The 54,979-nt window shown below is 68.9% G+C and carries 48 protein-coding genes, 2 pseudogenes, 1 riboswitch and 1 other annotated feature; of the genes and pseudogenes, 20 read left to right on the top strand and 30 right to left on the bottom strand.

Annotated features, from left to right (window positions below):
• From ACK4SE_RS12810 to rpsL, 4 genes are all read right to left on the bottom strand, one after another.
• The coding region (locus tag ACK4SE_RS12810) for a GTP-binding protein (protein ID WP_409693345.1) at positions 1–236 on the bottom strand (236 nt) is incomplete at its 3' end.
• Positions 237–288: 52 nt separating this feature from the next.
• Positions 289–2,367, bottom strand: a complete 2,079-nt coding sequence (fusA, locus tag ACK4SE_RS12805) for an elongation factor G (protein ID WP_409693342.1) — start codon at positions 2,365–2,367, stop codon at positions 289–291.
• Positions 2,368–2,488: 121 nt separating this feature from the next.
• The gene (gene rpsG, locus ACK4SE_RS12800) at positions 2,489–2,962 is read right to left on the bottom strand and encodes a 30S ribosomal protein S7 (RefSeq protein WP_021697984.1); all 474 of its coding nucleotides are present in this window, start codon (positions 2,960–2,962) and stop codon (positions 2,489–2,491) included.
• 39 nt (positions 2,963–3,001) lie between these two features.
• Positions 3,002–3,376, bottom strand: coding sequence for a 30S ribosomal protein S12 (gene rpsL, locus ACK4SE_RS12795; RefSeq protein WP_021697983.1), 375 nt, complete (start codon positions 3,374–3,376; stop codon positions 3,002–3,004).
• 706 nt (positions 3,377–4,082) lie between these two features.
• On the opposite strand from rpsL, the gene ACK4SE_RS12790 reads away from it, so the two are divergent.
• The gene (locus ACK4SE_RS12790) at positions 4,083–4,865 is read left to right on the top strand and encodes a hypothetical protein (RefSeq protein ID WP_409693339.1); all 783 of its coding nucleotides are present in this window, start codon (positions 4,083–4,085) and stop codon (positions 4,863–4,865) included.
• Between the two features lie 8 nt (positions 4,866–4,873).
• Here ACK4SE_RS12790 and ACK4SE_RS12785 read toward each other — a convergent pair whose 3' ends face one another.
• On the bottom strand, positions 4,874–6,028 hold the full coding sequence (locus tag ACK4SE_RS12785) for an MFS transporter (RefSeq protein ID WP_409693337.1): 1,155 nt from the start codon (positions 6,026–6,028) through the stop codon (positions 4,874–4,876).
• 45 nt (positions 6,029–6,073) lie between these two features.
• The gene (locus ACK4SE_RS12780) at positions 6,074–7,315 is read right to left on the bottom strand and encodes a multidrug effflux MFS transporter (RefSeq protein ID WP_409693334.1); all 1,242 of its coding nucleotides are present in this window, start codon (positions 7,313–7,315) and stop codon (positions 6,074–6,076) included.
• Between the two features lie 160 nt (positions 7,316–7,475).
• On the opposite strand from ACK4SE_RS12780, the gene ACK4SE_RS12775 reads away from it, so the two are divergent.
• Positions 7,476–7,832, top strand: a complete 357-nt coding sequence (locus ACK4SE_RS12775; RefSeq protein WP_409693332.1) for an endonuclease domain-containing protein — start codon at positions 7,476–7,478, stop codon at positions 7,830–7,832.
• Positions 7,833–7,946: 114 nt separating this feature from the next.
• Here ACK4SE_RS12775 and gcvPB read toward each other — a convergent pair whose 3' ends face one another.
• From gcvPB to ACK4SE_RS12745, 6 genes are all read right to left on the bottom strand, one after another.
• Positions 7,947–9,527, bottom strand: coding sequence for an aminomethyl-transferring glycine dehydrogenase subunit GcvPB (gcvPB, locus tag ACK4SE_RS12770; RefSeq protein ID WP_409693329.1), 1,581 nt, complete (start codon positions 9,525–9,527; stop codon positions 7,947–7,949).
• Positions 9,527–10,867 (bottom strand): aminomethyl-transferring glycine dehydrogenase subunit GcvPA, encoded by a 1,341-nt coding sequence (gene gcvPA / locus ACK4SE_RS12765; protein ID WP_409693326.1) that lies wholly within the window; start codon positions 10,865–10,867, stop codon positions 9,527–9,529. The genes gcvPB and gcvPA overlap by 1 nt, the downstream gene beginning before the upstream one ends.
• A 1-nt stretch (position 10,868) precedes the next feature.
• The gene (locus tag ACK4SE_RS12760; RefSeq protein WP_409693323.1) at positions 10,869–11,513 is read right to left on the bottom strand and encodes an FMN-binding negative transcriptional regulator; all 645 of its coding nucleotides are present in this window, start codon (positions 11,511–11,513) and stop codon (positions 10,869–10,871) included.
• On the bottom strand, positions 11,513–11,878 hold the full coding sequence (gcvH, locus tag ACK4SE_RS12755) for a glycine cleavage system protein GcvH (protein ID WP_021697338.1): 366 nt from the start codon (positions 11,876–11,878) through the stop codon (positions 11,513–11,515). The genes ACK4SE_RS12760 and gcvH overlap by 1 nt, the downstream gene beginning before the upstream one ends.
• Positions 11,879–12,018: 140 nt before the next feature.
• A complete protein-coding gene (gcvT, locus tag ACK4SE_RS12750; RefSeq protein WP_409693320.1) occupies positions 12,019–13,128 on the bottom strand; it encodes a glycine cleavage system aminomethyltransferase GcvT in 1,110 nt (369 codons plus the stop codon).
• A 176-nt stretch (positions 13,129–13,304) separates the two neighbouring features.
• Positions 13,305–13,403, bottom strand: a riboswitch (glycine riboswitch).
• Positions 13,404–13,431: 28 nt separating this feature from the next.
• On the bottom strand, positions 13,432–13,899 hold the full coding sequence (locus tag ACK4SE_RS12745) for a low molecular weight protein-tyrosine-phosphatase (protein WP_409693317.1): 468 nt from the start codon (positions 13,897–13,899) through the stop codon (positions 13,432–13,434).
• Between the two features lie 161 nt (positions 13,900–14,060).
• Between ACK4SE_RS12745 and ACK4SE_RS12740 the strand changes: the two genes are divergently transcribed.
• The 7 genes and pseudogenes from ACK4SE_RS12740 (at position 14,061) to ACK4SE_RS12710 (ending at position 21,774) form a co-directional block, all read left to right on the top strand.
• A complete protein-coding gene (locus tag ACK4SE_RS12740; protein WP_409693315.1) occupies positions 14,061–16,919 on the top strand; it encodes a monovalent cation/H+ antiporter subunit A in 2,859 nt (952 codons plus the stop codon).
• Positions 16,916–17,236 (top strand): annotated as a pseudogene (locus ACK4SE_RS12735) (Na+/H+ antiporter subunit C); the annotation flags it as partial. The gene ACK4SE_RS12740 and the pseudogene ACK4SE_RS12735, both read left to right, overlap by 4 nt.
• 119 nt (positions 17,237–17,355) lie before the next feature.
• Positions 17,356–18,888, top strand: a complete 1,533-nt coding sequence (locus ACK4SE_RS12730; RefSeq protein ID WP_409693312.1) for a monovalent cation/H+ antiporter subunit D — start codon at positions 17,356–17,358, stop codon at positions 18,886–18,888.
• Positions 18,885–19,406 carry a Na+/H+ antiporter subunit E gene (locus tag ACK4SE_RS12725; protein ID WP_409693310.1) on the top strand — a complete coding sequence of 174 codons (522 nt, stop codon included), beginning with the start codon at positions 18,885–18,887 and terminating at the stop codon, positions 19,404–19,406. The genes ACK4SE_RS12730 and ACK4SE_RS12725 overlap by 4 nt, the downstream gene beginning before the upstream one ends.
• Positions 19,403–19,678, top strand: coding sequence for a K+/H+ antiporter subunit F (locus ACK4SE_RS12720; protein WP_292107586.1), 276 nt, complete (start codon positions 19,403–19,405; stop codon positions 19,676–19,678). Before ACK4SE_RS12725 ends, ACK4SE_RS12720 begins: the two co-directional genes overlap by 4 nt.
• Positions 19,675–20,103, top strand: coding sequence for a Na+/H+ antiporter subunit G (locus ACK4SE_RS12715; RefSeq protein ID WP_409693307.1), 429 nt, complete (start codon positions 19,675–19,677; stop codon positions 20,101–20,103). Before ACK4SE_RS12720 ends, ACK4SE_RS12715 begins: the two co-directional genes overlap by 4 nt.
• 55 nt (positions 20,104–20,158) lie before the next feature.
• Positions 20,159–20,214, top strand: a sequence feature (sul1 is cis-regulatory element that is thought to sense ions involved in sulfur or methionine metabolism; They are found in Alphaproteobacteria).
• Positions 20,215–20,298: 84 nt separating this feature from the next.
• Positions 20,299–21,774 carry a SulP family inorganic anion transporter gene (locus tag ACK4SE_RS12710; RefSeq protein WP_409693351.1) on the top strand — a complete coding sequence of 492 codons (1,476 nt, stop codon included), beginning with the start codon at positions 20,299–20,301 and terminating at the stop codon, positions 21,772–21,774.
• Positions 21,775–21,843: 69 nt separating this feature from the next.
• On the opposite strand, the gene ACK4SE_RS12705 is transcribed toward ACK4SE_RS12710, so the two are convergent.
• Together ACK4SE_RS12705 and ACK4SE_RS12700 are read right to left on the bottom strand one after the other, a co-directional pair.
• Positions 21,844–22,146 (bottom strand): hypothetical protein, encoded by a 303-nt coding sequence (locus ACK4SE_RS12705; RefSeq protein ID WP_409693304.1) that lies wholly within the window; start codon positions 22,144–22,146, stop codon positions 21,844–21,846.
• 15 nt (positions 22,147–22,161) lie between these two features.
• Positions 22,162–23,145, bottom strand: coding sequence for a class 1 fructose-bisphosphatase (locus ACK4SE_RS12700; protein WP_409693301.1), 984 nt, complete (start codon positions 23,143–23,145; stop codon positions 22,162–22,164).
• 91 nt (positions 23,146–23,236) lie between these two features.
• Between ACK4SE_RS12700 and ACK4SE_RS12695 the strand changes: the two genes are divergently transcribed.
• The 6 genes from ACK4SE_RS12695 to ACK4SE_RS12670 all read left to right on the top strand — a co-directional run bounded on the left by ACK4SE_RS12695 (position 23,237) and on the right by ACK4SE_RS12670 (position 30,629).
• Positions 23,237–24,316 (top strand): CaiB/BaiF CoA transferase family protein, encoded by a 1,080-nt coding sequence (locus ACK4SE_RS12695; RefSeq protein WP_409693298.1) that lies wholly within the window; start codon positions 23,237–23,239, stop codon positions 24,314–24,316.
• 247 nt (positions 24,317–24,563) lie between these two features.
• On the top strand, positions 24,564–25,241 hold the full coding sequence (locus ACK4SE_RS12690; RefSeq protein ID WP_409693295.1) for an SDR family NAD(P)-dependent oxidoreductase: 678 nt from the start codon (positions 24,564–24,566) through the stop codon (positions 25,239–25,241).
• Positions 25,242–25,244: 3 nt separating this feature from the next.
• Entirely contained in the window at positions 25,245–26,084 is an 840-nt protein-coding gene (locus ACK4SE_RS12685; RefSeq protein WP_409693292.1) for an HpcH/HpaI aldolase/citrate lyase family protein, read from the top strand.
• Between the two features lie 38 nt (positions 26,085–26,122).
• Positions 26,123–27,403 (top strand): capsular biosynthesis protein, encoded by a 1,281-nt coding sequence (locus tag ACK4SE_RS12680; protein ID WP_409693289.1) that lies wholly within the window; start codon positions 26,123–26,125, stop codon positions 27,401–27,403.
• Positions 27,400–29,445: a capsular polysaccharide biosynthesis protein gene (locus ACK4SE_RS12675; RefSeq protein ID WP_409693287.1), complete on the top strand. Its 2,046-nt coding sequence runs from the start codon at positions 27,400–27,402 to the stop codon at positions 29,443–29,445. The genes ACK4SE_RS12680 and ACK4SE_RS12675 overlap by 4 nt, the downstream gene beginning before the upstream one ends.
• A 26-nt stretch (positions 29,446–29,471) precedes the next feature.
• Complete coding sequence (locus tag ACK4SE_RS12670) at positions 29,472–30,629, top strand: beta-ketoacyl-ACP synthase III (RefSeq protein ID WP_409693285.1); 1,158 nt, start codon at positions 29,472–29,474, stop codon at positions 30,627–30,629.
• 229 nt (positions 30,630–30,858) lie between these two features.
• Here ACK4SE_RS12670 and ACK4SE_RS12665 read toward each other — a convergent pair whose 3' ends face one another.
• Complete coding sequence (locus tag ACK4SE_RS12665) at positions 30,859–31,395, bottom strand: porin family protein (protein WP_409693282.1); 537 nt, start codon at positions 31,393–31,395, stop codon at positions 30,859–30,861.
• Between the two features lie 234 nt (positions 31,396–31,629).
• Between ACK4SE_RS12665 and ACK4SE_RS12660 the strand changes: the two genes are divergently transcribed.
• Together ACK4SE_RS12660 and ACK4SE_RS12655 are read left to right on the top strand one after the other, a co-directional pair.
• Complete coding sequence (locus ACK4SE_RS12660) at positions 31,630–32,877, top strand: SGNH/GDSL hydrolase family protein (protein WP_409693279.1); 1,248 nt, start codon at positions 31,630–31,632, stop codon at positions 32,875–32,877.
• Positions 32,877–33,791 (top strand): polysaccharide deacetylase family protein, encoded by a 915-nt coding sequence (locus ACK4SE_RS12655; RefSeq protein WP_409693276.1) that lies wholly within the window; start codon positions 32,877–32,879, stop codon positions 33,789–33,791. Before ACK4SE_RS12660 ends, ACK4SE_RS12655 begins: the two co-directional genes overlap by 1 nt.
• A 36-nt stretch (positions 33,792–33,827) precedes the next feature.
• Here ACK4SE_RS12655 and ppdK read toward each other — a convergent pair whose 3' ends face one another.
• From ppdK to ACK4SE_RS12590, 13 genes are all read right to left on the bottom strand, one after another.
• Positions 33,828–36,518 carry a pyruvate, phosphate dikinase gene (gene ppdK / locus ACK4SE_RS12650; protein ID WP_409693273.1) on the bottom strand — a complete coding sequence of 897 codons (2,691 nt, stop codon included), beginning with the start codon at positions 36,516–36,518 and terminating at the stop codon, positions 33,828–33,830.
• A gap of 167 nt (positions 36,519–36,685) precedes the next feature.
• Positions 36,686–37,993, bottom strand: coding sequence for a GTPase HflX (gene hflX, locus ACK4SE_RS12645; RefSeq protein WP_409693270.1), 1,308 nt, complete (start codon positions 37,991–37,993; stop codon positions 36,686–36,688).
• Positions 37,994–38,239, bottom strand: coding sequence for an RNA chaperone Hfq (gene hfq / locus ACK4SE_RS12640; RefSeq protein ID WP_409693268.1), 246 nt, complete (start codon positions 38,237–38,239; stop codon positions 37,994–37,996). It lies immediately after the preceding gene.
• A gap of 114 nt (positions 38,240–38,353) precedes the next feature.
• The gene (locus ACK4SE_RS12635) at positions 38,354–39,217 is read right to left on the bottom strand and encodes a D-amino-acid transaminase (RefSeq protein ID WP_409693265.1); all 864 of its coding nucleotides are present in this window, start codon (positions 39,215–39,217) and stop codon (positions 38,354–38,356) included.
• Entirely contained in the window at positions 39,217–40,635 is a 1,419-nt protein-coding gene (locus tag ACK4SE_RS12630) for a sigma-54-dependent transcriptional regulator (RefSeq protein WP_409693261.1), read from the bottom strand. The genes ACK4SE_RS12635 and ACK4SE_RS12630 overlap by 1 nt, the downstream gene beginning before the upstream one ends.
• 9 nt (positions 40,636–40,644) lie before the next feature.
• Positions 40,645–42,909: an ATP-binding protein gene (locus ACK4SE_RS12625; RefSeq protein ID WP_409693257.1), complete on the bottom strand. Its 2,265-nt coding sequence runs from the start codon at positions 42,907–42,909 to the stop codon at positions 40,645–40,647.
• A gap of 52 nt (positions 42,910–42,961) precedes the next feature.
• Positions 42,962–43,972 (bottom strand): tRNA dihydrouridine synthase DusB, encoded by a 1,011-nt coding sequence (dusB, locus tag ACK4SE_RS12620; RefSeq protein WP_409693348.1) that lies wholly within the window; start codon positions 43,970–43,972, stop codon positions 42,962–42,964.
• A 9-nt stretch (positions 43,973–43,981) separates the two neighbouring features.
• Positions 43,982–44,713 carry an RluA family pseudouridine synthase gene (locus ACK4SE_RS12615; RefSeq protein WP_409693254.1) on the bottom strand — a complete coding sequence of 244 codons (732 nt, stop codon included), beginning with the start codon at positions 44,711–44,713 and terminating at the stop codon, positions 43,982–43,984.
• Positions 44,714–44,923: 210 nt separating this feature from the next.
• Positions 44,924–45,382 carry a hypothetical protein gene (locus tag ACK4SE_RS12610; RefSeq protein ID WP_409693252.1) on the bottom strand — a complete coding sequence of 153 codons (459 nt, stop codon included), beginning with the start codon at positions 45,380–45,382 and terminating at the stop codon, positions 44,924–44,926.
• Positions 45,383–45,457: 75 nt separating this feature from the next.
• A complete protein-coding gene (locus ACK4SE_RS12605; protein ID WP_409693249.1) occupies positions 45,458–45,778 on the bottom strand; it encodes a hypothetical protein in 321 nt (106 codons plus the stop codon).
• Positions 45,779–45,839: 61 nt separating this feature from the next.
• Positions 45,840–47,153, bottom strand: coding sequence for a replication-associated recombination protein A (locus ACK4SE_RS12600; RefSeq protein WP_409693246.1), 1,314 nt, complete (start codon positions 47,151–47,153; stop codon positions 45,840–45,842).
• Positions 47,154–47,196: 43 nt separating this feature from the next.
• The gene (locus ACK4SE_RS12595; RefSeq protein ID WP_409693242.1) at positions 47,197–48,633 is read right to left on the bottom strand and encodes a Do family serine endopeptidase; all 1,437 of its coding nucleotides are present in this window, start codon (positions 48,631–48,633) and stop codon (positions 47,197–47,199) included.
• Between the two features lie 117 nt (positions 48,634–48,750).
• Entirely contained in the window at positions 48,751–49,971 is a 1,221-nt protein-coding gene (locus ACK4SE_RS12590) for an ectonucleotide pyrophosphatase/phosphodiesterase (protein ID WP_409693240.1), read from the bottom strand.
• A 101-nt stretch (positions 49,972–50,072) separates the two neighbouring features.
• Between ACK4SE_RS12590 and ACK4SE_RS12585 the strand changes: the two genes are divergently transcribed.
• The 3 genes from ACK4SE_RS12585 (at position 50,073) to ACK4SE_RS12575 (ending at position 53,949) form a co-directional block, all read left to right on the top strand.
• Positions 50,073–50,978: an ABC transporter ATP-binding protein gene (locus ACK4SE_RS12585; RefSeq protein ID WP_409693237.1), complete on the top strand. Its 906-nt coding sequence runs from the start codon at positions 50,073–50,075 to the stop codon at positions 50,976–50,978.
• Positions 50,968–51,825: an ABC transporter permease subunit gene (locus tag ACK4SE_RS12580; protein WP_409693235.1), complete on the top strand. Its 858-nt coding sequence runs from the start codon at positions 50,968–50,970 to the stop codon at positions 51,823–51,825. Before ACK4SE_RS12585 ends, ACK4SE_RS12580 begins: the two co-directional genes overlap by 11 nt.
• 186 nt (positions 51,826–52,011) lie before the next feature.
• Positions 52,012–53,949, top strand: a complete 1,938-nt coding sequence (locus ACK4SE_RS12575) for a M61 family metallopeptidase (RefSeq protein WP_409693232.1) — start codon at positions 52,012–52,014, stop codon at positions 53,947–53,949.
• Between the two features lie 143 nt (positions 53,950–54,092).
• Here the strand turns inward: ACK4SE_RS12575 and ACK4SE_RS12570 are convergent, their stop codons facing one another.
• Positions 54,093–54,434, bottom strand: coding sequence for a hypothetical protein (locus ACK4SE_RS12570; RefSeq protein ID WP_409693229.1), 342 nt, complete (start codon positions 54,432–54,434; stop codon positions 54,093–54,095).
• Between the two features lie 107 nt (positions 54,435–54,541).
• A pseudogene (locus ACK4SE_RS12565) lies at positions 54,542–54,979 on the bottom strand (DNA-directed RNA polymerase subunit beta'); the annotation flags it as partial.

Here is a 54,979-nt window from a genome sequence, read left to right as displayed (position 1 = left end):
GCAGAAACGGCGGGCGCAGGGGCTGGCGCAGCGACCGGGGCCGCCACCACGGGTGCGGGTTCAGGCTCGAAGGCCGCGAACGGGATCGGCTCGGACGACGTCTCCACCACCGCGCCGCCGGCCTTGGCCAGCGTCATCGTGATCGCCGCCGTCAGCGTCGTCTTGCCGTGGTCAACGTGGCCGATCGTGCCGATGTTGCAGTGCGGCTTGTTACGTTCGAACTTTTCCTTGGCCATATCTCTTAGCTCCTGTCCCCCAAACGGGGTCCTATAAGGTTGGGGGGTGTGGTTAGGCGTACTTCTTGATCACTTCGTCGGCGACGTGTTGCGGCACCGGGTCGTAGTGGTCGTACTGCATGGTGAACTGCGCGCGGCCTTGCGACATGCCGCGCAGGTTGTTGACGTAGCCGAACATGTTGGCCAGCGGCACGAAGGCGTTCACGACGGTGGCGTTGCCGCGCACGTCCTGGCCCTGGATCATGCCGCGACGACCGTTCAGGTCGCCGATGACCGAACCCAGATACTCTTCCGGGGTCACAACCTCGACGGCCATGATCGGTTCCAGCAGCTTGGGCGCGCCCTGGGTCCGCAGTTCCTTGAAGGCGGCGCGCGAAGCGATTTCGAACGCCAGCACCGAGGAGTCCACGTCGTGGTAGGCGCCGTCGATCAGGGTGGCCTTGAAGTCGATCAGCGGGAAGCCGGCCAGCAGGCCGTTGTCCTTGGCGGACTCGATGCCCTTCTGGACGCCCGGGATGTATTCCTTGGGCACGTTGCCGCCGACGATCTTGGACTCGAACACGAAGCCCGAGCCCGGCTCGCCGGGTTCGAAGATCATCTTGATGCGGGCGAACTGGCCCGTACCGCCGGTCTGCTTCTTGTGCGTGTAGTCGATCTCGGCCTTCTTGCCGAGGGACTCACGGTAGGCCACCTGCGGCGCGCCGATGGTCGCCTCAACCTTGTAGGTGCGCTTCAGGATGTCGATCTTGATGTCCAGGTGAAGCTCGCCCATGCCCTTCAGGATCGTCTGGCCCGACTCGTGGTCGGTGGAGACGGTGAAGGACGGATCCTCGGACGCCAGCTTGGCCAGGGCGACGCCCAGCTTCTCCTGGTCGGCCTTGGTCTTGGGCTCCACGGCGATCTCGATGACCGGCGCGGGGAACTCCATCTTCTCAAGGATGACGGGCGACTTGGTCGGGTCGCACAGGGTGTCCCCGGTGCGGGTGTCCTTCAGGCCGGCCAGGGCGACGATGTCGCCGGCGTAGGCTTCCTTGATGTCCTCGCGGTTGTTGGAGTGCATCAGCAGCATGCGGCCGACGCGCTCTTTCTTGTCGCGGGTCGAGTTCAGCAGGCCCATGCCGGTTTCCATCTTGCCGGAGTAGATGCGGCAGAAGGTCAGCGAGCCGACGAAGGGGTCGTCCATGATCTTGAACGCCAGAACCGACAGGGGCTCGTCGTCCGAGGCGCGGCGAACCACCGGCTCTTCGGTCTTGTAGTCCAGGCCCGGGGTCGGCGGGATGTCCAGCGGCGACGGCAGATAGTCGACCACCGCGTCCAGCAGGGGCTGCACGCCCTTGTTCTTGAACGCCGAGCCGCACAGGATCGGATAGAAGGCCGCGTTCAGAACCGCCTTGCGCAGGCACTTCTTGATCACTTCCTCGGAGGGCTCATTGCCTTCCAGGTAGGCTTCCATCGCCTCGTCGTCGAGCTCGACGGCGTTCTCGATCAGATAGCTGCGGGCGGCCGTGGCCTTCTCGAGCAGATCAGCGGGGATCTCTTCTTCGGAGAACTCGGCGCCGAGGCCGTCGTTTTCCCAGATGATCGCCTTCATGCGGACCAGGTCGACGATGCCGCGCAGGTCGGATTCCTGACCGACCGGCAGCTGGATCGGAACGGCCTTCACGCCCAGACGATCGCGGATCGACTGAACCGAGGTTTCGAAGTCGGCGCCCAGCTTGTCCATCTTGTTGACGAAGATGATGCGCGGCACGCGGTACTTGTCGGCCTGACGCCAGACGGTCTCGGTCTGGGGCTCCACGCCGGCGTTGCCGTCCAGCACGGTCACCGCGCCGTCGAGCACGCGCAGCGAACGCTCGACTTCAATGGTGAAGTCCACGTGGCCCGGGGTGTCGATGATGTTGAGGCGCTTCTCTTTCCAGAAAGCGGTCGTCGCGGCGGACGTGATGGTGATGCCGCGTTCCTGCTCCTGATCCATCCAGTCCATGGTGGCGGCGCCGTCGTGCACTTCGCCGATCTTGTGGGACTTGCCGGTGTAATAGAGAATCCGCTCGGTCGTCGTCGTCTTGCCCGCGTCGATGTGGGCCATGATGCCGAAGTTGCGGTAATCCTCGATCTTGTTGATGCGGGCCATATTCGAAAACTCGGGTGTTCGGCGCCGATCCGGCGCCTGGGTCAGGGAGGGGTCTTCAGGAGCGCGGGCGGTCTAACGCAAACCGCCCGCTTCTTGAAGGGCCGTCAGCCGGAAATCCGGCTTACCAGCGGTAGTGAGAGAAGGCGCGGTTGGCTTCGGCCATCTTGTGGGTGTCTTCGCGCTTCTTGACCGCGGTGCCGCGGTTGTTGGCGGCGTCCAGCAGCTCGGCGGCCAGCTTTTCCGTCATGGTGTTCTCACCGCGGTTGCGCGCGGCGTTGACCAGCCAGCGGATGGCCAGGGCGCGGCGGCGATCGGGGCGAACCTCGACCGGCACCTGATAGGTGGCGCCGCCGACGCGACGCGACCGGACCTCGACCGCCGGAGCGACGTTTTCCAGCGCCGAGTGGAAGGTCGCGACCGGCTCCTGGTCCTTCTTCTTCTCGGCCAGGATTTCGAAGGCGCCGTAGACGATGTTTTCGGCGACGGCCTTCTTGCCCTCGTACATGACGTAATTCATGAACTTGGTGACGATCAGATCGCCATACTTGGGATCCGGCAGAACTTCACGCTTCTGTGCGCGGTGACGACGGGACATGGGGTTATCCTCTTAAATAATATTCTGGACGCGCAGGGCTTACTTCGGACGCTTGGCGCCGTAGTGCGAACGGCGCTGCTTGCGGTCCTTCACGCCTTGCGTGTCCAGCACGCCGCGCAGGATGTGGTAGCGGACGCCGGGAAGGTCCTTCACGCGGCCGCCGCGGATCAGGACCACCGAGTGCTCCTGAAGATTGTGACCCTCGCCGGGGATGTAGCACACGGCTTCGTAGCCGTTCTTGGCCAAGCGGACCTTGGCCACCTTACGAAGCGCCGAGTTGGGCTTCTTGGGGGTCGTCGTATAGACGCGGGTGCAGACGCCGCGGCGCTGGGGCGAACCCTCCAGGGCCGGCACCTTGTTGCGCACGGGCTTGGGCTTGCGAGGCTTGCGGATCAGCTGGTTGATCGTAGGCATTCGTGTCTGGTCTCTTCTGCGATGGAGGCGTGTGCCTGTTGGCCGGGGCGCCTCGAGTTCCTTCTTTTGGACGTGGCCGAAACCGCGCCCGGGCTGTTATCGAGACCGACCGTGCGCTCAAACAGAAAAGCCGGAACGCGCGCTTTGGGCGTTCCGGCGGGCTCAGCCCGTCCGTTCGATTGTCACGAGATCAGCAGACGGCGGACCGCCCATGCCTCGAAGTGAGCGCCGTTTACGCTTCGGGGGGCGTCGGGTCAAGGTCTTCAGCGGCGACGGACGCGCCGTCATCGGCCAGACGCCAGGTCATCGGGATTCTGACCCGGGAGCCGACCCGTGACCTCCCATCGGGTCCTGTCGTCGGCGCGCGGACGCGACCCGCCAGCTCAAGCGCGCTTTCTCCGAAACCGGACCCCGCCGGCCTTTCGCTGACGATCTCACACTGCTCGAGGCGGCCACCCTCCGTCACCCTGCATTCGATCGTGGTCCAGCCTGTTATGGGTGCGGTCGCCGCGCAGGCGCCCATCGACATCAGAGCCGCGCCAAGACCGAGCCGGCTTGCGCCGCCATCCGTGTTGTCCGGACCATGAGTCTCCCCGCCCCTCAGCTTCGCCTTAAACCGGACGCATAGCCCCGAATAATGACAGGGCGAACCGCTCGTCGCAGACTCAGGCCGTCGGCCGGGCGGGCGAGCGCGACAAGGGGCGTCATGTCGACAGTATTGCGTCTGCGCGAAGGCCTCGCCCGAAACCGGCCACTGTCCGCTGTGGTGGCCGGCTCCCTGATCGTGCATGTGGCGGTCCTGCTGATGATCGGCCTGCGAACCGGCCCGGACATGTCCGGCTACAGCGCGCCGCCCGCCCCCCTCTACATTCAGATCGAGCCCCGCCCGCTGATGGCCGGCGAGACCGTGCGCGAACCGCCCGTCACCGTGATCGCCGACCCCAGCGACGCCCCGGCCCTCACCCGCGAGATTCGCGCCCGCGCCCTGCGGAATGAGATCCCCGACGAAGACGAGGAGCGCCGTCGCCTGGAGGCCCTGCGCCTGCCGTTACGGCCCGCGCCGTCGGATCAGGACGTGGCGCCGCAATGGCGGGTGAACCCGGACGGCGCGAGCGATCAGGTGGCCCGCGCCCTTCGCTCCTCCGGCGTGGCCTGCAACAGGCCGCGCAACCAGATGACCGCCGCCGAGCGCACCGCCTGCGATGAACGCTTCGCCGGACCCTCCGACGCGCCTGCCATTCGGGGCACCGGTGATCGCGAGCGCGACGAAGCCTTCGCGCGTCAGGGCCGGGCCAACATCGCCCGCTACGACGCCCAGCGCGCGCCGCTGGCGGGCGGTGCGGGGGTCGTGGGGCCGGGCGACTGCCCCGGATCCAATCTGGGCATGGGCTGCGCCGGCGCGCATCTGCCTGACGTGCCCGGCGTCGATATGCGGCAAGGCGCGGAGACCCCCCTCCGCCAGCGCAGCAACCGGGTGGACGAGGACTAGACCAGGCTCTAGGCCAACGCCCGGCGCACCCGCCAGCCGGCCAGCAGGCCCAGCCCCGCCAGCACCGCCATGGCCAGGTAGCCCAGCGCGCCATAGGCGTCGTACAGCGGGCCGGCCATCAGGGTCGCCAACCCGATCAGGACGCCGGAGGACAGGGCCGACAGCAGGGTCTGGGCGGCGGTCTGGTTGGCGGGCGGCGCCAGGCGCTCGACGATCTGCAGGCCGGCGAGGAAGGTGGCCGCGAAGCTCAGCGCATGCAGGGCCTGCAGCGGCCACAGCAGCCACAGGGGCGGCATGAAGGCCAGGGCGATCCAACGGACGACCGCCGCGCCGCCGCCGATCATCAGCAGCAGCCACGGCCCGATCCCCCGGCGACGCCGCCATGGCTCCACGATCCACATGAACAGCACCTCAGCGATCACGCTAAAGCCCCACAGCATGCCGGTTATGGACTCCGGGATGCCCCGGGCCTTCCACTCGATGGCCGAGAATCCGTACAGAAAGGCGTGGGTGGCCTGGATGGCGCCGACGGCCAGGATGGCGGTCATGAACACCGGGTCGGCGACGAGGGCGCCGAGCCCCTTGAAGCGCTCGCGCTTCGGCGGGGCGACGCCCTCCCGGACCCGCTCGGCGGGCAGCACGGTCAGGGCGGCCACCGCGCCGATCAGGCAGGCGGCGGCGATCCAGACGATGATCACGTCGGGTGAGGCGCGCAGCAGCAGCGCCCCCATGCCCACATTGGCGACCACAAAGGCCAGCGACCCGGCGCTGCGCGGGGCGGCGAAGGTGAAGCCCTCGCGCGCGGCGCCCCTCAGGGTCAGCACATCGGCCAGGGGAATGACCGCCGCCGCCGCCGTGGCGCCGATGAACCACAGGGGCAGCCACAGGGCGTAACCCTCCACCAGCCCCGCCGCCCCATACCCGACGGCGGCGATGACGCTCAGAATGGCGATGGCGGTGCGGCGCAGGGCGAAGCCGTCGGCCCAGACCGCCAGCATCGGTCCGGTCACCAGCCGCGCCAGCATGGGCGCGGCCAGCAGAGTCCCGATCTCGGCCCCGCTCAGACCCTGGGACTGGAACCACAGACCGGCGAACGGCAGGCTGACGCCCGTGGCGCCGAACAGCAGAATGTAGTGAAGCGCATTGCGCCAGGCGGTGGTCATGGCCGCGCCTTTAGCAGGCGGGCGCCGCCCCGTCAGGCGGCTTGATCAGACCGCGTCCTGCCGACGAAACAGCCGGCCCTTCTCGGCCCACAGCACGAACACCAGCGCCCCCAGACCGCAGAGCACAAAGCCCAGCGACATGGGCAGGGTTGACCCGTCGTACTGCTGGCCGATGAAGAAGCCGATCAGGGCTCCACCCACTGTGGTGATCAGCCCCTGCACCGACGACGCCGTGCCTGCGATATGGCCCAGCGGCTGCATGGCCATGGCGCCGAAATTGCCCGGGACCAGACCGAAGAAGAACATGGTCGCGGCCTGCAGGGCGATGAAGCTCCACAGCGTTTCATACCCCAGCACGGCCACCAGCACATGCACGGCCGCCATACCGGTGAAGCCGAGCAAGGCAAGATGCGACAGGAATCGCATGCCCAGCCGCTCCACCAGCCGCGCATTAAGGATCGAGGCCACGGCGATGGCCCCCGCAATGCCCGCGAAGGCGATGGGGAAGACATTGGGCCGCCCGAAGGTGTCGGCGAAGATCTGCTGGGCCGAGTTGATGAAGCCAAACAGGGCGCCGGTAATCATCATCATGCCCAGCATGTAGCCCACCGCCTGGCGATGGGTCAGGCTCTCTCGGAAGCCCGCCGCGATGCGGCTGATCCTGATGGGCAGGCGATACTCGGGGTGCAGGGTCTCGGGCAACTTGAGAAAGCACCACACCAGCCCCGCCGCGCCGGCCGCGCCCAGCACCAGGAAGATGGCCCGCCACTCGGCGAAGAAGAGGACCAGCTGGCCCAGGCTCGGGGCGATGATCGGCACGCCGAGGAAGACGATAAAGGCCAGCGACATGACCCGGGCCATGGTCCGGCCGGAGTAGCAGTCGCGCACGATGGACACCGCCAGCACCCGCAGCGCCGCCGCCCCCACGCCCTGCAGGGCCCGCGCGATCAGCAGGGTGTCGAAGGTCGGCGCCAGCGCCGCGATCAGGCCGAACAGGGTGTAGACGCCCAGCCCGATCAGCAGCAGCGGCTTGCGCCCGAAGCGGTCCGCCAGCGGCCCATAGACGATCTGCGCCCCGCCGAAGCCCAGCAGATAGGCGGTCACCACCCACTGGCGGTCATTGTCGGCCAGCACGCCCAGATCCGACCCGATCTGCGGCAGGGCCGGCAACATGGCGTCGATGGCCAGGGCGTTCAGAGCCATCAGCGTCGCGATGGTGACGACGAAGGCCCTGAACCCCAGACCGGGATGCGGCGGGGCGGCGGAAACGGAGGCTGGAGCGGACATCGGCTCCATATCGCCGCACGATGTGACGGAAGCTAGGGCGCGAACAAAAAATCCTCCCCCCTTGGGGGAGGGGGACCATGCGAAGCATGGTGGAGGGGGTCCATCCGCAGCACGGTCAAAGACCTGTCCCCCGCACAACCTTGGCCATATCATCCACTGCATGGACGCTCCCAAGGAAACCGTCACCCGGGCCCGCCAGCTTCGCCGCAAACTGACCTTGCCCGAGGTGATCCTTTGGAACGCCCTGCGCGGTCGCCGCATGGACGGCCGACGGTTCCGCCGCCAGCACCCGCTGGGGCCCTACATCCTCGACTTCTACTGCGCGGAGGCGCGGCTGGCGGTGGAGGTCGACGGCGCGGCGCACGATCACCCGGACAAGATCAAGCACGATCAGCGCCGCAATCGTTGGCTCGAAAGCTGCGGCGTCAGGGTGCTGCGCATTCCAGCGCGCGAGGTGCTCGGAAACCTGGAGGGGGTGCTGACCGGGCTGCGCGATGCGCTGGGGGCGAGCCGATGACAGCGGTGAGGAGGAAACACCCCTCCCCCGCTTCGCCGGCCTGACCGACAAGAGCAGTGAAGCGGAAACACCCCCTCCACCGCTTCGCGGTCCCCCTCCCCCAGAGGGGGAGGATTACGCCGCCCGGTTCGAGCCCTCCGGCGCGGTCCAGCGCAGCACCGGCTGGCGGGCCGCGCGGGTCTCGTCCAGACGCCGCATGGGGGCGTGGAACGGGGCGCCCTTGAAGCGGTCCACGTCGCCGGCCTTCGCCGCCGTGGCCAGCGCGCGCATGGCCTCGATGAAGCGGTCCAGCTCGGCCTTCGATTCCGTCTCCGTCGGCTCGATCAGCATCGCCCCGTGCACCACCAGCGGGAAGTACATGGTCATGGGGTGGAAGCCCTCGTCGATCATCGCCTTGGCGAAGTCGAGGGTGGTGATGTCGGTGCCCTTCAGCCATTCGTCGTCGAACAGCGCCTCGTGCATGCACGGCCCCTCGGGGAAGGCGGGGCTCATCAGGTCCTCCAGCCGGGCCTTGATGTAATTGGCGTTCAGCACCGCATCCTCGGCCACCTGCCGCAGGCCGTCCGAGCCGTGGCTCATCATGTAGCTGAGCGCGCGCACATACATGCCCATCTGGCCCTGGAAGGCGCACAGGCGGCCGAACGCCTGTTCGGCCTCGTCCTCGGCGAACTCCACCAGCCTGAAGCCGTCCTTGCCGCCGACCACCCAGGGGGCCGGGGCGAACGGGGCCAGCGCCTCGGACAGCACCACCGGGCCCGCGCCCGGTCCGCCGCCGCCGTGGGGCGTGGAGAAGGTCTTGTGCAGGTTGATGTGCATGGCGTCGACGCCCAGATCGCCCGGGCGCACCCGCCCGACGATGGCGTTGAAATTGGCGCCGTCGCAGTAGAAATACGCGCCCGCCTCGTGGGTCAGGCGGCTGATCTCGAGAATGTCCCGCTCGAACAGGCCGCAGGTGTTGGGGTTGGTGACCATGATGGCGGCCACGTCGTCGCCCAGCTTGGCCGCGAGATCAGCCAGATCCACACGCCCGTCGTCGGTCTGGGCGATCTCCACCACCTGATAGCCCACGAAGGCCGCGGTGGCCGGATTGGTGCCGTGGGCGCTGGTGGGCACCAGCACCTTGTTGCGGGGCTTGTCCGAGCGCAGGCCGTGACCCGCCGCCCGGTGCGCCGCGCGAATGGCCATCAGCCCGCACAGCTCGCCGTGGGCGCCGGCCTTGGGCGACAGGGCCACCGCCGGCATGCCGGTCAGGGTGGTCAGCCAGTGCGACAGGGAGTCCATCAGCTCCAGCGCGCCCTGCACCGTCGACTGCGGCTGCAGCGGGTGAATGTCCGAGAAGCCCGGCAGGCGCGCCATCTTCTCGTTCAGGCGCGGGTTGTGCTTCATGGTGCACGAGCCCAGCGGATAGATGGCCAGGTCGATGGCGTGGTTCTTCTGGCTCAGCCGCACATAGTGGCGCATGGCCTCAGGCTCGCTCAGGCCCGGCAGGCCGATGGGATCGGCCCGCACCAGACCGCCCAGATCGCCGCCGTCGGTCTTCGGCTCCGGCAGGTCGACGCCGGTCTTGCCCCAGCCCTCGCCCTCGAAGATCAGCGCCTCGTCCTGCAGCAGCCCGCGTCCGCCCGTCAGGGTGTCCGGCTTGGTCGAGACTTCGTTCGGCGTCGTGGGGCGTCCCACCGTGTTCATGGTGCTCATTACAGAACCTCCGCCAGGGCGGTCTTCAGGGATTGGATGTCGTCATCCGTGGTGGTCTCGGTGGCCGCGATCAGCAGCACGTCGTCGAACCCGGCGCCGGGGTTCAGGCGGCCATAGGGCACGCCCGCCAGCACGCCGCGCTCAGCCAGCAGATCCACCACCTCGGCGGCGTTCCTCGGCAGCTTCACCGCGAACTCGTTGAAGAAGCGCGGGGTCAGCACCTCCACGCCCGGCACGGACGCCACCGCATCGCGGGTGGCCAGCGCCTTCTCGTGGTTCAGCAGCGCCATGCGGCGCAGGCCCGTCTCGCCCAGCAGGCTCATGTGGATGGTGAACGCCAGCGAGCAGAGGCCGGAGTTGGTGCAGATGTTCGACGTCGCCTTGTCGCGCCGGATGTGCTGCTCGCGGGTGGACAGGGTCAGGACGAAACCGCGCCGACCCTCCGCGTCCGCCGTCTCGCCGCACAGGCGGCCGGGCATCTGGCGCACCAGTTTGTCGCGGGTGGCGAACAGCCCGATGTAGGGCCCGCCGAAGTTCAGCGCATTGCCGATGGACTGGCCCTCGGCCGCCACGATGTCCGCGCCCATCTCGCCGGGCGATTTCAGCAGGCCCAGCGAGACCACCTCGGTCACCACCACGATCAGCAGGGCGCCCGCGGCCTGGGCCGCTTCGGCGATCTTCGTCACGTCGGTGGCCGTGCCGAACACGTTGGGCGTCTGCACCACCACGCAGGCGGTGTCGGCGTCGATGGCCGCGATCACCGCGTCCTCGGCGTCGATGGCCGGGTCCAGCGCCTGGGTCTCGACGCCCACCGCGTGGACCACCGTCTCGGTGGCCGACACATAGTGGGGATGCACCCCGCCGGAGATCACCGCCTTGTTTCGGCGCGTCACCCGGGTGGCCATCAGCACGCCCTCGGCCATGGCGGTCGAGCCGTCATAGAGCGAGGCGTTCGCCACCGCCATGCCGGTCAGGTTCGCCACCTGGGTCTGGAATTCGTACAGGTACTGCAGCGTGCCCTGGGCGATTTCCGGCTGGTAGGGCGTGTAGCTGGTCAGGAACTCCGACCGCTGGATGATGTGGTCCACCGTCGCCGGCACATGGTGGCGATAGGCCCCTGCCCCGCAGAAGAACGGCGCATCCCCCGCCACAGTGTTCTTGCCGGCCATGCGCTTGAGGCTGCGCTCGACCTCGAGCTCCCCCATCACGCGGGGCAGGTCCACAAAGCCGTCGCGCCGCGCCGCCTCGGGCACGTCCACGAACAGGTCATCCACGGATTTCGCCCCGATGGCGGCCAGCATGGCCGCGCGGTCGTCAGGCGTCAGGGGGAGGTAGCGCATCTCAGTCCAGTCTGGCTGTAAGGGCCATCAGCGCGCTGGTGGCCTGGTCGGAGAGGGAGGAGGAAGCGGCCAGCGCGTCGCGCACGCCGGCGAAGTCGGGATCGGTCTTGTTCTGGCTCAGCTTCAGCGCGCCGCGGATATCCTCGACCGCGATCCGGATGCCGACCAGGGCGTGCTGAAGTTTCTCGATGTATCGATCCGGGGCGTCGCCGACGGACCACGGCTCGGCGCGGTCCTTCTCGTGCGCCTCGGTCAGGCTTTCGAAATAGGGGCGGACCTTCGCCGGATCAGCCTCGACCGTAATCCGCCCCCGCGCCTCGATCCGGGCGTAGTTCCAGGTGGGAACGACCTCGCCGTGTTCCTGCTTGGACGGATACACCGACGGCGACACATAGGCGTCCGGCCCCGTGAAGATGGCCAGCACCTCGGCGCCGTCCTCCAGCTCGGACCAGAAGGGGTTGGCCCGGGCCAGATGACCGACCAGCGCCGTAATCGACCCGTCGGGCGCCTGTTCCGCCAGCACCGGCGCATGGGCGGCCAGGAGCCGGCCTCGCGTGTGGACGACCAGGCTGGCCAGCGGGCTCATGCGGATGAGCGCCGCCAACCGGGCCGGATCGTCCTCGACGAAGGCTCCGGGCCGATACATCAGAGCGTGGTCAGGTACTGGTCGTAGGCGGCCTGATCCATCAGGGCGTCCAGCGCCGAGGCGTCCGCCACCTTGATGCGGGCGAACCAGCCGTCGCCCTGCGGGTCGGCGTTGACCGTCTCCGGCGCCGAGGCGAGGACGGCGTTGGCCTCGACCACTTCACCAGCCACCGGCGCATAGACGTCCGAGGCCGCCTTGACGCTCTCGACCACGGCGAAGCTGTCGCCCGCCTTCACGGTCTTGCCCACTTCCGGGGTCTCGACGAACACCACGTCGCCCAGCGCATCAGCGGCGTGCTTCGAGATGCCGACGGTGGCCACGTCGCCGTCCAGACGGACCCACTCATGTTCCTTGGTGTAACGCATTGGCTTTGATCCTCAGTTGAACCCGTCACCCTCGGGCTTGTCCCGAGGGTCCATAAACTCCGTCCGCCCAGAACGACCCCTGACGTCGGCGTCTCTGGATTCCCCGGTCAAGCCGGGGAATGACGTTGAAAAAGACGCCGTCACTTCGGCTTCCTGTAGTAGCGGTTGGCGACGAACGGCGTGGCGACCACCTCGGCGGCCAGCGGCTTGCCGCGCACGACGACGGTCAGGGCGGTCCCGATCTCCGAGAACGCCGGCGGCACATAGCCCATGGCGATGTTCTTCCCCAGCGACGGCGACGGCCCGCCCGAGGTCACCGTGCCGATGACGGCGCCGTCCGCATCGGCGATCTCCGCGCCTTCACGGGCCGGGGCGCCTTCCTTGACGTGCAGGCCGACGCGGACCCGCGAGGCGCCGCCGTCCAGCTCCTTCAGGATGCGTTCGGCGCCGGGGAAGTCGGCGCGCTCCTTGCGCGACTTGGACAGGGCGAAGGTCAGGGCCGCCTCCACCGGGCTGGTGGTCTCGTCGGCGTCGTGGCCGTACAGCGGCAAACCGGCTTCAAGCCGCAGCGAGTCCCGCGCGCCCAGGCCGATGGGCTTGACCCGCGCATCCTCGAGGATGGTGTTCCAGATGCGCTCGACCTGATCCGCCGGGATAGAGATTTCGTAGCCGTCCTCGCCGGTGTAGCCCGAGCGCGAGACGAAGCAGTCCGCGCCGAACAGCATCAGCCGGGCGCAGTCCATGAAGCCGAAATCGGCCAGCACCGGCTCATGGGCCGCCATCACCTCGGCGGCCTCCGGCCCCTGGATGGCCAGCAGGGCGCGGTCCAGCCGTTTCAGCGTCGCATCGCCTTGCAGCCCCGCCTCGATGTGGGCGAAGTCGGCGTCCTTGCAGGCGGCGTTGACGACGATGAACAGGCCGTCGTGGTCGGGCTTGCCCGCCATCAGGTCGTCCATGATCCCGCCCTGATCGTTCAGCAGCAGGGAGTATTTCTGGCGCCCCGCCTTCAGGATCTCGTAGTCGCCGGGCACGAAGCGTTCGAGCTGCGCCACGGCGTCGGCGCCGGTCAGCTTGGCCTGGCCCATGTGCGACACATCGAACAGGCCGGCGTGCTCGCGGGTCCAGCGGTGCTCGGCCAGTACGCCTTCGTACTGCACCGGCATGTCATAGCCCGCGAACGGCACCATGCGCGCGCCCAGCGCCCGGTGGGCGGCGTTCAGCGGCGTGGTCTTCAGGGTCTGGTCGCTCATGGGCACGCTCCGGCTGGGGTGGGTCGGCGGCGCACCGGGCGAAGCTTCGCCCGTCACGCGCCCCCGCTGTCCTGAAGCCTGAGAGATTCCGTCCCGCCCCGGCTCGGCGCTCCGCGCCGTCCGGGATGACAAGACTTGCTCCGTCGGCGAGCCCGAAGGCTGCTTTCCAGCGTTCCTGAGCCGTCGCGGTCCTTTTGCCTGAGCGTTTCCGGGGCGGTTGCGCCTTCGGCTCCGAGGCCCGGAATCAGGGCCTCGATCTCTCCCGCGAGAGCCCGTCTTCCCTGTGCCCGGAACCCTTCGGAGTCAAGCGCCGCCGTCGCGCAACGCCTGCGCCAAACCGCGCGCCGCGGCATGGACGTCGGCCCAGGTCACGCCGAAGTCATCGCCGCCGTAATAGGGATCCTCTACCGGCGCGCCCGGCCGACCGGCGTGCGCCAGCATCAGGCTGAGCTCGGCGGGCGCCCCCGGCGGCCTCAGACGTTCCAGATTGGCCAGATTGTCCCCGTCCATGGCCACGATGTGGGTGAAGCGGACGAAGTCGTCCTCCCTCACCTGCCGCGCCCGATAGCCGCCGATGTCCACGCCGTTGCGCCGGGCGACGGCCCGGGCGCGGGGGTCTGGCGGGTCACCCTGATGCCAGCCGCCGGTGCCCGCCGAATCGACCTCGACCGCCAACCCCAGCCGCTCGGCCTCCAGGCGGAACGCGGCCTCCGCCAGCGGCGAGCGACAGATGTTGCCCAGACAGACGAACAGGACGGAGAATTTCGACATCGGGGGCACTCTTTATTGTTGCTGCGCGTGAGTCCGGCGCTGGAGAGCGGCCTGTGCGCCGAAATCGGACGCCCGGGTCTTCTAACCAGCGACATTACCCGCTAGCAAACCGCCTTCGGGAACGTTGTGATCGTTGTTCCGGCCCACACCGAGGAACCGCCTTGCTGCTTGCCTTCCTGGCCGTCCTGCCGCTGATCGGCGCCCTGGCCCCCGCCCTGGCGATCCGGGCGGGCCGCGACGCCTGCGCCCTCGCGGCCGGGCTGGTGACCCTGACCGCCATCATCATCCTGGCGACCATGGCCCCGGCGGTCATGGCGGGCGAGGTGATCCAGGCGCGCATCGACTGGATTCCGTCCCTCGGCCTCAACGCCAATTTCTTCCTCGATCCGCTGGGGCTGATGTTCGCAGGCATGATCCTGGGCATCGGCCTGCTGATCATCGTCTACGCCCGGTTCTATCTGTCCAGGGCCGACCCCATGGGGCGGTTCTTCACCTATCTGCTGCTGTTCCAGGGCGCGATGCTGGGCATCGTCCTGTCCGACAACATCCTGCTTCTGCTCATCTTCTGGGAGCTGACCAGCCTGTCGTCGTTCCTGTTGATCGGCTTCTGGCGGCACCTGCCCGAGGGGCGTCAGGGCGCGCGCATGGCCCTGGCCGTCACCGGCGCAGGCGGGCTCAGCCTGATCGCCGGCCTGATGATCCTGGGCAATATCGCCGGGTCCTACGACCTCACCGTGATCCTGCAGAACCGCGAGGCGATCCAGGCCTCGCCGCTGTACCTGCCCGCCCTGATCCTGATCCTCGGCGGCTGTTTCACCAAGTCGGCCCAGTTCCCGTTCCACTTCTGGCTGCCGCACGCCATGGCCGCGCCGACGCCGGTCAGCGCCTATCTGCACTCCGCCACCATGGTGAAGGCCGGCGTGTTCATGCTGGCGCGCCTGTGGCCGGTGCTGGCGGGCACCGACGCCTGGTTCCTGATCGTGGCCAGCACCGGCCTCGTCACCATGGTGGTCGCCGCCTGCATCGCCCTGTTCAAGGACGACCTGAAGGGCCTGCTGGCCTATTCCACGGTCAGCCATCTGGGCTTCCTGACCATGCTGTTCGGCCTCGGCACCCCTATCGCCGCAGTGGTGGGCGTCTTCCACATAATCAACCACGCCACCTTCAAGGCCGCCCTGTTCATGAACGCGGGCATCGTCGACCACGAGGCGGGCACCCGCGACCTCAAGCGTCTGGGCGGGCTGTTCAGCCTCATGCCCATCGCCGGGACCCTGGCCCTGATCGCGGGCCTGTCCATGGCCGGCATCCCGCCGCTCAACGGCTTCATCTCCAAGGAGATGATGCTGGAGGAAGCCTCCCACACCGTCTGGCTGGGCCAGCCGTGGGTGTTCCCGGTGCTCGCCACCCTCGGCGCGACCCTGTCGGTGGCCTATTCGCTGCGCTACGTCATCCACGTCTATTTCGGACCGAAGCGGGACGACTATCCGAAGAAGCCCCATGATCCGGGCATCGGCCTGTGGGGTCCGCCCGCGGTCCTGACGGCGCTGGTGGTCCTGATCGGCCTGATGCCCGCGCTGTTCGCCGGCCCCATCGTGGCGGCGACCGCCGGGGCCGTGATCGGGGCCGACCTGCCCTACTATTCGCTCAGCCTGTGGCACGGCGTGACCCCGGCCCTGTTCATGAGCATCTTCGCCGTGGCCGTGGGCGCCCTGCTGCTGTGGCGTCACCGCAATCTCGAAGCGATCTGGACCCGCATCGGCGTGCCCGAGGCCAAGGCCATGTTCGACGCCTTCGTCGAGACCCTGGCCGCCGCCTGTCGTCGCCTGACCCTGCAGGTCCACAACGGCTCGCTGCAGCGCTACCTGGCCTTCTTCGTCGGAACATCCATCGTCGTGGGGCTGGTCGCCTTCTTCAGCGCCAACCACAGCGAGGGCACGCGCGAGGTCATCGCCGCCACCCCTGTCGCCATGATCGCCTGGCTGGTGCTGATCGCCGCCACCCTCGCGGTGGTGGTCGCCCACCGGGCGCGGTTCCTGTCCCTGATCTTCATCAGCGTGGTGGGCTCCACCATCGCCCTGACCTTCGTCTATCTGTCCGCGCCCGACCTGGCCCTGACCCAGATCTCGGTCGAGGTGGTGACGATCCTGCTGCTGCTGCTGGCGCTGAACCTGATGCCCAAGACCTCGCCTGCTGAAAGCTCGGTCCCGCGCAGGCTGCGCGACGGCCTGCTGGCGGTCACCGGCGGCCTCGGCGTCGGCGCGGCGGCCTGGGCCGTGATGACCCGCGACGGCATGGAGTCCATCTCCCGCTTCCACTGGGAGAACAGCTATTCCGGCGGCGGCGGCACCAATGTGGTCAACGTCATCCTGGTGGACTTCCGGGGCTTCGACACCTTCGGCGAGATCATCGTGCTGGGCATCGCGGCGCTGGCCATCTTCGCCCTGCTGGACACCGCCGACCGGGGCGCGGCCGGACGCCGTCTGGCGGGCTGGACGCCGGACCTGATCCGCTCGCCCGAGCGCCATCCCATGATGCTGGTGGTGGCCACGCGCCTGCTGCTGCCGCTGGCCCTGATGGCGGGTCTCTACATCTTCCTGCGCGGCCACAACGAGCCCGGCGGCGGCTTCATCGCCGGACTGGTGTTCTCCATCGCCCTGCTGATGCAGTTCATGGCCTCGGGCTGGGGCTGGGCCGATGCCCGCCTGCGCGCCGACCACCATAACCTGATCGGCTGGGGCGTGCTCATCGCCGGCCTGACCGGGGTCGGCTCGATGCTGTTCGGCGCCCCGTTCCTGACCAGCGCCTTCGACTATTTCTCGCTGCCGGTGGTGGGCGAGTTCGAGCTGGCTACCGCCATGCTGTTCGACATCGGCGTGGCCCTGACGGTGGTGGGCGCGGTCATGCTGGCCCTGGCCCAGCTGTCCCGCGTGGGTCAGCGCGCCGAGAAGCTGGAGCCCACAGAAGACGCCATGGACATCAACCCCTCCCGTGAGCCCTCGTCCACGGAGGTGAAGTCATGAGCCTCGAGTTCCTCATCGCCACCGCCATCGGCGTCATGACCGCGGCGGGCATCTATCTGCTGCTGCGCCGCCGCACCTTCCCGGTGGTTCTGGGCCTGGCCTTCCTGTCCTACGCCATCAATGTGTTCCTGTTCTCCATGGGTCGCGTGGTGGTGGATCAGCCGCCCATCTATGACAGCGCCGCCACCGGCTATTCGGACCCCCTGCCCCAGGCCCTGGTGCTGACCGCCATCGTCATCGCCTTCGGCATGACCGCCTTCGTGGTGGTGCTGGCCCTGCGGACCTACCTCGAGACCGGCACCGATCAGGTGGACGGCCTGCCGGACGCCGTGCGCGCGGTGGAGGACGGTGTCGATGCCGATTCCATCATCCCCGACACCGAAGTGGAGGTGACACCCCCCTCAACCAGCCCGAAGGGCGCCAGGGGGATTCAAGAATGACCGCCTCCGCCATCACCCCCTGGATCATCGCGCCGGTCATCATTCCCGCCCTGGCGGCGGCCCTGATCCTGCTGGTCATGCGCCACCGCCTGACCCTGTCGCGGGTCACCACCCTGGCGGTCTCCGCCGCCCTGGTGGTCATCAGCGCCGTCATGGTCGCCCACGCCGCCACCGGCGAGGTGGCCGTCTACGCCATGGGCAGCTGGCCTGCGCCGTTCGGCATCGTGCTGGTGCTGGACCGCCTGTCGGCCCTGATGGTGCTGCTGACCTCGGTGGTGGCGCTGGGCGTGCTGATCTACGCCATCGCCACGGGGCTGGACCGCAAGGGCTGGCACTTCCATCCCCTGTTCCAGTTTCAGCTTCTGGGCCTGAACGGGGCCTTCCTGACCGGCGACCTGTTCAATCTGTTCGTGTTCTTCGAGGTGCTGCTGCTGGCCTCCTACGGCCTGATGCTGCACGGCCAGGGCGCCGCGCGCCTGAAGGCGGGCGTGCAATATGTCATCATCAACCTGGCCGGATCGGTGCTGTTCCTGATCGCGGTGGGCATGCTCTACGGCGTCACCGGCACCCTCAACATGGCCGACATGGCCCTGCGCGTGGCCGCGGCGCCCGAGGGCGACCAGGCCCTGATCAAGGCGGGCGGGCTGCTGCTGATCGTCCTGTTCGCGCTCAAGGCGGCGCTGGTTCCGCTGCACTTCTGGCTGCCGCGCACCTATGCCACCACCTCCGGAGCGGTGGCGGCCCTGTTCGCCATCATGACCAAGGTGGGCGCCTACTGCATCATCCGGGTCGCCACCCTGATCTTCGGCGACGACAGCCAGGCCTCCGCATGGGCGGCGGCCGACTGGATGCTGCCCGCCGCCCTCGTCACCATCGCGCTCGGCTATTTCGGCGTGCTGGCGGCGAAGGGGCTGCGCGATCTGGCGGCCTATGCCGTGATCGGCTCCATGGGCACCCTGCTGGCCGCCGTGGCGGTGTTCCAGCCGGACGCCATGTCGGCGGCGCTGTATTACACCGTCCATTCCACCTTGGCGGGCGCCGCCCTGTTCCTGATCATGGACATGATCGCCGCGCGCCGGGGCGAGTACGGCGACGCCATCAATGTCGGCCCCCGCTTCCAGGACGTGGAGAAGCTGTCGGCCCTGTTCTTCCTCGCGGCCATCGCCATGGTGGGCCTGCCGCCCCTGTCCGGCTTCATCGGCAAGCTGCTGATCCTCGACGGCGTGCGGGATGCCCCGGGCGGCTACTGGGTCTGGGCCGTCATCCTGATCACCACCGTCATCGGCATCCTCGGCTTCGCCCGCGCCGGCAGCCAGATCTTCTGGAAGAGCGCCTCGGTCGAGGGCGACTGCAAGGCCGGCCGCATCCACGGTGGCGGGGCGACCCTGCTGGTGGCGGCAGGGTTCATCCTCCTGCTGGCCGCCTCGGCCCTCTTCGCCGGGCCGCTGACCGCCTACACCGACGCCACGGCCGCCCAGCTGTTCGATCCCGACGCCTACATCAACACCGTCATGGGGGGTGCGTCGTGAGCGAGCTTCCGATCCAGCGCCCGTCCCTGATCCGGCGCCTCCTGCCTCACCCCGCCCTGTCGGTGATGCTGGTGGTGGTGTGGATGCTGCTGCTGAACAGTCTCAGCTGGGGCGGGCTGGTGCTGGCCGTCGCCTTCGCCGTCGCCATTCCGCTGCTCACCAGCCGGTTCTGGCCGGGCAATCCGCGCATGCGCTTCGGCCCGCCCCTGTGGGGCTATCTGGGCGTGGTGTTGTGGGACATCATGGTGGCCAATTTCCAGGTGGCCTGGATCATCCTGTTCCGCCGCAACCGCGATCTGCGCTCGCACTGGCTGGTCATCCCCACGGACTTGCGCTCGCCCGAGGCCATCACCGCCTTCGCGGCCACCATCAGCCTGACCCCCGGCACGGTCTCCACCGACATCTCCGCCGACGGCCGGGCCCTGCTGGTGCACATTCTGGATACGGCCGATCCCGACGCCGAGATCGCCCGCATCAAGTCCCGCTACGAGGCCCGCCTGCTGAGGATCTTCCCATGAGCCCCATCGGATACGCCCTCGGATTCGCCATCGGCTGCGTGGCGCTGGGCATGGCCCTGAACCTGTTCCGCCTGCTGCGCGGTCCCACCAGCGGCGACCGCATCCTGGCGCTGGACACCCTGACCATCAACATCATCGCCATGGTGGTGCTGTTCGGTCTGTGGGAGCGCACCGCCAACTATTTCGAGGCGGCGCTGCTGCTGGCCATGGTCGGCTTCCTGGGCACCGTGGCCTACTCCAAATTCCTCCTGCGCGGGGACATCGTGGAATGACCCCCATGCTCGAGATCATCGCCGAATATGTCATCGCCCTGCTGCTGGTCATCGGCGGCGGCTTCCTGCTGGTCGGCTCGTGGGGCCTGGCGCGGCTGCCCTCGCTGATGACGCGCCTGCACGGACCGACCAAGGCCACCACCCTTGGCGTCGGCGCCTGCCTGATCGCCTCCATGGTCTTCTTCCCGGCCATGGAGGGGACCTATTCGGCCCACGAACTGCTGATCACCCTGTTCCTGTTCCTGACCGCGCCGGTGACCGCCAACATGATCGCCAAGTCGCACCTGCACCGTCAGGGCCGCCATATCGATCCCAACCCTGCCGACGACATCCGCGAGGGCCTGCCCCAGCCGTCGGGCGGCAAGACCTGGGCCACCTTCGACGACAGCGCGACCCTGGACCGCAAGGTGGTCGACGACCTCTGATTTCCTGTCCGCGCCCGGTTGCCTTGCTGCGCCGCACAAGGCATAGGGGCGGTTCGTCGGACCCGGGCCTGATCCGGGTGGCTACGCCGGGCGCCGATCCCCCGGACACACAACAGGCTGAACCGCCGACAGCGGACAGACCCACGCCGTGACGGGGCGACGGGTCCGCTGGTCCTCCCCGGACGACCCATGAAAATCATCTCCCTCGCGCGCCAGGAATGGCTCGCCAACCCCCGCCGGGATCTGCTGGCGGGCACCGTCGTGGCCCTGGCCCTGATCCCCGAGGCCATCGCCTTCTCGATCATCGCCGGGGTCGATCCGGCGGTGGGCCTGTACGCCAGCTTCGTCATCGCCGTGACCATCTCGTTCGTCGGCGGACGCCCGGCCATGATCTCGGCCGCCACGGGCGCCATGGCCCTGCTCATGGTCACCCTCGTGCGCGACCACGGCCTGGAATATCTGTTCGCCGCCTCGATCCTGACCGGGGTGTTCCAGATCATCGTCGGGGTGCTGAAACTGGGGCGCTACATCAAGTTCGTCTCACGCTCCGTGATGACCGGCTTCGTCAACTCCCTGGCCATCCTGATCTTCCTGGCCCAGTTGCCCGAGCTGATCGGCGCCAACTGGCAGACGTACGCCATGGTCGCGGGCGGTCTGGCCATCATCTATCTGCTGCCGCGTCTGACCAAGGCCATCCCCTCGCCCCTGATCGCCATCGTGGTGCTGGCCGGTCTGGCCATGTGGCTGAACATCGACGTGCGCACCGTGGGCGACATGGGCCAGATGCCCTCCACCCTGCCGGTGTTCCACCTGCCCAACGTGCCCCTGACGTGGGAGACCCTGGCCATCATCGGCCCGGTGGCGGCCACCCTGGCCTTCGTCGGCCTGCTGGAATCGCTGCTGACCGCCAACCTGCTGGACGACATGACCGACACCCCGTCGGACAAGGACATGGAGTCGCGCGGTCAGGGCATCGCCAACATCCTGTCGCCCCTGTTCGGCGGCATGGCCGGCTGCGCCATGATCGGCCAGTCGATCATCAACGTCACCTCCGGCGCGCGCGGACGCCTGTCCACCCTGTGGGCCGGCCTGTTCCTGCTGTTCCTGATCCTGGTGCTTCAGGACTGGGTGGCGCAGATCCCCATGGCCGCCCTGGTCGCCGTGATGATCATGGTCTCCATCGGCACCTTCGACTGGGGCTCGGTGATGCGGCTGCGCGCCACGCCCATGCAGTCCTCCGTCGTCATGATCGCCACCACCGTCACCGTGGTCCTGACCCACGACCTGTCCCAGGGCGTGATGCTGGGCGTGATCCTGTCCGCCATCTTCTTCATCCGCCGCCTCGGCAAGATGATCGAGGTGGTCGAGTCCGGGGACAGCACCGACGAGGTGCGCCGCTACACCGTGCGCGGCCACGTCTTCTTCGTCTCGGCGGACCTGTTCGCGGCCGCCTTCGAGTATCACGGCCAGCCCGAGCGCGTGATCATCGACATGAGCGACGCCCACCTGTGGGACATCACCGCCGTCGCCGCCGTGGACAAGGTGGTGTTCCGCTATCGCCGCCGCGGAACCAAGGTCGAGGTCTACGGCATGAACGCCGCCGCCCAGACCCTGGTCACCCGCACCGGCCGCCACGACAAGGCCCACCTCCCGGCGGGTCTGTCGCATTAGGTTGGTCTGCCGAGCAGCAGATGCGCCGGCCGCCGAGACGGATGAGAAATAGATGCCGGTCGATCGGCCTCAGCCCATTCGGCTGGCGCTCCTTTCAACTTGAACGAAGTCCAAAATATACAGGGCGATCAATGTCAGCCCGAACAGAGCAGCCGTCCAAAAGGGTGTGGTGAAATTGCCCAACAGGAGTGTTGCCGCAGTCCCCCCTGCGGCCAGCCCAACCCGGCTTACGCTTGTGAAGCGAAACGTCCCGCGGAACTTGGCGAAAGGCGCCCCCACTCGATTTGAGGTTGCCAGCATTATTTGATGAGGCACGAGATAGAACGATCCCGCATAGGCCACCAGTATGATGACGACGAGTTGCCATTCCATTTTATGGAGCCACCTCTAACGATACGTGAGAAACGTCTCGATCTCGGCCTTCGACCCCAGCATCACCGGCACGCGCTGGTGCAGGGCCTCAGGGACCACGTCCAGCATGGGCTGCGTCCCGTCGCTGGCCGCGCCGCCGGCCTGTTCCATCACCATGGCCATGGGCGCCGCCTCGTACATCAGGCGCAGGCGCCCCGGCTTGGACGGGTCCTTGCGGTCCGCCGGGTACAGGAACACCCCGCCGCGCATCATGATGCGGTTCACGTCCGAGACCATGGACGCCACCCAGCGCATGTTGAAATCCTTGCCCCGCGGCCCCGTGGTCCCCGCCAGACAGTCGGCGATGTAGCCCTGCACCGGTTCATGCCAGTGCCGCTGGTTCGAGGTGTTGATGGCGAATTCCTTCGTCTCCGCAGGCACCGCGATGCGGTCGTGGGTCAGCACCCATTCGCCGCTGACCGGCTCCAGGGTGAAGCCGAACGCGCCGTCGCCCAGGGTGAACACCAGCAGGGTCTGGGGCCCGTAGACCACATAGCCCGCCGCGACCTGATCGCGCCCCGGCTGGAAGAAATCCTCCGCCACCGGATCGCGCGGCGTCTCCACCATGGGCGCGGGCAGCACCGAGAAGATGGTGCCGATGGACACGTTGACCTCGATGTTGCTGGACCCGTCCAGCGGATCGAACAGCACCAGCCAGCCCTCGTGCGGGCCCACCTGGGCGACCGCGACAATGTCGTCCTGCTCTTCGGAGGCCACAGCTGCGACGCCCGGCGCGGCGCGGCACACGTCCATCATGATGTCGTCGGCTGCCAGATCCAGCGTCTTCTGCACCTCGCCCTGCACATTGGTGTCGCCTGCGGTGCCCAGCATGTCCGCCGTCGCGCCCTGACGCACCGCATGGCTGATGCGCACGCACCCGTCCGCAATCCCGGCGATCAGCCCCTTCAGGCTTTCGGGGGCGGACTGGGCTTCGAGAAAGGCGGCGAGAGTCTGGGCCATGGGGGTCTCCGTATGCTGCAGGCGATCTCGCATCCCGCGACGCAGGGCGCAACCTGCGCTATCCGTAGCGAAACGAAACGGGAGGAATCGCATGGGGCAAGGCCCACTGAACGGTCTGCGCGTCGTCGAGTTCGCCGGCATCGGTCCGGCGCCCTTCTGCGCCACCCTGCTGGCGGACCTGGGCGCCGAGGTGCTGCGCATCGACCGGGCGGGCGGCGGCGCGGCGCCCCACGACGTCACCGCGCGCGGCCGGGCGGGCTCCTTGGCGCTGGATCTCAAGGCCGAGGCCGACCGCGCCACGACCCTGCAGGCCATCGCCGCCGCCGACGTGCTGATCGAGGGCTTCCGCCCCGGGGTCATGGAGCGTCTGGGCCTCGGTCCCGACGAGTGCCTGGCCGCCAATCCGCGCCTGATCTACGGCCGCATGACCGGCTGGGGCCAGACCGGGCCGCTGGCCCACGCGGCGGGCCATGACATCAACTACATCGCCATCACCGGGGCCCTGGACGCCATCGGGCCGAAGGACGGCGACCCGGTTCCGCCCCTCAATCTGGTGGGCGACTACGGCGGCGGCTCGCTCTACCTCGCCATGGGCGTCCTCGCCGCCCTGCACGAGCGCCAGACCTCCGGCAAGGGCCAGGTGATCGACGCGGCGGTGGTCGACGGGACGGCCTCCATGATGGGCCTGCTGTGCTGGCTGAACCACGACGGCCTGACCAGCATGAAGCGGGGCGAGGGCCTGCTGAACGGCGGCATGTCGTTCTATCGCACCTACCCCTGCGCCGACGGCCGGCATGTCTCGGTGGGCCCGGTGGAGCCGGCCTTCCACGCCGAGCTGCGCACCCGCCTCGGCCTGACGCCCCGGCCCGAGGGCGACATGGATCAACAGGCCGCCGAACTGGCCGCCGTGTTCATCACCCAGCCCCGCGACCACTGGACCGCCCTGCTGGAAGGCACCGACGCCTGTTTCGCCCCCGTCCTGTCGCTGGACGAGGCGCCCGCGCACCCCCATCTGGCCGCCCGCGAGAGCTTCACCGAGGCCTTCGGCGTCACCCAGCCCGCCCCGGCCCCGCGCTTCTCCCGCACCCCCGGCGCCATCCAGGGACCGCCCGCCAAGGCCGGCGAGAACGGCCAGACCGTGCTGGCGCGCTGGGTGAAGGCGACTATTTAATCCCGCTGTCTGAGAGCGGTGTATAATGGCCATGACGGCGCCACCGCTGGAGGCGAATTTCGGACAATTCGGACAATTCGGACACTGTTTTTTGACTCCGAAATCCGCCCTCCCGGACGCCGATTTCGGACAATTCGGACAATTCGGACTCTGTTTTTTCCAGCCATGGTCTGAAACCGGCAGGTCGGGCGGTGGAGCCCCCTGAGCTCAGGCCCTATGGTCCCGCCCTGTCCCGAAGGAGTCGTCCATGTCCAGGCCCGTCATCGTCATCACCGGAGGCCACGGCGCCCTCGGCTCCGCGGTCGCAAAGGCGGCGGGCGAAGCCGGCTGGACCGTGGCCATCATCGACCATGCCCGCCATGACGCCCAGGGGGCCGACATGACCCTGTCGGGCGTCGACCTCACCGAGCCGGGCCAGGCGCAACAGGCCATGCAGGCCGTCGCCGAACAGCTCGGCCGCATCGACGCCCTGCTCAACATCGCCGGCGGCTTCGTCTGGCAGACCACCGAGGACGGCGACCCCGCCGCCTGGGGCCGCATGCATGCCCTGAACCTGACCACCGCCCTGAACGCCAGCCGCGCCGCCCTGCCGTGGCTGAAACAGGCCCCCGACGGCCGCATCGTCAATGTGGGCGCGGCGGGCGCGCAGAAGGCGGCCGCCGGCATGGGCGCCTACGCCGCCTCCAAGGCGGGCGTGCACCGCCTGACCGAGGCCTTGGCCGAAGAGCTCAAGGACACGTCCGTCACCGTCAACGCCGTCCTGCCGTCCATCATCGACACCCCCGCCAACCGCGCCGACATGGGCGAGGACAACGCCCACAAATGGGTCAAGCCCGCCGATCTGGCCGCCGTCATGCTGTTCCTGGCCTCCCCCGCCGCGCGGGCCGTCACCGGCGCCCTGATCCCCGTCACCGGCCGGGTCTGAGCCATGACCCCGCGCCGCAGCGTCCTCTACCTGCCCGCCTCCAACCCCCGCGCGGTGGAGAAGGCCCGCACCCTGCCTTGCGACGTGGTGGTGCTGGATCTGGAGGACGCCGTCGGCCCGGACGACAAGGCCGCCGCCCGTGACGCCGCCGTCGCCGCCCTGCGTCAGGGCGGCTTTCAGGCCCGCGAGGTCGGGGTCCGCGTCAACGGCCTCGACACCGAGTGGGGCGATGCCGACCTGACCGCCCTGCACGCCGCCGCCCCGGCCTTCATCGTCGCGCCCAAGGTCTCCACCGCCGATCAGGCCGCCGCCTTCACCGCGCGCCTGCCGGACGGCGCCGCCCTGTGGGCCATGATCGAGACGCCCCAGGCCTTGTTCCATCTGGACGCCATCGCCGCCACCCCGGGCCTCGGCGCCCTGATGCTGGGGGTCAACGACCTTGCCGCCATGCTGCGCTGTGGGCCAGCGCCCGACCGCGAGCCGCTCAAGACCGCCATGAGCCTGACGGTCGCCGCCGCCCGCGCCCACGGCCTGTCCCCCATCGACGGCGTCTTCAACGCCCTGGACGACGACGCCGGGTTCGAGGCCGAATGCCGTCAGGGCCGCCTCTACGGCTTCGATGGCAAGAGCCTGATCCACCCGCGCCAGATCGCCCCCGCCAACGCCGCCTTCTCTCCGTCTCCCGACGACGTGGCCTGGGCCGAGGCCGTGGTCGCGGCATTTGACGACCCGACCAACGCCTCAAAGGGGGTCCTCCGTGTGGCCGGCTCCATGGTCGAACGGCTGCACCTGGCCCGCGCCCGGGACACGCTCGCCTTGCATCAACTTGCCGGAACACTCTAAGACATCACAGACTCGTTATCCTCAGGCTCCAGATCTCATTGTCAGTCGCCTCGCCATCCCCGTCCGCCGGAGCCGATCCGGACGCCAGCGACGCGCCGCCTGAAGCCATTCCTGGTCTGGCCGGACGACGGTTCCTGATCATCTCTGCGCCCTTCGGGTCCTATTCCCGCAAGCTGGCCTGCGTGCTGCGCGCCAACGGGGCGGTGGTGCGCCGCATGATGTTCAATGCGGGCGACCGGCTCGACTGGGGCGGCAAGGACGCCGTGAAGTTCCGACGCGGCGGCGACGCGTGGCCCCACGCCCTGGCCGGTCTGGCCGAGGACTACACCGACCTCGTGCTGTTCGGTGAAGCCGGGACTTACAACCAGACCGTCATCGAACAGGCCGATCGCCTGAAAGCCTCCGTCTGGGTCATCGAGAACGGCTACTTCCGCCCCCACTGGGTGACCATGGAGCGGAATGGCGTCAATGCGCACTCAACCCTGCCCCGGTCCGCTGAAGGCTATCCGCCGCCGGCGCCCCGAGAGCCGCCGTTCCAGCCCGCGGGGACGATCATGCCGCACCACGTCTGGAACCTGGCGCGCTATCACACGGTCCAGGTGGCCGGCCATCTGCTCTATCCCCGCTACGTCCGCCCCTACACCCGTCACGCCGTGGTCCAGGCGGCCGGCCATGCCTGGCGGTATCTGAAGCTGCGCTTCGCCTCGCCGCTGGCGACCGACACCCAGGTGATCGCCGGCCGCGGACCGTTCTTCATCGCCTGCCTCCAGCGCGAGGGCGACACGACCCTGCTGCGCTACTCCGACTACCCGACCAACACCGCCTTTCTGGAGCGCGTGATCGAGGACTTCGCCCACAACGCCCCCGCGGACGCGCGACTGGTCGTCAAGAACCATCCGCTGGACCCGGGGCTTGTGAACTACGGCGCGCTGGTGCGCCGCCTCGCGAGGCATCACGGGATGGAAGGCCGCGCCGACTTCATCGACGGAGGCAACCTGGCGGAACTGTGCCGCGCTTCTCGCGGGATGGTCGTCAACAACTCCACCGCCGCCCTGTCGGCCGTGGGCTTCGGCACGCCGGTCAAGGTGCTGGGCCGGGCATTCTTCGATTTTGAAGGTCTGACGGATCAGCAGCCGCTCCCGGACTTCTGGCGTTCGCCCACCCCGCCCGATCACGACCTGTATGTCCGCTTCCGCGAGCACGTGCTTCACCGCACCCAGATCAACGGCAGCTATCACAACCCCGCCATGCAGGAGGCCACGGCCCTCCGCATGGCCCTGGCCTTCGCCGGGGGCTGGGACCGGGCCCAGGTCCAGTGAGCCCGCGCACGCCCGCCTGGGTCTGCGCGCCCGGCGTCCGCCGCCTGCCCAATCTCGCCGCCTTTCTCCCCGGGTACGACCTGCGCGGCCTGCCCGGCCGCGACGTTGAGGCGGTGCTGGGCTGGGGCATGAAACCCACCGCCGCCCACGGCCGCCGCTGGGCCGAGAAACACGGCGTGCCCTATGTGGCGCTGGAAGACGGCCTGCTCCGCTCCGTGGGTCTGGGCGAGGCGGGAGCTACGTCGCTCAGCATCGTGGCCGATGATCTGGGCGTCTATTACGACGCCACCCGCCCCTCCCGGCTGGAGCAGCTGATCGCAGAGGCTCCGGGCTGGATGTCGCCCGACCTCCGGATTCGCGCCCGCGCCCTGATCGACCGGATCGTCGAGAGCGGCGTCTCCAAGACCAATATGGGGGGGCCGCTGGACGCTGGTCTGCTCGAGTCCGGCCGCCGCATCCTGATCGTGGACCAGACCCATGGCGACGCGTCGATCAGCTTCGGCCTGGCGTCGCCGCAATCCTTTATCGACATGCTGGACGCCGCCCGCCGCGACGAGCCCGGGGCGCAGCTCATCGTCAAGCGCCACCCGGCTGTGGCCGCGAGCCGCAAGCAGGGCTGCATCCCCGCCGACCGCCTCGGCGACGTCACCCTGATCGACACCGACGTCCGGCCCGCCGACCTGCTGGCTCAGGTGGACGCCGTCTATACGGTCACCAGCGGGCTGGGGTGGGAGGCGCTGCTGCGCGGCTTGCCCGTCCGCTGTTTCGGCGCGCCCTTCTATTCCGGCTGGGGCCTGACCACGGACGCCGTGGACACCGGCCGCCGGGGCCAGCTGCGCGACATCGAATCCATCGCCGCCGCCGCCCTGATCCGCTACGCCCGTTATGTGGACCCGGTCACCGGCCGCGCCTGCGAGGCGGAACAGGCGCTGGAGCGCCTCATCGCCCTGCGTGACCGCGCCGACCGGCTGTCTGGCCTGAACGCCTGCGTCGCCTTCGCCCCGGCCAAGCGCCCGCCCGTGCGCCGCCTGTTGAACGCGCCAAAGGGGCCGGTGCGCTATTTCGCGTCCGCCGCCGGCGCACGGACCGCCGCCGAGGCCGAAGATGGCCGCATCGTCTGCTGGGCCTCGCGCACCGGCCCCGACTTCGAGCAGGCGACCGAGGGCTTCACCGGTCCGGTCCTGCGCATGGAGGATGGCTTCATCCGCTCGCGCGGCCTGGGCTCGGACTTTGTCGGCGCCCTGTCCGTCACTCTCGATGATCGGGGGGTCTATTACGACGCCACCCGGCCCTCGCGGCTGGAGGTCCTGATCGAACAGGGCGGCTTTTCCCCCGCCCTGCTGGCCCGCGCCGCCCGTCTGCGGGAACGGATCGTTTCGGCGGGCCTGAGCAAATACAATCTGCCCGCCCCGTCCGGCGCCTTCGACGCCTGGCCCGGCGACCGCGAGCGAATCCTGATCGTCGGCCAGGTCGAGAACGATCAGTCGATCCTCAAGGGCTGCGCCCACATCCGCACCAATGCCGGACTGGCAGCCGCCGTGCGGGCGGACCACCCGGACGCCTTCCTGATCTACAAGAACCACCCCGACGTGCTGGCGGGCAACCGTCCCGGCATGCTGGACGGCGCGGCGCTGGACGCCGTGGACGCCTCGGCAGACGGGCTGGACATCATCCAGTGCCTGGACCACGCCGACCGTCTGGCCACCCTGACCTCCCTGTCCGGCTTCGAGGCCCTGCTGCGCGGCAAGCCGGTGACCACCTACGGCACGCCCTTCTTCGCCGGCTGGGGCCTGACCGAAGACCGCGTCCCCTGCCCGCGTCGCACGCGCCTGGCGACCCTGGACGAGCTGGTCGCCGCCGCCCTCATCCTCTACCCCGTCTATGTCGCCCCCAACGGCTGGCCCTGCGAGGCCGAGGATCTGGTAGAGGCCCTGATCGCCGCCAAGGACGCTCCCTCGCCGAAGCCGCCCGCCAACCAGATCACCCGCTGGTGGACCGGAATCCGCGCCAGTCTCGACCGGACGCCGCCGCCGTCCTATTGATGGGCCTCGTCAAGGAAACGTACCCAGTGAACGATTCTCCCAGAGCGGTCATAGCCGCCACCGGCCTGCACACCCCCGAACACGCGCTTTCGAACGCCGAACTGGTGACGGCGTACAACGCCTTCGCCGAGCGCTTCAACGCCGCCAACGCCGGAGCCATCGCCGCCGGCGAGCTGGAGGCGCTGACCCCGTCCTCGTCCGAGTTCATTGAGAAAGCCTCGGGCATCAAGTCCCGCTTCGTGGTGGAGAAGTCGGGCATCCTCGATCCGGACCGCATGGTCCCGCACATCCCCGAACGCTCCAACGACGAGCTCTCGGTGCTGGCCGAAATGGCGGTCAAGGCCGCTCATGAAGCCATCGCCCGCTGGGGCAAGCCGGTCAGCGAGATCGGCGCGGTCATCTGCGCAGCCTCCAACATGCAGCGCCCCTACCCGGCTATGGCCATCGAGGTGCAGCAGGCGCTCGGCATCGACGGCTTCGCCTTCGACATGAACGTGGCCTGCTCCTCGGCCACCTTCGGCCTCAAGACCGCCGCCGACTTCGTCGCCTCGGGCTCGGTCAAGGCGGTGCTGATGGTCAATCCGGAGATATGCTCGGCCCATCTGAACTTCCGCGACCGCGACAGCCATTTCATCTTCGGCGACGTGGCCACCGCCGTGATTGTCGAGGCGCCCGACCAGGCCGGCGGCGGCTGGGATATCCTGGGCACGCGGCTCAAGACCGTTTTCTCAAACAACATCCGCAACAATTTCGGCTTCCTGAACCGCGCCGCCCGCGAGGACGTGACCGCTGTCGCCGACGGGCCACGTCCGGACGGAATCACCGACAAGCTGTTCGTCCAGCAGGGCCGCAAGGTCTTCAAGGACGTGGTGCCCATGGTCTCGGAGATGATCGTCGACCACGCCCGCGAACTGGCCATCGACCCGACCGGCCTCAAGCGCCTGTGGCTGCACCAGGCCAACATCAACATGAACGAGATGATCGGCAAGCGCGTCTTGGGCCGCGAGCCGGCGCCGGGCGAGAACGTCATCATTCTGGATGACTACGCCAACACCTCGTCAGCCGGGTCGATCATCGCCTTCCATCTGCACAACGACGGCTTCGCGCCGGGCGACACCGGCCTGATCTGCAGCTTCGGCGCCGGCTATTCCGCCGGCTCGGTGTTCGTCCGCAAACGCGCCTGACGCGCTCAAGCAGCAAGGCCCCGCGGGTCGAGCGTCAGTGCCAAAATGCACTCAGGCAGTGAGCGACCGCGTCGCGAGCGTTAGCGCCCAAACATGCGCTCAAGCAGCGAGGCCCCGCGGGCCGAGCGTTAGCGCCCAAACAAAGAGAAAGGCGCGCTTCCTCTCCGAAGCGCGCCTTTCCTTGCTCGATAGCGGAGCTCCATCGCCGGAGCCCCGATGTCATCCGGCCTTAGAAGCGGCGGATGTAGCTCACCGAGTAGACATCGGCCTCGCCGCCGTCGTCGGTGAAGTCACGGCGGGTCCAGTCGCCGCGGACGCCGTTCTGGCCGTCGAAGAAGTAGTTGGCGCCGACGCCGTAGTTCCAGCTGTTGCCGTCGTCGGTGACGCTGACGCCGCCGGCCGAGGCCTTGACTTCGGTCGTGCCGTAACCCAGGCGGGCGAACAGCTCGAAGTTCGGGCTCACCGGCAGGAAGGCCACGCCGTAGGCGGCCAGGTCATACTTGTGCTCAACATCGACGGCGACGCCGCCGATGGTGACCTGATCGTCACGAACACCGACCGAGCCTTCACCTTCGAAACCGAAGTACGGCGTCAGCTTGGCGCCGAAACGGCCGGTGATGGCGCCGAGATCGGCGTCGGCATCATCAACTTCCATGTGCGAGTAACCCAGCGAACCGTAGTATTCCGGAGCCGGCCAGCTTTGCGCCATGGCGGGCGCGGCGGCGAACATGGCGATAGCGGCGGTAGAGAGAAGAATCGTTTTCATTTAGTAACACTCCGTGAGCAGCGACTTCTTTGGTCGCCAGCCCCAAATCCCAGCGAATGTTCAAGTAGGTACGACTTGGGGCGGTTCCAAGGCCGAACGATTACACAAGCGTAACGGTGGCATGAAAGCCACACACACTGTTCTGCCGCGCCCTTGACGGGTCTCGCGGAAAACCGGACCGTGGAGATAGCGCTACCACGACATCAAGATCGCCCGGCGCGCGGGAGGACCATCATGATCTCAAGACGCCGCCTGCTGGGCGCTTTCGCCACGCTGAGCTTCATGCTCGCGCCGATGGCGACCCTTGCCGACGAGGGGCGATGGGTCGGCGCCTGGGCGTCGTCCCAGATGGTCGCCGAGAACGAGCACGCCCTGCCCGACGGCGCCCTGGACGACGTGACGCTGCGACAGGTGGTGCGCCTGACCGCGTCTGGCGACCAGATCCGGGTGCGAGTATCGAACGCGTTTGGCGACTCGCCTCTGCATATCTCAAGCGCCGCCCTCGCCCGACCGATCACTCGCGACGGCGCGGGGGTCGACCCGGCCACGGTCACGCCCCTGACTTTTGCAGGCCGGCCTGACGTCTTGGTTCCGGCGGGGGCAGAGTTCGTTTCCGATCCGGTGGACCTCGAGGCCGAGGCCCTGACCCATCTGGCTGTCACCTTGCACGTCACGGGCGCGCCCCCGCGCCTGACCGCCCATCCCGGCGCCCGCGCCACCAGCCGCATGGCGCCCGGCGACCAGACCGGCGCCGCCGTTCTGACCGGGGAGACCACCTTCACCCGCTGGTACCTGCTCTCCGGAGTGGACGTGCTGGGTCCGCCGGACGCCGGGGCGGTCGTCGTGCTGGGCGACTCCATCACCGACGGCTACGGCGTCCAGCCCGACACCGACACCCGCTGGCCAGACTTTCTGGCCGAGCGGCTGCAGGCCGATCCCCGTACGGCGCACCTCAGCGTGCTGAACCACGGCATCGGCGGCAACCGGGTGCTGCGCGACGGCCTCGGCCCCAACGCCCTGGCGCGGTTCGAGCGGGACGTGCTGGGCCAGACGGGGGTAACCCATCTGATCATCTTTGAGGGCGTGAACGATCTCGGCGTGCTGACCCGCGACGCGCCGGCCACGCCGGAGACCCACGCTGCGCTGGTCGCCGACATGATCGCCGCCTACGCCCAGATGACCGCACGGGCGCGGGCGCGGGGCATCACCGTCATCGGCGCGACCATCACGCCCTATGGCGGATCGGACTATTACCACCCCAACGCGGCCAACGAGGCGGACCGCCAGGCGATCAACGCCTGGTTCCGGACGCCCGGAAACGTGGACGCGGTGATCGATTTCGACGCGGTCATGCGCGATCCGGATCGGCCCACGCACCTGCGGCCCGAGTACGACAGCGACGGCCTGCACCCTTCGATCGCGGGCTACCGCGCCATGGGCGAGGCGGTGGACCTGACGCTGTTCGTGGCGCACGAAGACTGATGCGCCTCACCCAGATCGCCCCGTTAATCGCTTTGGCAGCCGCCCTCTGCCTGCCCGCCGCCGTCGAAGCGCAGCAGATCGCCATCACCATCGACGACGCGCCGGTTCACGGGCCTGTGCCCGAGGGCGAGACCTATGTGGGCGTGGCGGCTCGGATGATCGCGGCGCTGAGCGAGGCGGGCGACGCCCCGGCGACCATCTTCATCAACGGCGGGTCAATCGAGCAGAACCGGGACGCCGCCGCAGCGCTGGACCTGTGGCGGGCGGCGGGACACGCGCTGGGCAACCACACCTGGACGCACGAGAACCCCAACGTCATCGGCGCCGAGGCCTATGAGGCCGGGATCCTGCACAATGAGCCCCTGCTGGCGGTGCTGATGGGCCAGCGGGACTGGCGCTGGTTCCGCTATCCGTTTCTCGCCGAGGGCGACGACCCGGCGCTGCGGGACCGCATCCGGGCCTTTCTGGATCACCGGGGCTACCGCGTGGCCTCGGTCACCATGAGCTTCGACGACTGGGCCTGGACCGAGCCCTATGTGCGCTGCCGGGCGCAGGGCGACGACGACGCCATCGCCCGGATGGAGCGGGCCTACATGGACGCCGCCGAGGCCGCGTTCGACCATTCGCGGGCCATGGCGCAGAGGCTCTACGGCGAGGACATTCCCTATGTGCTGCTGCTGCACACCGGCGCGTTCCACGCCCGCATGCTGCCGCAGGTGCTGGCGCTGTATCGTGCCAAGGGCGCAGAATTCGTCTCCCTCGAAGAGGCGCAGAGCCACCCCTTCTATGAGGCGGACATGCGGGTGACGCCGTCGGACGGACCGCTTTATCTGGAGACGGCGCTGGCTGCGCGGGGTCAGACCGCACCGCCGAAGCCCTGGGACATCGCATGGCTTGAAGAGGTCTGCCGTTGAGCATCCTCGCCGCCCTGCGGGAGAGGATCAGGGCGTCTAGCGGTCCTTTTCGCGCTCGGTCCCGGCCTGCGCATGCAACGCCGCCTGGGCCGCCGCCAGCCGCGCGATGGGCACGCGGTAGGGCGAGCAGCTGACGTAATCCAGGCCCGCATCCTCGCAGAAGGCGATGGAGGACGGGTCGCCGCCGTGCTCGCCGCAGATGCCCAGCTTCACGTCCGGACGCACGGCGCGGCCGCGCTCGGCGGCGATGCGGATCAGGTCGCCGACGCCCTCTTGGTCCAGCCGCACGAAGGGATCGGTCTCGAAGATGCCCTTGTCCATATAGGCCTGCAGGAATCGGCCGGAATCGTCGCGGCTGATGCCGAAGGTGGTCTGGGTCAGGTCATTGGTGCCGAAGCTGAAGAACTCGGCGTTCTCGGCCAGATCCCCGGCGCGCAGGGCGGCGCGGGGCAGCTCGATCATAGTGCCGACCTGATAGTCGACCCGGTCGCCCGCCGCTGCGAACACCGCCTCGGCGGTGCGGTCGGTCAGTTCGCGCAGGTATTTCATCTCCAGACCCAACGCGACCAGCGGGTGCATGATCTCCGGGGTCGGCGCGGCGCCCGAGGCGACCTTCACCGCCAGCGCGGCTTCGAGGATGGCGCGCACCTGCATCTCGTAGATCTCGGGATAGGCCACGCCCAGCCGGCAGCCGCGATGGCCCAGCATGGGGTTGGTCTCGGCCAGATCCTTCGCGCGGCGCTTCAGCTTGGCCGCGTCCAGACCCGATGACGCCGCCAGGGCGTCGATATCCTCGTCCGAATGGGGAATGAACTCATGCAGCGGCGGGTCCAGCAGCCGGATCGTCACCGGCAGGCCGGCCATGATCTGGAACAGCTCGGTGAAGTCCGCTTTCTGGAACGGCTCGATCTTGGCGAGGGCCGCGCGGCGGCCCTGTTCGTCGTCGGCCAGGATCATCTCGCGCACCGCCGCGATGCGCGTCTCGTCGAAGAACATGTGCTCGGTGCGGCACAGGCCGATGCCTTCGGCGCCGAAGCCGCGCGCGGTCCGGGCGTCCAGCGGGGTTTCCGCATTGGCCCGCACCTTCAGGCGGCGCACCTTGTCGGCCCAGGCCATCAGGGTCTGGAAGTCGCCGGTCAGCTCCGGCTCGATCATGTCGACCGCGCCCTCCAGCACCTCGCCCTTGGAGCCGTCGATGGTGACGATGTCGCCCGTGCGGAATTCGCGACCCCGGGCGCGGAACAGGCCCGCCTCCTCGTCGATGTGGATTTCCCCGGCGCCGGAGACGCAGGGCCGCCCCATGCCGCGCGCCACCACCGCCGCGTGGCTGGTCATGCCGCCGCGCGCCGTGACGATGCCGCGCGCCGCGTGCATGCCGTGGATGTCCTCGGGGGAGGTCTCCTCACGCACCAGAATGACCGCGTCGCCCAGCTGGCCCAGCCGTTCGGCCTCGTCGGAATCGAACACCACCTTGCCAGTGGCCGCGCCGGGGCTGGCGGGCAGCCCGGCGGCGATGACGTTGCGCCGGGCCTTCGGGTCGAGGGTGGGGTGAAGCAGCTGGTCCAGCGCCGAGGGATCGACCCTCTGGATGGCTTCTTCCTGGCTGATGACGCCCTCGGCGGCCAGGTCGACGGCGATCTTCAGCGCGGCCTTGCCGGTGCGCTTCCCGTTGCGGGTCTGCAGCATGTAGAGCCGACCCTGTTCGACCGTGAACTCGATGTCCTGCATGTCGCGGTAGTGGCTTTCCAGCCTGCCCACCACGTCCACGAACTGGCCGAACACCTCCGGCATGGCCTCTTCCATGGAGGGGGCGCTCTCACCCATTTCCTCGCGGCCCGCCCTGGTCAGGGACTGGGGCGTGCGGATGCCCGCCACCACGTCCTCGCCCTGGGCGTTGATCAGGAACTCGCCGTACAGCTTCGCCTCACCCGTGGACGGGTTGCGGGTGAAGGCGACGCCCGTGGCCGAGGTCTGGCCCATGTTGCCGAACACCATGGACTGGATGTTCACCGCCGTGCCCCAGCTCTCGGGGATGTCGTGCATGCGGCGATAGAATTTGGCCCGGTCGTTCATCCAGCTGTCGAACACGGCGCCCATGGCGCCCCACAGCTGGGCGCCGGGGTCCTGCGGAAAGGGCTCGCCCTGTTCGCGCTCGACCACGGCCTTGTAGTCGGCGACCACCTTGTCCCAGTCCCCGGCGGTCAGCTCGGTGTCGACCGAGACGCCGAGGCGGTCCTTGTGGTCGTCCAGAACCTCCTCGAACAGGTCATGGCCGATCCCCAGCACCACGTTGGAGTACATGGTGATGAAGCGGCGGTAGCTGTCCAGGGCGAAGCGCCGGTCGCCGGACAGGGCCGCCAGCCCCTCCACCGTCTGGTCGTTCAGACCCAGGTTCAGCACCGTATCCATCATGCCAGGCATGGAGGCGCGGGCGCCCGAGCGCACCGACACCAGCAGCGGATTGGCCGCGTCGCCGAAACGCTTGCCGGTCAGGGTCTCGACCTGCCCCAGCGCCGTCTTCACCTGGCGCTCCAGCTCGGCGGGATAGGTCTGGCTCTCGGAGAAATAGTGGACGCAGGCCTCGGTGGTGACGGTGAAGCCGGGCGGCACCGGCAGGCCAAGCGAGGACATCTCCGCCAGGTTGGCGCCCTTGCCGCCGAGGAGATTCTTCATTGAAGCGTCGCCGTCGGCGGAGCCGCCGCCGAAGCCGTACACCCACTGGGTCATGTCTGCGTCGTTCCTGAGTTCAGTCTGTGGAATGGGCGAGGTTGGTCCCCGCCTCTGAGCCGCCGGGAAGCTAGCGCGGCGATGCAGCAAAGGCCATGCTGCGCTGTAACAAATCGTGAGGCGTCGACGGAGGCCTCCGGCGCCGGCCGACATCGCCGAAAGACAGATCAGCCTAAGCCGAAGCGCTGTTCGAACCGGCCCAGCGCGGCGGCGGGCAGCTTGACCACCAGATGCACGCGGCCGTCGGCGTCGGTGTCGCGGAAGGTGACGCGGCCGTGCTCGTACAGCCAGGCCAGGGCCTCACCCTGTCCGGGGTCCAGGGTCAGGCGGGTTTCCGGCTCGTCGTCCACCAGGCCGGCGATGGCCTCGCGCAGGGTCTCGATCCCCTCCCCCGTCCAGGCGGACACGGCCACGGCCTTGCCCTCCTGAAGCTGGCGCGCGGCCTGGCCCAGCACGGCCTCGCGGTCCTCGTCGGACAGCAGGTCGATCTTGTTCCACACCTCCAGCACCCGGCGGATGCGGCCCTCGGGCACGGGGATCTGCTCCAGAACCTGCTCCACGTCGCGGCGCTGGGCCTCGGTGTCGGTGCTGGCGATGTCGCGCACGTGCAGGATCAGGTCGGCCTCGCCCACCTCCTCCAGCGTGGCGCGGAAGGCGGCCACCAGTTCGTGCGGCAGGTCCGAGATGAAGCCCACCGTGTCGGCGATGATGGCCGGGCGTCCCTGCGGCAGTCGGATGGTGCGCTGGGTGGTGTCGAGGGTGGCGAACAGCAGGTCCTTGGCCAGGACCTCCGAGCCGGTCAGCCGGTTGAACAGGGTCGACTTGCCCGCATTGGTGTAGCCCACCAGCGCCACGGACGGGAACGGCACGCGCTTTCTGGCCTTGCGGTGCAGGGCGCGGGTGCGGCGCACGTCCTCCAGCTCGGCCTTCAGCTTGTCGATGCGGTCGGCGATCATGCGCCGGTCCAGCTCGATCTGGGTTTCGCCCGGACCGCCGGTGGAGCCGGTGCCGCCGCGCTGGCGCTCCAGGTGGGTCCAGGTGCGCACCAGTCGCGAGCGCTCGTAGTCCAGTCGCGCCAGCTCCACCTGCAGCCGGCCCTCGGCGGTGCGGGCGCGGCGACCGAAAATCTCGAGGATCAGGCCGGAGCGGTCGATGACCTTGACCTCCCACGCCTTCTCCAGATTGCGCTGCTGCACCGGAGTCAGGGCGTCGTCGATGACCACCACATCGGCCTCGGCGGCGCGGATCAGGGCGGCGACCTCGTCCACCTTCCCCTTGCCGAACAGGGTGGCTGGCACGGTGCGGCGCAGGCGGGCCACCTCGGCGGCGCGCACGTCAAGGTCCAGCGCGGCGGACAGGCCGACGGCCTCTTCCAGCCGTTCCTCGGCCAGACGCGCAGACGTCCCGCGACCGTCGGGGTGAATGACGATGGCGCGCTGGACGCCGGGGGCGTGGTCAATGAATTTGGAAGTCAATCAGTCCTCGTCTGCCTCGGGCTCGTAAAGCTGCACGGGCGCCGAAGGCATGATGGTCGAGATGGCGTGCTTGTAGACCAGCTGGGACTGGCCGTCGCGACGCAGAAGCACACAGAAGTTGTCGAACCAGGTGACGATGCCCTGCAGCTTCACGCCGTTCACCAGGAAGATCGTCAGGGGGGTCTTGGTCTTGCGAACGCTGTTGAGGAAGGCGTCCTGCAGGTTTTGTCTCTTGTCTTGCGACATGGCCAGGTTTGTCCTGTTCTTCGTTGTTGATCGCCCGACGCCGGGGAGGACGCCGGACACGACGCATACGCCGCGGACTGACCCTAGCCCGCGCGCGGGCGCGACGGCAACGATCTAGATCGCCTCGTCGCGGGTCTTGTCCAGATAGAGATCGCGCAGCCGTTTCGCCAGTGGCCCGGGCTTGCCGTCGCCGATCCTGGCCCCGTCGATGCCCACCACCGGCAGGACAAAGGCCGAGGCGGACGTGACGAAGGCTTCGCGGGCCTGTTTGGCGTCCTCGACGCTGAAGGGCCGCTCGTCGATGGTCAGGCCCTCCTCCTTGACGATCTCCATCAGGGTCTGGCGGGTGATGCCGCGCAGGATGTTGGCCTGGATGTCGCGGGTCCGGAGGGCGCCGTCCTTGTCCACGATCCAGGCGTTGTTGGACGTGCCCTCGGTGACCAGACCCATCTCGTCCACCAGCCAGGCGTCGCCGGCCCCGGCGTCCAGCGCCGCCTGTTTGGCCAGCACGTTGGGCAGCAGGCCCACGGTCTTGATGTCGCAACGGCCCCAGCGGTTGTCCGGCTGGGTCAGGACGGTGATGCCCTTGGCGGCCTTGGCCTCCAGCGCGTCGAAATTCATCGACTTGGCGGTCACCACCACGCTGGGCGGGGTGCCCGGCGGGGGAAACGGGTGGTCGCGCCGCGCCGTGCCGCGGGTGACCTGCAGATAGACGATGCCGTCGCGGACCCGGTTGCGCCGCACCGTCTCGCGCAGCACCCGGGTCAGGGCCTCGCGACTCATGGGCGGGTCGATGCGCAGTTCGCCGAGGCTGCGGAACAGGCGGGTCATGTGGCCCTCGAAATCGGCCAGCCGGCCGTCGGCCACGGACCAGACCTCATAGACCCCGTCGGCGAACTGGAAGCCCCGGTCCTCCACATGGACCACAGCCTGGCTGTGCGGCTGATAGACTCCGTTGACGTAAGCGACCCTCGACATCAGTCCCCGTTTCCTTCCTCGTCCTCGAGGCCGCCGCGCGCGGGCGCGACCCCGAGGGACTTGAGCTTCCTGTGCAGCGCCGACCGCTCCATGCCGATGAAGCCGGCGGTGCGCGAGATGTTGCCGCCGAAGCGCATGATCTGGGCGGTCAGGTACTCGCGCTCGAACACCTCGCGCGCCTCGCGCAGCGGCAGGCCGATGACCCGCTCGGCGCCCAGGGAGGCCGCGGCGCCGGTGCTGGCCACTTCCTGCGGCAGCATGTCGGCGGTGATGGGCTCGGACGGGTCGCCGGTGGCCAGGATCAGCAGGCGCTCCACATTGTTGCGCAGCTGGCGGACATTGCCGGGCCAGTCGTGGACCTGCAGCACCGCCAGGGCGTCCTCGCTGAGCACGCGACGGGACAGGCCCTGGGAGTCGCACAGGGTGTCGACGAAGTAGTTGACCAGCTCGCCGATATCCTCGCGCCGCTCGGACAGGGGCGGCACGCGGATGGGCACCACGTTCAGGCGATGAAACAGGTCCTCGCGGAACCGGCCGTCGGCGATCTCGTGGCGCAGGTCGCGGGAGGTGGAGGTGATGACGCGCACGTCCACCTGGACGTCAGTGTCCCCGCCCACGCGACGGAAGCGCTGCTCGACCAGCACGCGCAGGATGCGGCTCTGGCTCTCGCGGGGCATGTCGCCCACCTCGTCCAGATACAGGGTGCCGTTGTGGGCGCGCTCGAACACGCCGATCTTGGAGGGACGGCCGCCCGCCCCTTCCTCGCCGAACAGCTCGATGTCCAACCGCTCGGGCGTCATGCCGGCGGCCGAGATGGCCACGAACTCGGACCGGGCGCGCGGGCTGCCGTCGTGAATCTGGCGGGCCACCAGTTCCTTGCCCGAACCCGGAGGACCGGCCACCAGCACGCGGCTGTTGGCGGGCGCCACCTTGGAGATGGTGGAGCGCAACTGCTGGGCCGCGTTGGAGGTGCCGATCAGGCCGGTGGGGACGAAGGCCTTGGCGCGCAGCCGGCGGTTCTCGCGCTTGAGGGTCGAGGCCTCCAGCGCCCGCTCCACCACCAGCACCAGCCGGTCGGACTTGAAGGGCTTCTCGAGGAAGTCGTAGGCGCCCCGCTTCAGCGCGCTGACGGCGGTCTCGATGTTGCCATGGCCGGAGATCATGACCACCGGCAGGTCGGCGTCCAGCTCCATGACCAGGTCGAGCAGCTCCAGCCCGTCCATGCCGCCGCCCTGCATCCAGATGTCGAGCACCAGCAGGGAAGGCTTTCTGGCCTTGATCGCCGCCAGAGCCTCCTCGGAGTTGGACGCGGTGCGCACCGCGTGACCCTCGTCCTCAAGAAGGCCGGAAACCAGATCGCGGATATCGGCCTCGTCATCGACGACCAGGACGTCGGCGCCGCCAGGTGTAACTCGCATATCGCCTCTCTACTGCTTCGGCGCTGTTTGACCAGCGCCCGCTGAATTCGAACTCTGAAGGGGAAGGACCATGCAGAACCGCGCGCCGTTCAGGCCCTGGGCGTCCGCCAGCTTGAGGTCGCCGCCGTGATCCTCACAGATGCGCTTGACGATGGCGAGACCAAGGCCAGTGCCCTTTTCCCGTGTGGTGACATAGGGCTCGGTCAGGCGGTCGCGGTCCTTTTCGGGCAGGCCGACGCCGTCGTCCTCGACGATAAAGGTGGCGCGCTCCGCATCGACCTCCAGCATGACGGCGATGCCGCCCGTGGCCGCGCCGCCCTGGGCGCGGGCGCCCGACACGGCCTCGCCGGCGTTCTTGAGCAGATTGGCCAGGGCCTGACCGATCATGCGGCCGTCGCAGCTGAGGACGGCCTCGGGCAGCGGCTCGGTCATGTGGACGGCCACCTCGGGGTCGGCCACGCGCTGGGCGAACACGGCCTGACGCAGCAGCTCGGCGGCGTCCTCGGGCGCGAAGCGGGGCGCCGGCATGCGGGCGAACGAGGAGAACTCGTCCACCATGCGGCCGATGTCGCCCACCTGACGGATGATGGTCTCGGTGCAGCGGTCGAAGGTCTCCACATCATCGGCCACCTGGGACCGGTATTTGCGGCGCAGGCGTTCGGCCGACAACTGGATGGGGGTCAGGGGGTTCTTGATCTCGTGGGCGATGCGGCGCGCCACGTCTTTCCAGGCCGCGTTGCGCTGGGCTGTCACCAGCCGGGTGATGTCGTCGAAGGTCAGCACCATCTCGCCGCCCAGCCCGCCCTCGACCCGTACGCGCAGGCGCAGGGTCTCGCCGTCGCGGGTGACGTCGATCTCCTCGTCCACGCGGGCCTCGCCCCGGTCGACCAGATCGCCCAGTTCGGGCGCCACCTTCGCCAGGGCCTTGCCCAGCACCTTCGGCTCCTGAATGGACAGAAGCTGGGTGGCGCTTTCGTTGATGGCCGAGATGCGGCCCTTGCGGTCCAGGCCGATGACGCCGGCGCTGACGCCCGACAGCACGGTCTCGATGAACAGGCTGCGGGCCTGGGCGTCCTCGCTGGCGGCGCGCAGGGCCTCCTGCTGCATCTGCAGATCGCTGGTCATGCGGTTGAAGGCGCGTGACAGGACGGCGATCTCTTCCGGGTCGGCGCTGGAATCAACCCGGGCGGACAGGTCTCCCTCGGCCACGCGGTCGGCGGCCTGCACCAGTCGCGCCACGGGACGGGAGATGGCGTTGGCGGCGGCCAGCCCCAGCCACACGGCGCCCACCAGAACCAGCAGGGCCGTTTCCACATAGCTGAGCGCGAAGGCGGCCTGGATGCGGGCCCGGCTTTCCTCGGCCTCGCGATAGGCCTCGATGGAGTCGATCGAGGTGTTCATCTGGCCGATCAGGCCCGGGGCCAGGGGCCGCACCACATAGAGATAGGCGTCGCCGTAGTCCGGCAGCGGGTAGAGGATGCGGATGGCGTCCGGGTTCTGCGTCGCCTCCACCGCAGCGTCCTCGCCCGCAGCAGCCACCTCCAGCGCCGAGGTCGGCGGGGCGAGATAGGGCGGCGCGTCCAGCGTCTCGCCCCTCGCCAGCACCTCGCCCTCTCCGTTCAGGATATAGATGGCCGGATAGCCGAAGAACCCTGCCATCTGGGTCAGGGCGTTGGAGAACTGGATGCGATTGGGGAAAACCTGCCGCACCGGCCCGCTCAGTTCGTTCGACATGGTCGCCAGATCCCGCTCCATGTCCGCCTGCACGTCCGACACATAGGCCCGGCCGATGGAGGCGCCGTTTTCGACGGCGGCCCGCACATTGTCGCTGAACCACTGGTCCACGCCCCGGTTGACCAGCACGCCGAAGGCCACGGCGATCAGGATGGCGGGCGCCACGGCCACCAGTGAGAACAGGGTGACGAAGCGCAGGTGCAGCCTGGCCCCCGCGTCGCGCTCACGGGCCAGGTTGAGCACGCGCAGGCCCACCACCATGGCCAGGAAGGCGATCAGCACCAGATTGGCCAGCAGGATGATCAGCACCGCCTGACTGGCCGCCGCCTGGGCCCCGCCCCGGCCGGAGTCCACGCCCGGCGCCGCCGCCACCAGCCACACGCCCGCACCCGTCACCAGGGCGGCCACGGCGTAGGCGACCCAGAACAGGGTCCGGCCCCGGTTCTGGAGCGTCCAGCCCCATAGCGCGTGCAGCCGCCCTTCGGCTGGCTCAGTATCGCTAAGGTCGATGCCGCTGTCAGTCGGCGCGCGGTCGGTCATGCCGGAAGGTTAGGCCGCGCTGTGGCCCCAACTCAACACAAATGTTGCCGAATTACGCCACCAGGCGAACGGCGGGCGACGACCACAGTTCGCAGAGCGCCGTCTCGACCGCCTCCGGGGTTTCCAGACGACACAAGCGCGCCTTGGCCTGACGCCTTTCCAGCGGACACTCGGGCCACGGCGCCTGCTCCACGTACCAGCCCAGATGCTTGCGAAACATCTTCAGGCCCAGCCCTTCCCCATAGAAGGCCAGGGTCTGGCGGAAGTGGTCGAGCGCGATGGCGAGCCGCCGCGCTGCGTCCGGCTCGTCCGCCGCCGGGTCGCCGTTCAGGGCCGCATCCAGATGGGCCGCCAGCCACGGCCGGCCATAGACCCCGCGCCCCAGCATCAGGGCGTCAGCCCCGGACGCCGCCAGCGCCGCGCGGGCGTCGTCGGGCGTCAGGATGTCGCCATTGACGATGACCGGGATGGAGACCGCCGCCTTGACCTCGCCCACCGCGGTCCAGTCGGCCTGACCGGTGTAGAACTGCTTGCGGGTGCGGCCGTGGACAGTGACGGCCTGAACCCCGAGCGCCTCGGCCCGGCGGGCCAGCTCGGGCGCGTTGCGGCTGGCGTCGTCCCAGCCCAGCCGCATCTTGACCGTCACGGGGCGCGACGTGGCCGTCACCACGGCCTGGATGATGTTACAGGCCAGATCCAGATCGCGCATCAGGGCCGAGCCGGAGGCCACGCCCGTGACCTCCTTGGCCGGACAGCCGTAGTTCAGGTCGATGATGTCGGCGCCCGCGCGCTCGGCCATGGCGGCGCCCTCGGCCATGCGGCCGGGGTCGCGCCCGACCAGCTGGATCACCGTCAGGGGCAGGCCCTCCCCCACCGCCGCGCGGCGCACCACGTCGGGGCGGGCGCGGGCCAGTTCCGCGGCGGCGACCATCTCGGTGGCCACATAGGGCGCGCCCAGGGCCGAGGCCACGCGCCGGAAAGGCAGGTCCGTGATGCCGGTCATGGGCGCGGTCAGCACCCGGCCGGGCACGGTGACGTCGCCGATCTGAAGCTTGCCGTTCATGGCGGGCATTTAGAGGCTCAGGCCTGCGCGGTCCATCAGGGCGCGGAAATCGGCCGGAAGCGGCGCCTCGATCGTGCAGGTTCCGCCCTCCGGGTGAGGGAAGCTGAGCCGGGCCGCATGCAGCATCAGGCGCGGGGCGCCGCCGCCGGAAAAGGTCAGGGCCCCGCCATAGCGGACATCGCCCACCAGCGGCCGTCCGATGTGCGCCATGTGGACGCGCAGTTGGTGCATGCGCCCGGTCATGGGCTCCAGCTCGATCAGGGCGCCCTGATCGTTGGCGGACAGGGTGCGGTAGCGGGTGCGCGACGGCTGCGCGCCGGGCGTGCCCTCCTCGACCACGCCCATGTGGCTTTCACGGCCCACTTCCTGACGCAGCAGATGGGCGTCGATCTCGCCGCCGCGCGGGTCCGGCTCGGACTCGATCAGGGCCAGATAGGTCTTGCGGAACCGCTTGGCCTGCAGCGCCTTGCCGAGGAAGGCCGTCGCCGGCTTGGTCTTTCCCGCCAGAATGACGCCGGAGGTGGCGCGGTCCAGCCGGTGCACCAGATCCGGGCGCTTGCCGTTGGACCGGGCGAAGGCCCACAGCAGATCGTCGAGCGTATGCGCCTGAATGCGCCCGCCCTGACTGGACAGGCCCGAGGGCTTGTCGAAGGCGATGACGTGCGCGTCCTCATGGATGACCCACGAACGGACGGCGGCGATGTCGTCGGGCGACAGGGAAACGGGCGGCTGGAAACTCAAATCTCTTACCTGCAGACGTTCGCCATGACCCTTCTCCCATTGGGAAAAGGGGGAACCCGCGCACGAAGACGCGAATGCGGATTCGTACTGGCGCGGGGGATGAGGGTCGGCTGACCACACGAGATGCACCGGACCCTCACCCTGCGCGCGAAGGACGGATGCTGCCGCATCCGTGCGCGCAGCCCTCTCCCACCGGGAGAGGGACCGGACCTACCGCAGAACGCCCTTGTTGCCCATGGTCCAGGCGTACCAGGCCAGCAAGGCCGCGATCACGACGATGACCCAAGGCATGTAGCTCATCATCGCCATTTCGGGCGTCAGCGGGGGCGGGTTGATGAACTGGCCGTAGATCAGGCTGATGATCGCGCCCAGCAGCGACAGACCGAAGGCCGGCGCCGCCAGCCGGTTGCGCAGCAGCAGCAGGATCGAGCCGATCACCGCGCCCCAGACGCCCAGGATCCAGGGCCCCCACATCCATGCCGGCATGGCGAGGTAGTAGTCGATCATGGCCTGCGAGAAGCCCATCTCGCGCATGTAGGCCTCGCCTCGCGTCGTGGTCATCACGAAGTCAAAGGCGCCGAAGGCGTTCCAGAGCAGTGAAACAACCCCCACCACCCAAAGGTGCCAGGGGGTTTTGGTTACGGGCGCTGCGCCCATCGCATCGGTCATAATTCCCTCCCACAAGAACTTCCGATGGAAGGACGCTACGCCGATTTCAGCGAACGGCAACGGTTATCGCGCGGCCTAGAACTCGGGGACGCCGTGGATCACCTCCAGAGGCAGCTCACGATGAGCGCCCCCAGCCGTGACGTCTCGCATATAGGCCTGGCTGTCGCGCGCCTGCCGTCGGGCGGCATGCTCCGTGCGGCACTGACGACGGTTCATGATCGAGCCAGTGCGGGCCCGCTCCTGGCAAACGACCGGTTCATTGCGGTGATTGACCGTGGGCGCGTCGTCGGCTTCGGCGCTGACGCGTTCGGGTGGAGACGAGTCCACTGCGCCGCCGGGGATCGTCTCCGCAGGCGGGGTGATCAGCATGGACAGGACAAGGGCCGGAATCAGCATCACGAAGCCTCCGCATAAAAAACGGAGATTGGAGGCATATCGTCCAAAAGTCGAATCCCCGTTATGTGAGCTGGCCCCCGGTGCGCCCCTCGCGCATCGCGGCCCATCGCTCCAGACGCTCCCGGACCTTGGCCTCGTGCCCTTCGCCTTTCGGCTTGTAGAAGACGCGGCGCTCCATCCCGTCGGGGAAGTAGTTGGCTCCGGAGAACCCCTCGGGCGTGTCCGGGTCGTACTGGTAGCCCTTGCCGTACCCCAGATCCTTCATCAGCTTCGTCGGCGCGTTGCGGATGTTGGCGGGGGGCATCAGGCTGCCGGTCTCGCGGGCGGCCTTTGACGCGGCCTTGTACGCTTCATAGACGCCGACGGACTTGGGGGCCGTCGCGAGGTGGACCACCGCCTGGGCGAGCGCCAGTTCGCCTTCGGGACTGCCCAGAAAATCGTAGGTGTCCTTGGCGGCGTTGGCGACCAGGAGCGACAGGGGGTCCGCCTCGCCGATGTCCTCCACCGCCATGCGCACGATCCGGCGGGCCAGATAGAGCGGGTCCTCGCCGCCGTTCAGCATCCGCGCCAGCCAGTAGAGGGCGGCGTCCGGATCCGAGCCACGAACCGATTTATGCAATGCTGATATGAGGTTATAGTGTTCTTCTCGGCTCTTGTCGTAGGCAGGTGCGCGCTTCTGCAAGGTTCCGGCCAGGGCCTGGACGTCCAGCGGCTCGCCCCCGGCCAGACCGAAAAGCACCTCGGACATGGTGAGCAGGTAACGGCCGTCGCCGTCGGCCAGCGCAAGCAGGGCATGGCGCGCTTCCGGGGTCAGGGGGAGGTCTTTCTCCTCCTGCGCCTCGGCCCGCATCAACAGTTGATCCAGCGCCTCGTCGTCCAGCCGTTTCAGCACGAACACCTGCGAGCGGGACAGCAGCGCACCGTTCAGCTCGAACGACGGGTTCTCGGTGGTGGCGCCGACGAGGGTGACGATTCCCTCCTCCACGAAGGGAAGGAAGCCGTCCTGCTGGGCGCGGTTGAAACGGTGGATTTCATCCACGAACAGCAGGGTGGACTGACCGGCGGCGCGGCGGCCCCGCGCGGTCTCGAACGCCTTCTTCAGGTCCGCGACGCCGGAGAAGACGGCGCTGATCTGCTGGAACTGATAGCCCGCCGCCTGGGCCAGCAGACGGGCGATGGTGGTCTTGCCCGTGCCCGGCGGACCCCACAGGATCATGGAGCCCAGACGTCCGGCCTCGATCATCCGGCGGATCGGCCCGCCCTCGCCCAGCAGATGATCCTGCCCGACCACCTCGTCCAGCGACCGCGGACGCAGGCGGTCGGCCAGGGGCGCGTCGGGGGGATGGACGCCGGAGGCTTCGAACAGATCGGTCATGAGGGACAGATAGGCGCTGGGCGCCCGTCCGTCATCCGCGACGTCAGCCGAAGCGACCGCTGATGCGCTGGCCGCGCCGCTCGATGGTGACATCCCAGCGGGTGGCGGCCGCGAGGGCCTGCTCCAATTCCGCCACCGAGCCGATCTGGCGGCCGTTGATCTCGCGTACGATGTCGCCGGGACGGAAGCCCGCGCGCGCGGCGTAACCCCGGCCCGACAGACGGGTGACAATAACCCCCTCGCCCGCCGCGAAGGCGTCGCCGCCGATGCGGTCGGCCAGGGCCGGGGAATAGGCGGCGACGGTGGCGCCGGCCAACAGTCCCCGCTCGATAGCCACCTGATCCGGGTTCCGGTCGCCGGGCAGCGGCTGGACCGTGGCGTTCACGGTCTGGGCGCGGCCGTCGCGCAGGACGGCGATCTGGGCCCGTTCGCCCGGGCGGCGCGAACCGACACGGAAGTTCAGGCCAGAGGAATCGTTGATCTCAACCCCGTCCACGGCGGTGATGACGTCGCCTTCCCGGATGCCCGCACGGTCGCCGGGGCCGCCGGGATACAGCGAGGTCACCAGCACGCCCTGCGGTCGGCTGAGACCCAGGCTGCGGGCGATCTCGGCGGTGACGGGCTCGCTGCGCACGCCCAGCCAAGGACGAATGACCGCCTCGGCGCCGCCGAGGGCGCTCTCCAGCACCTGCCGCACGGTCTGGGCGGGCACGGCGAAGCCGACGCCGGCCGAGGCGCCCGAGCGGGAGAAGATGGCGGTGTTGATGCCGATCAGGTCGCCGTCCATGTCCACCAGCGCCCCGCCGGAGTTGCCCGGATTGATGGCCGCGTCGGTCTGGATGAAGGACGAGGCGTCCGAAATGCCGGTGTTGGTGCGGTTCAGGGCCGAGATGATGCCGTTGGTCACCGTCTGGCCCACGCCGAACGGGTTGCCGATGGCCAGCACCAGATCGCCCACCAGATGCTGCTCCTGATCGTCGATGGGCAGAACGGGCAGACCGCCGTCCACGCCTTCCAGTTGAAGCACAGCGATGTCCGACTGCGGGTCGGCCAGCAGAACACGGGCGCGGTACTCGCGCCGGTCAGCGAGGGTCACGGTGATCTGCTGGGCGCCCTGGATGACGTGATTGTTGGTCACCACCACCCCGTCGGAGCGCACTATGACCCCCGAGCCGATGGAGGACGCCTGACGCTGGGATCGGCCCGTGAACATCTCGAAGAAGGGGTCGGTGCGACGGCTGGACACCGCGGCGATGTTGACCACCGCCGGGCTGGCGGCGGCGGCCACGGGCGCGAACGAGGTCCGCATGGCGTTGGCGTCGCCGGGGACCACCCGTTCGGTGCTGCCGAAAACGCTGGGCTCGGGGAAGCCGCCGTCCTGGGCGGCGGTCTCGTCGGCGTTGCCGCAGGCGGCGAGAACAAGGACGGCGGCGAGAGCGGCGGAGGACAGCTTCATGGTCTGGATCAGATCGGTTTTCATGTGGGATGTCACGGCGGCAAGGTGACCCCCGATTTGGGACGGCATCAAGGCGCCGCAAGGGTGAGGTCCACACGGTCAGGAAACGACGACCTCGCAGCCCCTGTTCCATTCTCAAGATCAGGGCTGGATCAACGCCGGCGCCACATCCTCGATCGACCCATCGCCCCGCGGGGCCTCAAGCCCCAACAGGTGCGCCAGCAGGGGCTGGACGTCCACGGCGTCCATGTCCTGAAGCGTCACGCCGGCGCGGACGCCCGGGCCGTGGGCGATGAACAGGGCTGCCATCTCGGGGGCCGTGTTGTCGTAGCCGTGGGCGCCGCCGGGCCCCCGCACGGGCCACGCGCGGGTGGCGACCAGCCAGCCCGTGTCGGGCAGGCACAGGATGGCGGGCACGCGCGGGTGGCGGCCATAGGCAAGGCGCTCGGGCAGATCCGCCTTGTTGAAGCACTCCATGTTGGCATGACGGCGGACCAGGGCGGTCCGAACCTCAGCCTCACGACCGGGCGCAGGATTGAGCCCGGCGAAGGCCCCCGCGTGGACGACCTGAACGGCCTCGATGTCGATCAGGTCGTCGAGATAGACGGCGCGGTCGGGCGAGGTGGCGGCCATGCCGTGGTCGGCGACGATGACGAGGGTGGTCCGGTCGGCCAGGCCGCGCGCCTCCAGCCCCGCGATCAGCCGGGCGATGGAGGCGTCCACCGAGGCGGCGGCCTCTGCGGTCTGCGCGGCGTCCGGGCCGTGATGATGGCCGGCGGTATCCACGATGTCGAAATAGAGGGTGGCGAAGTCGGGCCGCCGGTCGCCGGGCAGGTCCAGCCAGCCCAGCACCCGGTCCACCCGCGCGTCGCCCGCCATGGAATGGTCGAACACGGTCCAGTGGGCGGGCCGCACGCCGCCGATCTCGGCCTCGGAGCCCGGCCAGAACATGGTGCCGGTGGTCAGGCCCGCGCGCTCGGCGGTGACCCAGATCGGCTCGCCCTCGTCCCACCAGTCGCCATTGGTGACGGCGGCGGCGTTGCCCAGCGCGAAGCGGCCCAGATCGGCGTCCACCATGGTGTTGTTGACGATGCCGTGGCGGTCCGGGTGCAGGCCGGTCACCAGGGTGTAATGGTTGGGGAAGGTCACGCTGGGGAACGAGGGTCGCATGGCGGCGAAGGCGCCTCCGGCCTTCAGACCACTCAGGGTCGGCGTCACGCCGCGGTCCAGATAGTCCGGCCGGAACCCGTCGACGCCCACCAGAATCACCAGCGGCCGCGCGTCCGGCGCCGCGCGCTCGGGTGTTGCGGTGGCGCAGGCCGACAGGGCGAGGGCGAACAGGATCAGCAGCAGACGCGACATGGGAACTCCGGATACAGGGACGGCTCCCATTGCCTAATCTTAATCGGTGACAGGCGTCTTACGGCTTGCGGCGGAGCAGCGCACACCGCAAGCTCGACCTTATGAGCGAACCGGTCATCGAGACACGCGGCCTGTCCAAGGCCTACGGGGCGGTGAAGGCCCTTGACGATTTCAGCCTCACCATCCCGCGCGGCGGGGTCTACGGCGTGCTGGGGCCGAACGGGGCAGGCAAGTCGACCCTGTTCCGCATCCTGCTGGGTCTGATCGGGCCCACGGCCGGGACGGCGCGGGTGATGGCCGGGCCGGTCGGGGACGTTCACGCCATGCGGCGCATGGGCTCCATGATCGAGACGCCGCGCTTCCCTCCCTACATGACCGCACGTCAGGTGCTGGAATGGGTGTCGCTGGGCCACGGGCAAGGCGTGGACCGCGCCGCCATCGCCGGCTGGCTGGAGCGGGTGGGCCTGACGGCCGCCGCCGACCGCAAGGTGCGGGGCTTCTCCGTCGGCATGGCGCAGCGGCTGGGCGTGGCCGCGGCGCTGATGACCCGGCCCGAGCTGATCATTCTTGACGAGCCCACCAGCGGCATGGACCCGCCGGGCATCCAGGAGATGCGCGGCCTGATCCGGTCGCTGGCCGACGATGACGGCGTCACTGTGGTGATCGCCAGCCACCAGCTGGCCGAGGTGCAGAAACTGTGCGACCGGGTGGCCATCCTGAACAAGGGTCGGCTGTCGGCCGAGGGCGCCGTGGCCGATCTGGTGGCCGGGCGCGAGCGCCTGCGCCTGACCGTGCGGCCCGCCGATGCGGCGCTGGGCCTGCTGGGCATGAAGGGCACGCGCGACGGCGAGGCCGTTCTGGCCGCCATCGAGCGGTCCGAGGCGCCCGCCCTGATCCGGGCCTTGGCGGAAAAGGGCGCCGAGATCGAGGAGGCGCGCTGGGTCGGAGCAGACCTTGAGAGCGTCTTCAACCAGTTGACCGTGGAGGATGCGCCCCATGCTGGCTGACGCCATTCGCGCCGAGGGCTACCGGCTGGCCCGCAACCGCACCGCCGTGTTCTGGAGCGTGCTGTTCGTTCCCGTGGCGGCGATGATCCTGGGGATCGTCATCAGCTGGGCGGCCAAGGGCAACCAGGCGGAACTGGCCGAGGTCAGCGCCGAACTGGGCATGGTCTCCGAACCCCTGAATCTCGGCGCGGCCCTGGTCAGCAACGCCGCGGCCCTGGCGGGCGGCCCGCTGCTGCTGTTCGTGCTGATCGGCGCGGCGACCCTGTTCGCGGGCGATTACCGCTGGGAGACCTGGCGCCTGATCCGGGCCCGCAACCGGCGCGCCAACCTGATCCTGGCCAAGGTCGCCGCATTGGTGGTGCTGGCCTTCGCCGCCATGGTCGCCCTGCTGATCTTCAGCATGATCGGCGAACCGATCCGCGCGACCATCTTCGAGCGCGCCATGACGTTCAGCCTCGACGGCGAGCAGATCGGGGCGTTCCTCGGCCTGTTCGGCCTCGGCTGGCTGCGGGTGATCCAGTTCGCCATGATCGCCCTGCTGGCGGCGGTGGCGACGCGGTCGCTGCTGGCGGCCCTGTTCATCCCCATGGCGCTGGGCGCGGCCCAGGCTTTCGGAGCGCCGATGCTGGGCGGCATGGGCCTCATGCCTGACAGCTGGACCGTGCAGTTGCTCCTGCCGGGCCAGGCGTTCGAGGTGCTGAAGGGCATGATCCTCGGCGGCGAAGGCGCACCGGCCATTCCCGTGGCCCTGCAGGTCAAGGCGTGGATCAGCCTGATCGGCTGGACGGTGCTGCCGCTTCTGGCGGCGCTGGCGATCTTCGAGCGGCAGGACCTGTCCAAGGAATGATCCCTCTCCTCCCCATCCCCTGGGATGGGGAGTGGCGCGGGCCAAAAAGATTGCCCCCAGGAGCCAGCATCGAGTCGCCCCCTCCACCACCCGCGAGCGGGGAGGATGGGCGCGGCCCTTGACGCGCGGCGCCCCGGACGAAACCCTGTGGTCGGTCGCGACGAGCGGCCTGATCCGGAAAGTTTGATGAAGCGTCTGATCCTGTCCGCCTGCGTCGCCGCCCTGCTGACCGCCCTGCCCGCCGCCGCCCAGGTGGGCACGCCCGCCCTGCCCCGCGCGTTGCCGGCCATTCCCGCGCCGGCGGCCCAGCCCTATCCCGGCGTCATCCGGCACCATGTGGACGCCACGGACACCGAGCGGAAGATCATCCGGGTGCGCCAGACCATTCCGGTGACCCGGGCGGGCCCCATGGTGCTGCTGTATCCCAAATACCTGCCGGGCAACCACGCGGCCACCGGGCCGATCCAGCTGGTGGCCGGGGTCCAGGTCAGCGCCGGCGGCCAGCGCGTCGAGTGGGTGCGCGACCCGCTGGATCCCTACGCCTTCCACATCGAGGTTCCGGCCGGGGTCAGCGAGATCGAGGTCGCGTTCGACTATCTGAGCCAGCTCAGCCCCAGCCAGTGGCGGGTGCTGATGACGCCGGAGATGCTGAACCTGCAGTTCGAGAAGCTGCTGCTTTATCCGGCGGGCTACGCCCATGACGGGATCATGGTGCAGACCAGCGTGCGACTGCCCGACGGCTGGAACTACGGCGTGGCGCTGGACACCGAGACCTTCGCCGGCGGCGAGGCGGTGTTCGCCCCCATCAGCGTCGAGATGCTGGCCGACAGCCCCATGTTCGCGGGCGCGCACTATGGGGTGTTCGACCTGGACCCCGGCGGTCGCACGCAGGTGAACATGCACGTGGTGGCCGACGAGGCGAGCGAGTTGGACGCGGTCGAGGCCCGGCTGGAGCCGTTCCGCAATCTGGTGGATCAGGCGGACAGGCTTTATGGCGTGCGGCCGTTTGACCGGTACGAGTTCCTGGTGGCGACCACCGACCGGCTGGGCGGCATCGGGCTGGAGCATCACCGCTCGTCGGAGAACACGCTGGAAGCGGACATGTTCTCCGACTGGGACTCCGCGCCCTACGGCGATCTGGAGCTGCTGCCCCACGAGTATGCGCACAGCTGGAACGGCAAGTTCCGGCGTCCGGCGGATCAGGCGACGCCCAATCTGAACACGCCCGTCCAGAACAGCCTGCTGTGGGTCTATGAGGGCCAGACCCAGTACTGGGGCGCGGTGCTGGCGGCGCGGTCGGAGCTGGTGACACGGGAGATGGCCCTGGCCAATCTGGCCTGGACCGCCGCCTTCTATGACGCCCAGCGCGGGCGGGAGTGGCGGGCCCTGCAGGACACGGTGAACCAGAACCTGCTGGGCTATCGCTCGTCCACGCCGTGGGCCACCTGGTCCCGCACCGGCGGGGACTATTATCGCGAGGCCCTGCTGATGTGGCTGGACGCCGACACCCTGATCCGCGAGGCGACCCGGGACCGGCGCTCGCTGGACGACTTCGCCCGGGCCTTCTTCGGCATCGAGGACGGGGTGTGGGAGCCGCGGCCCTACACCTTCGACGATGTGGTGGCGGCGCTGAATGTGGCCCACCCCCATGACTGGGCCGGGTTCCTGCGCGAGCGGCTGGACGCCGTGGGACCGCAGGCCGAGGCGCCGCTGGACGGCATCGAGCGCGGCGGCTACCGGCTGGCCTTCGTGGAAGCGCCGGACGCGGCCTACAGGCGGGTGCGCGCCGACTGGGGCCGGGATTTCCTGTTCTCGCTGGGGTTCACCCTGACGGCCTCCAACAGCATCACCAACGTCCTGTGGGGCAGCCCGGCCTACGAGGCGGGCCTGACCCAGGGCTGGGACATCGTCGCGGTCAACGACACCGCCGCCTCGGCCGGGCGCCTGCGCGACGCCGTGACGGCGGCCAAGGACGGCGGTCCGATCCGGCTGATCGTCCGGAACGGCGACCGCTTCCGCACGGTGGAGATCGCCTACACCGGCGGGCTTCGTTACCCGACGCTGGAGCGGATCGCGGGGACCCGCGACCGGCTGGGCGACATCCTGACGCCCCGGCGGCGGTAGGGTCGTCGCCGCGCGCGCCGGGCTTTGACTGGAACGCGCGGATCCCGCCCTTCGGACTGGAAGGGGGCGCGGCGGGCTGTTTCGGGGCTTCGAGGTCGTCCGGAGAGCCTGCCGGGCCCGCTGAGGCGGTCCGGCGGGCGTCGTCAGGGCGGTTCGGGGCCGGCAGCCGCGCTCTGAACGGGCGTCGGCGGAAGTGCACGGTGCAATTGGTGCAATTGGTGCACTTCGGGGGCCGTGGCGGGACGAGCCGGTCCGGTCCGCGCCGCCGCCGGAGCTGAGGGTTCGGGTGCGGCTGTGGCGGGGGGCGCTTCGGGCGGCCGGCGGGCCTCGGCCATGGCCTCCAGCCGGGCATGGACGGACAGCCAGCGCAGGGCCTCGCCCGCGCGCCCGGCGCGGATGGCGCGCGCCACCCGACGCCACGCCATGGCGACCATGTCGTGCAGGTCCGGCAGGGGCTCGTCGTCGATCGCCAGGGTCTCGCTCATGACCGGCGACCGTAGAGGCGCGCTGCGTCAATCGGGGACGTGAGACTGGCAAAAGAAAAGGGCGGCGCCTTTCGGCGCCGCCCTGATCGTTTCAGGCCTGAGGCTGATCAGCCCTCGGTCTTCTCGCCTTCCAGCTCCAGCGCCAGATCGGCCGGCAGCGGCTCGACGGCGTCCTCGCGCTGTTGCGTGAGGACCGCGTCGCGCTCGTTGGCGATCTTCTGCAGCGACCGCAGATAGGCGCCCGTGCCCGCCGGGATCAGGCGGCCCACGATCACGTTCTCCTTCAGGCCTTCCAGGGTGTCGACCTTGCCGTTGACCGAGGCGTCGGTCAGCACGCGGGTCGTCTCCTGGAAGGAGGCGGCCGAGATGAAGCTCTTGGTCTGCAGCGAGGCCTTGGTGATACCCAGCAGAACCGGCTGGGTGGTCGCCGGACGGCCCTTGCGCTTCACGGTCTTGGCTTGCTCGATGTCGAACTCCGGGCGGTCCATGTGATCGCCCTTGATCAGGCCGGTTTCGCCCGCGTCGAGGATCTCGACCTTCTGCAG

The organism is Brevundimonas sp. (genome assembly GCF_046293315.1).
Classification (GTDB): domain Bacteria; phylum Pseudomonadota; class Alphaproteobacteria; order Caulobacterales; family Caulobacteraceae; genus Brevundimonas.
The sequence above is the reverse complement of the archived record's forward strand: the minus strand, read 5'-3'. Positions and strand labels throughout refer to the sequence as shown.

Coding starts and splice junctions, on each gene's coding strand:
- fusA (WP_409693342.1), bottom strand. CDS start 2,367: ATGGCCCGCATCAACAAGATCGAGGATTACCGCAACTTCGGCATCATG.
- rpsG (WP_021697984.1), bottom strand. CDS start 2,962: ATGTCCCGTCGTCACCGCGCACAGAAGCGTGAAGTTCTGCCGGATCCC.
- rpsL (WP_021697983.1), bottom strand. CDS start 3,376: ATGCCTACGATCAACCAGCTGATCCGCAAGCCTCGCAAGCCCAAGCCC.
- ACK4SE_RS12790 (WP_409693339.1), top strand. CDS start 4,083: ATGTCGACAGTATTGCGTCTGCGCGAAGGCCTCGCCCGAAACCGGCCA.
- ACK4SE_RS12785 (WP_409693337.1), bottom strand. CDS start 6,028: ATGACCACCGCCTGGCGCAATGCGCTTCACTACATTCTGCTGTTCGGC.
- ACK4SE_RS12780 (WP_409693334.1), bottom strand. CDS start 7,315: ATGTCCGCTCCAGCCTCCGTTTCCGCCGCCCCGCCGCATCCCGGTCTG.
- ACK4SE_RS12775 (WP_409693332.1), top strand. CDS start 7,476: ATGGACGCTCCCAAGGAAACCGTCACCCGGGCCCGCCAGCTTCGCCGC.
- gcvPB (WP_409693329.1), bottom strand. CDS start 9,527: ATGAGCACCATGAACACGGTGGGACGCCCCACGACGCCGAACGAAGTC.
- gcvPA (WP_409693326.1), bottom strand. CDS start 10,867: ATGCGCTACCTCCCCCTGACGCCTGACGACCGCGCGGCCATGCTGGCC.
- ACK4SE_RS12760 (WP_409693323.1), bottom strand. CDS start 11,513: ATGTATCGGCCCGGAGCCTTCGTCGAGGACGATCCGGCCCGGTTGGCG.
- gcvH (WP_021697338.1), bottom strand. CDS start 11,878: ATGCGTTACACCAAGGAACATGAGTGGGTCCGTCTGGACGGCGACGTG.
- gcvT (WP_409693320.1), bottom strand. CDS start 13,128: ATGAGCGACCAGACCCTGAAGACCACGCCGCTGAACGCCGCCCACCGG.
- ACK4SE_RS12745 (WP_409693317.1), bottom strand. CDS start 13,899: ATGTCGAAATTCTCCGTCCTGTTCGTCTGTCTGGGCAACATCTGTCGC.
- ACK4SE_RS12730 (WP_409693312.1), top strand. CDS start 17,356: ATGACCGCCTCCGCCATCACCCCCTGGATCATCGCGCCGGTCATCATT.
- ACK4SE_RS12720 (WP_292107586.1), top strand. CDS start 19,403: ATGAGCCCCATCGGATACGCCCTCGGATTCGCCATCGGCTGCGTGGCG.
- ACK4SE_RS12715 (WP_409693307.1), top strand. CDS start 19,675: ATGACCCCCATGCTCGAGATCATCGCCGAATATGTCATCGCCCTGCTG.
- ACK4SE_RS12705 (WP_409693304.1), bottom strand. CDS start 22,146: ATGGAATGGCAACTCGTCGTCATCATACTGGTGGCCTATGCGGGATCG.
- ACK4SE_RS12700 (WP_409693301.1), bottom strand. CDS start 23,145: ATGGCCCAGACTCTCGCCGCCTTTCTCGAAGCCCAGTCCGCCCCCGAA.
- ACK4SE_RS12695 (WP_409693298.1), top strand. CDS start 23,237: ATGGGGCAAGGCCCACTGAACGGTCTGCGCGTCGTCGAGTTCGCCGGC.
- ACK4SE_RS12690 (WP_409693295.1), top strand. CDS start 24,564: ATGTCCAGGCCCGTCATCGTCATCACCGGAGGCCACGGCGCCCTCGGC.
- ACK4SE_RS12685 (WP_409693292.1), top strand. CDS start 25,245: ATGACCCCGCGCCGCAGCGTCCTCTACCTGCCCGCCTCCAACCCCCGC.
- ACK4SE_RS12665 (WP_409693282.1), bottom strand. CDS start 31,395: ATGAAAACGATTCTTCTCTCTACCGCCGCTATCGCCATGTTCGCCGCC.
- ACK4SE_RS12660 (WP_409693279.1), top strand. CDS start 31,630: ATGATCTCAAGACGCCGCCTGCTGGGCGCTTTCGCCACGCTGAGCTTC.
- ACK4SE_RS12655 (WP_409693276.1), top strand. CDS start 32,877: ATGCGCCTCACCCAGATCGCCCCGTTAATCGCTTTGGCAGCCGCCCTC.
- ppdK (WP_409693273.1), bottom strand. CDS start 36,518: ATGACCCAGTGGGTGTACGGCTTCGGCGGCGGCTCCGCCGACGGCGAC.
- hfq (WP_409693268.1), bottom strand. CDS start 38,239: ATGTCGCAAGACAAGAGACAAAACCTGCAGGACGCCTTCCTCAACAGC.
- ACK4SE_RS12635 (WP_409693265.1), bottom strand. CDS start 39,217: ATGTCGAGGGTCGCTTACGTCAACGGAGTCTATCAGCCGCACAGCCAG.
- ACK4SE_RS12630 (WP_409693261.1), bottom strand. CDS start 40,635: ATGCGAGTTACACCTGGCGGCGCCGACGTCCTGGTCGTCGATGACGAG.
- ACK4SE_RS12625 (WP_409693257.1), bottom strand. CDS start 42,909: ATGACCGACCGCGCGCCGACTGACAGCGGCATCGACCTTAGCGATACT.
- dusB (WP_409693348.1), bottom strand. CDS start 43,972: ATGAACGGCAAGCTTCAGATCGGCGACGTCACCGTGCCCGGCCGGGTG.
- ACK4SE_RS12610 (WP_409693252.1), bottom strand. CDS start 45,382: ATGACCGATGCGATGGGCGCAGCGCCCGTAACCAAAACCCCCTGGCAC.
- ACK4SE_RS12605 (WP_409693249.1), bottom strand. CDS start 45,778: ATGCTGATTCCGGCCCTTGTCCTGTCCATGCTGATCACCCCGCCTGCG.
- ACK4SE_RS12600 (WP_409693246.1), bottom strand. CDS start 47,153: ATGACCGATCTGTTCGAAGCCTCCGGCGTCCATCCCCCCGACGCGCCC.
- ACK4SE_RS12595 (WP_409693242.1), bottom strand. CDS start 48,633: ATGAAAACCGATCTGATCCAGACCATGAAGCTGTCCTCCGCCGCTCTC.
- ACK4SE_RS12590 (WP_409693240.1), bottom strand. CDS start 49,971: ATGTCGCGTCTGCTGCTGATCCTGTTCGCCCTCGCCCTGTCGGCCTGC.
- ACK4SE_RS12585 (WP_409693237.1), top strand. CDS start 50,073: ATGAGCGAACCGGTCATCGAGACACGCGGCCTGTCCAAGGCCTACGGG.
- ACK4SE_RS12580 (WP_409693235.1), top strand. CDS start 50,968: ATGCTGGCTGACGCCATTCGCGCCGAGGGCTACCGGCTGGCCCGCAAC.
- ACK4SE_RS12575 (WP_409693232.1), top strand. CDS start 52,012: ATGAAGCGTCTGATCCTGTCCGCCTGCGTCGCCGCCCTGCTGACCGCC.
- ACK4SE_RS12570 (WP_409693229.1), bottom strand. CDS start 54,434: ATGAGCGAGACCCTGGCGATCGACGACGAGCCCCTGCCGGACCTGCAC.